Source organism: Streptomyces sp. NPDC039430 (assembly GCF_055639435.1).
Map to the genome: position 1 here is coordinate 309,816 of NZ_JBVKAK010000006.1, position 57,671 is coordinate 367,486.

At 71.5% G+C, this 57,671-nt stretch carries 42 protein-coding genes and 2 tRNA genes (2 of these 44 cut by a window edge); 30 read left to right on the plus strand and 14 right to left on the minus strand.

The features are described from left to right. From ACZ7LS_RS17880 to ACZ7LS_RS17895, 4 genes are all read right to left on the minus strand, one after another. A protein-coding gene (locus ACZ7LS_RS17880) for a DUF418 domain-containing protein (protein ID WP_385132760.1) crosses the window boundary here: on the minus strand, positions 1-126 show its 5' end (the start). 1,062 nt of this gene lie to the left of the window's left edge; the window shows 126 of its 1,188 coding nt (coding positions 1-126); its start codon is at positions 124-126; its stop codon lies beyond the left edge, outside the window. 122 nt (positions 127-248) lie between these two features. After that, positions 249-1,178: a TIGR03564 family F420-dependent LLM class oxidoreductase gene (locus tag ACZ7LS_RS17885; protein WP_385132763.1), complete on the minus strand. Its 930-nt coding sequence runs from the start codon at positions 1,176-1,178 to the stop codon at positions 249-251. A 383-nt stretch (positions 1,179-1,561) separates the two neighbouring features. Further along, positions 1,562-2,143, minus strand: coding sequence for a superoxide dismutase family protein (locus tag ACZ7LS_RS17890; protein ID WP_385132766.1), 582 nt, complete (start codon positions 2,141-2,143; stop codon positions 1,562-1,564). A 256-nt stretch (positions 2,144-2,399) separates the two neighbouring features. Next, the gene (locus ACZ7LS_RS17895) at positions 2,400-2,858 is read right to left on the minus strand and encodes a VOC family protein (RefSeq protein WP_385132769.1); all 459 of its coding nucleotides are present in this window, start codon (positions 2,856-2,858) and stop codon (positions 2,400-2,402) included. 626 nt (positions 2,859-3,484) lie between these two features. On the opposite strand from ACZ7LS_RS17895, the gene ACZ7LS_RS17900 reads away from it, so the two are divergent. The 5 genes from ACZ7LS_RS17900 to ACZ7LS_RS17920 all read left to right on the plus strand — a co-directional run bounded on the left by ACZ7LS_RS17900 (position 3,485) and on the right by ACZ7LS_RS17920 (position 22,354). Further along, the gene (locus tag ACZ7LS_RS17900; protein ID WP_385132771.1) at positions 3,485-7,573 is read left to right on the plus strand and encodes a non-ribosomal peptide synthetase; all 4,089 of its coding nucleotides are present in this window, start codon (positions 3,485-3,487) and stop codon (positions 7,571-7,573) included. Further along, complete coding sequence (locus ACZ7LS_RS17905; RefSeq protein ID WP_385132804.1) at positions 7,573-17,451, plus strand: amino acid adenylation domain-containing protein; 9,879 nt, start codon at positions 7,573-7,575, stop codon at positions 17,449-17,451. Before ACZ7LS_RS17900 ends, ACZ7LS_RS17905 begins: the two co-directional genes overlap by 1 nt. 78 nt (positions 17,452-17,529) lie before the next feature. Beyond that, entirely contained in the window at positions 17,530-18,402 is an 873-nt protein-coding gene (locus tag ACZ7LS_RS17910) for a TauD/TfdA dioxygenase family protein (RefSeq protein WP_385132774.1), read from the plus strand. Between the two features lie 168 nt (positions 18,403-18,570). Beyond that, the gene (locus ACZ7LS_RS17915) at positions 18,571-19,917 is read left to right on the plus strand and encodes a geranylgeranyl reductase family protein (protein WP_385132777.1); all 1,347 of its coding nucleotides are present in this window, start codon (positions 18,571-18,573) and stop codon (positions 19,915-19,917) included. A 175-nt stretch (positions 19,918-20,092) separates the two neighbouring features. Beyond that, complete coding sequence (locus ACZ7LS_RS17920; protein ID WP_385132780.1) at positions 20,093-22,354, plus strand: FUSC family protein; 2,262 nt, start codon at positions 20,093-20,095, stop codon at positions 22,352-22,354. A 447-nt stretch (positions 22,355-22,801) separates the two neighbouring features. Here the strand turns inward: ACZ7LS_RS17920 and mptB are convergent, their stop codons facing one another. Then, complete coding sequence (gene mptB, locus ACZ7LS_RS17925; RefSeq protein WP_382515694.1) at positions 22,802-24,364, minus strand: polyprenol phosphomannose-dependent alpha 1,6 mannosyltransferase MptB; 1,563 nt, start codon at positions 24,362-24,364, stop codon at positions 22,802-22,804. A gap of 720 nt (positions 24,365-25,084) precedes the next feature. Between mptB and ACZ7LS_RS17930 the strand changes: the two genes are divergently transcribed. Then, the gene (locus ACZ7LS_RS17930; RefSeq protein ID WP_382515691.1) at positions 25,085-25,882 is read left to right on the plus strand and encodes an AfsR/SARP family transcriptional regulator; all 798 of its coding nucleotides are present in this window, start codon (positions 25,085-25,087) and stop codon (positions 25,880-25,882) included. Here the strand turns inward: ACZ7LS_RS17930 and ACZ7LS_RS17935 are convergent. Beyond that, the gene (locus ACZ7LS_RS17935) at positions 25,866-26,873 is read right to left on the minus strand and encodes a bifunctional lysylphosphatidylglycerol flippase/synthetase MprF (RefSeq protein ID WP_382515688.1); all 1,008 of its coding nucleotides are present in this window, start codon (positions 26,871-26,873) and stop codon (positions 25,866-25,868) included. The genes ACZ7LS_RS17930 and ACZ7LS_RS17935 overlap by 17 nt on opposite strands. Positions 26,874-27,258: 385 nt before the next feature. On the opposite strand from ACZ7LS_RS17935, the gene ACZ7LS_RS17940 reads away from it, so the two are divergent. The 7 genes from ACZ7LS_RS17940 (at position 27,259) to ACZ7LS_RS17970 (ending at position 33,869) form a co-directional block, all read left to right on the plus strand. Then, on the plus strand, positions 27,259-28,767 hold the full coding sequence (locus ACZ7LS_RS17940; RefSeq protein ID WP_382674921.1) for an aldehyde dehydrogenase family protein: 1,509 nt from the start codon (positions 27,259-27,261) through the stop codon (positions 28,765-28,767). A gap of 110 nt (positions 28,768-28,877) precedes the next feature. Continuing rightward, a complete protein-coding gene (locus ACZ7LS_RS17945) occupies positions 28,878-30,017 on the plus strand; it encodes an acyl-CoA dehydrogenase family protein (protein ID WP_385132784.1) in 1,140 nt (379 codons plus the stop codon). Positions 30,018-30,031: 14 nt separating this feature from the next. After that, a complete protein-coding gene (locus ACZ7LS_RS17950) occupies positions 30,032-31,369 on the plus strand; it encodes an aspartate aminotransferase family protein (protein WP_385132787.1) in 1,338 nt (445 codons plus the stop codon). Continuing rightward, the gene (locus tag ACZ7LS_RS17955) at positions 31,362-31,877 is read left to right on the plus strand and encodes a type II toxin-antitoxin system RatA family toxin (protein ID WP_385132790.1); all 516 of its coding nucleotides are present in this window, start codon (positions 31,362-31,364) and stop codon (positions 31,875-31,877) included. The genes ACZ7LS_RS17950 and ACZ7LS_RS17955 overlap by 8 nt, the downstream gene beginning before the upstream one ends. After that, positions 31,877-32,353: a hypothetical protein gene (locus ACZ7LS_RS17960; RefSeq protein WP_382515677.1), complete on the plus strand. Its 477-nt coding sequence runs from the start codon at positions 31,877-31,879 to the stop codon at positions 32,351-32,353. Before ACZ7LS_RS17955 ends, ACZ7LS_RS17960 begins: the two co-directional genes overlap by 1 nt. A gap of 20 nt (positions 32,354-32,373) precedes the next feature. Continuing rightward, on the plus strand, positions 32,374-32,613 hold the full coding sequence (locus ACZ7LS_RS17965) for an acyl carrier protein (protein WP_382515675.1): 240 nt from the start codon (positions 32,374-32,376) through the stop codon (positions 32,611-32,613). Next, entirely contained in the window at positions 32,613-33,869 is a 1,257-nt protein-coding gene (locus ACZ7LS_RS17970) for a beta-ketoacyl-[acyl-carrier-protein] synthase family protein (protein WP_382515673.1), read from the plus strand. Before ACZ7LS_RS17965 ends, ACZ7LS_RS17970 begins: the two co-directional genes overlap by 1 nt. On the opposite strand, the gene ACZ7LS_RS17975 is transcribed toward ACZ7LS_RS17970, so the two are convergent. Next, positions 33,856-34,605 carry a GDSL-type esterase/lipase family protein gene (locus tag ACZ7LS_RS17975; RefSeq protein WP_382515670.1) on the minus strand — a complete coding sequence of 250 codons (750 nt, stop codon included), beginning with the start codon at positions 34,603-34,605 and terminating at the stop codon, positions 33,856-33,858. The genes ACZ7LS_RS17970 and ACZ7LS_RS17975 overlap by 14 nt on opposite strands. Before the next feature lie 178 nt (positions 34,606-34,783). Between ACZ7LS_RS17975 and ACZ7LS_RS17980 the strand changes: the two genes are divergently transcribed. From ACZ7LS_RS17980 to ACZ7LS_RS18015, 8 genes are all read left to right on the plus strand, one after another. Further along, positions 34,784-34,882 (plus strand) — tRNA-OTHER (locus tag ACZ7LS_RS17980). A 211-nt stretch (positions 34,883-35,093) separates the two neighbouring features. Beyond that, a complete protein-coding gene (locus ACZ7LS_RS17985) occupies positions 35,094-35,774 on the plus strand; it encodes a class I SAM-dependent methyltransferase (protein WP_382515668.1) in 681 nt (226 codons plus the stop codon). Between the two features lie 17 nt (positions 35,775-35,791). Next, positions 35,792-37,228, plus strand: a complete 1,437-nt coding sequence (locus ACZ7LS_RS17990; protein WP_382515665.1) for a cytochrome P450 — start codon at positions 35,792-35,794, stop codon at positions 37,226-37,228. Between the two features lie 57 nt (positions 37,229-37,285). After that, the gene (locus ACZ7LS_RS17995) at positions 37,286-38,305 is read left to right on the plus strand and encodes a hypothetical protein (protein ID WP_382515662.1); all 1,020 of its coding nucleotides are present in this window, start codon (positions 37,286-37,288) and stop codon (positions 38,303-38,305) included. After that, positions 38,302-40,671, plus strand: a complete 2,370-nt coding sequence (locus tag ACZ7LS_RS18000; protein WP_385132796.1) for an MMPL family transporter — start codon at positions 38,302-38,304, stop codon at positions 40,669-40,671. Before ACZ7LS_RS17995 ends, ACZ7LS_RS18000 begins: the two co-directional genes overlap by 4 nt. Continuing rightward, the gene (locus ACZ7LS_RS18005) at positions 40,668-41,183 is read left to right on the plus strand and encodes an SRPBCC family protein (protein WP_382515656.1); all 516 of its coding nucleotides are present in this window, start codon (positions 40,668-40,670) and stop codon (positions 41,181-41,183) included. Before ACZ7LS_RS18000 ends, ACZ7LS_RS18005 begins: the two co-directional genes overlap by 4 nt. Positions 41,184-41,307: 124 nt before the next feature. Then, the gene (locus ACZ7LS_RS18010; RefSeq protein WP_382515654.1) at positions 41,308-41,850 is read left to right on the plus strand and encodes a flavin reductase family protein; all 543 of its coding nucleotides are present in this window, start codon (positions 41,308-41,310) and stop codon (positions 41,848-41,850) included. Then, complete coding sequence (locus tag ACZ7LS_RS18015; RefSeq protein WP_382515652.1) at positions 41,847-43,217, plus strand: NAD(P)/FAD-dependent oxidoreductase; 1,371 nt, start codon at positions 41,847-41,849, stop codon at positions 43,215-43,217. The genes ACZ7LS_RS18010 and ACZ7LS_RS18015 overlap by 4 nt, the downstream gene beginning before the upstream one ends. A 26-nt stretch (positions 43,218-43,243) precedes the next feature. Here the strand turns inward: ACZ7LS_RS18015 and ACZ7LS_RS18020 are convergent, their stop codons facing one another. Further along, positions 43,244-44,023, minus strand: a complete 780-nt coding sequence (locus tag ACZ7LS_RS18020; RefSeq protein ID WP_382515651.1) for an AraC family transcriptional regulator — start codon at positions 44,021-44,023, stop codon at positions 43,244-43,246. 56 nt (positions 44,024-44,079) lie between these two features. Between ACZ7LS_RS18020 and ACZ7LS_RS18025 the strand changes: the two genes are divergently transcribed. After that, a complete protein-coding gene (locus ACZ7LS_RS18025) occupies positions 44,080-44,469 on the plus strand; it encodes a hypothetical protein (RefSeq protein ID WP_382515648.1) in 390 nt (129 codons plus the stop codon). A gap of 96 nt (positions 44,470-44,565) precedes the next feature. On the opposite strand, the gene ACZ7LS_RS18030 is transcribed toward ACZ7LS_RS18025, so the two are convergent. The 3 genes from ACZ7LS_RS18030 to ACZ7LS_RS18040 all read right to left on the minus strand — a co-directional run bounded on the left by ACZ7LS_RS18030 (position 44,566) and on the right by ACZ7LS_RS18040 (position 46,695). Continuing rightward, a tRNA-OTHER gene (locus ACZ7LS_RS18030) sits at positions 44,566-44,652 on the minus strand. Between the two features lie 148 nt (positions 44,653-44,800). Then, entirely contained in the window at positions 44,801-45,997 is a 1,197-nt protein-coding gene (locus ACZ7LS_RS18035) for a GDSL-type esterase/lipase family protein (RefSeq protein WP_382515645.1), read from the minus strand. 128 nt (positions 45,998-46,125) lie between these two features. Next, positions 46,126-46,695, minus strand: coding sequence for a TetR/AcrR family transcriptional regulator (locus tag ACZ7LS_RS18040; protein ID WP_385137444.1), 570 nt, complete (start codon positions 46,693-46,695; stop codon positions 46,126-46,128). Between the two features lie 243 nt (positions 46,696-46,938). On the opposite strand from ACZ7LS_RS18040, the gene ACZ7LS_RS18045 reads away from it, so the two are divergent. From ACZ7LS_RS18045 to ACZ7LS_RS18080, 8 genes are all read left to right on the plus strand, one after another. Then, positions 46,939-47,712 carry a helix-turn-helix domain-containing protein gene (locus tag ACZ7LS_RS18045; protein ID WP_385137442.1) on the plus strand — a complete coding sequence of 258 codons (774 nt, stop codon included), beginning with the start codon at positions 46,939-46,941 and terminating at the stop codon, positions 47,710-47,712. Positions 47,713-47,964: 252 nt separating this feature from the next. Continuing rightward, positions 47,965-48,996, plus strand: coding sequence for an iron-siderophore ABC transporter substrate-binding protein (locus ACZ7LS_RS18050; protein ID WP_382968946.1), 1,032 nt, complete (start codon positions 47,965-47,967; stop codon positions 48,994-48,996). Continuing rightward, complete coding sequence (locus tag ACZ7LS_RS18055; protein WP_385341591.1) at positions 48,993-50,036, plus strand: FecCD family ABC transporter permease; 1,044 nt, start codon at positions 48,993-48,995, stop codon at positions 50,034-50,036. Before ACZ7LS_RS18050 ends, ACZ7LS_RS18055 begins: the two co-directional genes overlap by 4 nt. Beyond that, complete coding sequence (locus ACZ7LS_RS18060) at positions 50,033-51,085, plus strand: FecCD family ABC transporter permease (protein WP_385135510.1); 1,053 nt, start codon at positions 50,033-50,035, stop codon at positions 51,083-51,085. The genes ACZ7LS_RS18055 and ACZ7LS_RS18060 overlap by 4 nt, the downstream gene beginning before the upstream one ends. Continuing rightward, on the plus strand, positions 51,082-51,948 hold the full coding sequence (locus ACZ7LS_RS18065) for an ABC transporter ATP-binding protein (protein WP_385135507.1): 867 nt from the start codon (positions 51,082-51,084) through the stop codon (positions 51,946-51,948). Before ACZ7LS_RS18060 ends, ACZ7LS_RS18065 begins: the two co-directional genes overlap by 4 nt. A gap of 221 nt (positions 51,949-52,169) precedes the next feature. Further along, on the plus strand, positions 52,170-53,129 hold the full coding sequence (locus ACZ7LS_RS18070; protein WP_382515626.1) for a 5-dehydro-4-deoxyglucarate dehydratase: 960 nt from the start codon (positions 52,170-52,172) through the stop codon (positions 53,127-53,129). A gap of 140 nt (positions 53,130-53,269) precedes the next feature. Next, a complete protein-coding gene (locus ACZ7LS_RS18075; protein WP_382515623.1) occupies positions 53,270-54,607 on the plus strand; it encodes a gluconate:H+ symporter in 1,338 nt (445 codons plus the stop codon). A gap of 136 nt (positions 54,608-54,743) precedes the next feature. Next, positions 54,744-56,072 carry an enolase C-terminal domain-like protein gene (locus tag ACZ7LS_RS18080; RefSeq protein ID WP_385135504.1) on the plus strand — a complete coding sequence of 443 codons (1,329 nt, stop codon included), beginning with the start codon at positions 54,744-54,746 and terminating at the stop codon, positions 56,070-56,072. Between the two features lie 53 nt (positions 56,073-56,125). Here the strand turns inward: ACZ7LS_RS18080 and ACZ7LS_RS18085 are convergent, their stop codons facing one another. The 3 genes in view from ACZ7LS_RS18085 to ACZ7LS_RS18095 are tightly spaced (each overlapping or abutting the next) and all read right to left on the minus strand, a layout consistent with a single transcriptional unit that may run on beyond the window. Continuing rightward, positions 56,126-56,890, minus strand: a complete 765-nt coding sequence (locus ACZ7LS_RS18085; RefSeq protein WP_385135501.1) for a glycosyltransferase family 2 protein — start codon at positions 56,888-56,890, stop codon at positions 56,126-56,128. After that, complete coding sequence (locus ACZ7LS_RS18090) at positions 56,887-57,504, minus strand: class I SAM-dependent DNA methyltransferase (RefSeq protein ID WP_382515615.1); 618 nt, start codon at positions 57,502-57,504, stop codon at positions 56,887-56,889. Before ACZ7LS_RS18090 ends, ACZ7LS_RS18085 begins: the two co-directional genes overlap by 4 nt. Further along, a protein-coding gene (locus ACZ7LS_RS18095; RefSeq protein ID WP_382876632.1) for a PIG-L deacetylase family protein crosses the window boundary here: on the minus strand, positions 57,501-57,671 show its end. It continues 594 nt past the right edge of the window; only the last 171 of its 765 coding nucleotides appear in the window; the start codon falls outside the window, past its right edge; it ends in the stop codon at positions 57,501-57,503. The genes ACZ7LS_RS18090 and ACZ7LS_RS18095 overlap by 4 nt, the downstream gene beginning before the upstream one ends.

The following is a 57,671-nucleotide window of genomic DNA, read 5'->3' on the forward strand; positions in this document are numbered from 1 at the left end:
GCTCGTGAAGATCCAGACGTTGGTCATCAACGTGCCGAGGATCGCGACCCCTCGCAGCACATCGAGCAGCGGGAGACGGGCAGGCCGGCCGGGCGTCGTGGCCGAAGAGGTCAGGGTCTCGGTCATGGGTTCATCGTCTCGGCGCGTCCGGCCGGTCACGTCATGACCGCAGACGAACAGCCGCTACATCGAAAGATGTACGGGGCCCGCGCGCGGTGCCGTCGTCCGTCGCGCGGGCCGGTATCCGCCTACGGCCTGCCCGCCAGGTCCGCCAGAAGGGCCCAGGTGCGGCGTCGGCCGGCCTCCCCGGCGATGTCCGTCCCCGCGAACACCACCTCCGTCGCACCCGCGTCCCGGTAGCGCCGTACCTCGGCGGCGACCGTCGCCTCGTCGCCGATCACGGCCACATCGGCGGCCCGTTTGCCGCCGGAGAGCTCGATGACCCGCGCGTAGGACGGGATCTGCTCGTAGAAGGCGAGCTGTTCCGTGGCCTTCGCGCGTACGGCGTCGATGTCGTCGGTGACCACGCCGTACACGAAGGCCACGATCCGGGGAGCGGGCCGGCCGGCGGCCTCCGCGGCCGCGGTGACGGCCGGGACGATGTGCTCGGCCAGGGCGCGGGGTCCCGCGAGATAGGGCAGGATCCCGTCCGCCAGCTCACCGCTGACACGCAGCGCCTGCGGCCCCATCGCGGCCACGAGCAGGGGCACACCGGCCTCTGCGCCCGGCACTCCCGCGGGCAACGGCGTGTTCGCGGTGAGCAGTTCGCCGCGGAAGTCGGCGGTGCCGGTCTCGGTCAACTGCCGCAGGGCGGTGAGGAATTCACGCAGCAGCGCGACAGGCCGCTCGAACGGGATGCCGAAAGCCCCCTCGGCCACGAGTTTGCTGCCGAGCGCCAGTCCGAGGTGGTAGCGGCCGTGCGTGGCCGCCTGCGCGGTCAGGGCCTGGCCGGCGACGATCAGTGGATGGCGTCCGTAGACGGGGATCGCGGACGTGCCCACCTGCAGCCCGGGGACTTCACGCCCGACGATCGCCGCGAGCTGAGGCGAATCGGCGCCCAGGGTCTGGCCGAACCACGCGGACCGCAGCCCCGCCGCGGCTGCCTCCTGAGCCAGCCGCACGGTGGCGTCGATCTGATTGTCGGGACCGGTCGCGTTGAGTGCTACTCCCACAGTCATGTCACTGCGAACCAGAGGCGATCCACACCCATTCCGGTCGGCGCGTGACGGTTTCTTTTCAGCTGTGTGAACGCGACCACGGGGCCCTCCCTCCTGCCAGGGATCTTCACCGCGGCCAGGGGTCCTCACGCCGGGGTGGGTCGTCCTCATCCCTCCCCGTCACGATCCCTCGCCGTCAAGCCGGCCGACGACGGCCACGAAGCGCGAGAAACGCGCTGGTGACCGCCCTGGACCGGCACTGACTTCAGCATTCCGCGAGGCTGTCGGGACAACCGGCACGTCACAGGCCAGACGTCGCATGTCACACGCCATACGCCATACGCCGCACGCCGCACGCCACGCGCCATCCTGCCCGCCCATGACGTGCCGCTCGCGCCTACGCCTCACACAAACGGCACGGTGAGGCAGGCGAGGCGGGCCCCCGCCGTCCCCGCCTCGCCGGGGTCCGTCATGGTCCCGTGGTCGTGGATCACCACGGAACGCGCCTCGCCCCGCCGGAAGCGCCAGTCGTGCGCGGACTCGGCGACGCCCCGCCCTCGGGCGTCGCTGATGAAGTCCAGCCAGATCTCATTGGCCGCGTTCGCGTAGGCGGGGTCGGTGGACGGCTGGTGCGGATCCTTGACGTGCTGGTAGTGCGGCCCCGCGTCCTCGGGGACGCGGCCGCAGGGCTTGGTGTGCACATGCGCCCCGTACACACGGTTCGGGAGCAGGCCGGACACGGCGAGTTCGATCCCGGTGCCCCTGGCACCGGCGCGCTCGACCACGGTGATGTGCGCGCCCACGGGCACCCTCGTCACGTCATACGTCACCGCGTCCGGCGGAAGGTACGGGGACGGCGGCAGGAATCGGCCCTCCGCCCGCACCCCGGGCGAGCCGTCCCGCGCCGATGCCACCGTGAGCGGCGTCGCGAGCAGCGCGATGACAGCGAGAACGGCTGAAGCCGAAGCCTTGGAACGGAACTTCACGAGCGGCCTCCTTCGACGGGTCTGATCGCCATGTCAACGGAGAAGGGCGGGCCGAGGATGTGCGGGAACCCGAACGGGTTGCGACCGACCGCCGACTGACGCGGTGCGCCACACGCGCGGTCCCGCATCGCCGCCCACACCGTCGCCGCCCACCACCATCGCCCCCCCACCACCATCGCCCGCCAACGCCGACCCGGCGGCGGGGACACCCGCTGATCGGCGGCGTGACCGCTCAGCGGCCGTCGGGCGTGACCGCTCAGCCGCCGTCGGCGGGCGTGGGATCGGCGAAGACGCCGTGCAGCATGCCGGTCGCCTGCCCCACCTCCACCAGATAGCCGTCGGGGTCACGCAGATAGCACCGGAGCTCGGCCTTGCGGTCGAGCGGTTCGGTCAGGAAGTGCGCGCCCTTGGCGGTGGCCCGCGCATAGAACGCGGCCAGGTCGGCCACCCGTACATTGAGGAACGACGACACGGGGTCGCCGGGCTCGGGCGCGGTGAGGACGACCTCGGGCTTGTCCGGGGTCGGCCCGCCACCGGGGTTCATGATGATCCAGCCGTTGGCGATCTTCACGATGCACGGATTCTCCGCGAGGACCACCTCGCCGCCGAGGATGTCCGCGTAGAAGCGGCCGGAGACATGGACGTCTCGCACGGTCAGGAAGTGCGTCAGCACCAGCCCCTGCGCGGGGGCCGGCAGATCCTCTCGCTTCGCCATCGATGTCGCCCTCTTTGCGTCGGCCCGCGGAGAGTCGGGGCAGTCGTCTCCACCCTGCTGGCACCGGAGTACCCGGGCAACTCGGCGTCCGGACGCCGGGGCGGGTCCGAACCTCCCCGCCGCACGCGTCGTAGGAACCGTCCCCATGGCCGACCCGGGCCGGCCATGGGGCTGAACACCCGTGCCTCAGGCCGCCATTGACATGATCGAGCACTTGTCCAATCATCATCCAGACAGTTACGCCAGTGATGCCAGTGACATGAGCGATGCGAGTGATTGAAGGCACATGCTGATCAAACTGGTGAGCAGCAGGGCGCCGCGGGCGGACGGATGAGGCGCCCCGGTTCCGCGCCCGGTCGGCCGTCTCGTCCCGGTTGATACGCGCGTGATACGCGCGGGTTGATACATACGGACGCACAAGTTGGCATGCACAGGTCGACATGCCGCGTCGATACGTACGGAGAGCGATCGCCCGCGCTCGTCCGCCACCTCCCCGGGCGATGACGCCCCACCGCGACCCGAGCCCCCTCGCGATGACTCGCCACCCGCGATGACTCACCACCGCGACGGCGCCCCGCCACGATCCCACCTCCGCAATGAGCCTCCCCTACGGGAAAGGGCCGGTCTTGTCGGCGATACGTACCTCCCCCACCACGGCCACGACCACCACCGCGACCCGGCAGCGCGCGGTACCGGCACGGAGCGCCGACGCCGGTACGCCGCACCCGGAGAGCGGGGCGCCTCCGGCGAAGGGGACGTCTCCGGAGAAGGGGACGTCTCCGGCCCTGTCGCCGGCGCAGGAGCGGTTGTGGGCGCTCGCGCAGCTGGACGGCGCGAACGCGGCGTACAACGAGCCGGTGGCCTTCGACCTGCGGGGTCCGCTGGACCGCGCCGTGCTGGTCCGCGCGCTGGACGCGCTGGTCGCCCGGCACGAGGCGCTGCGTACCCGCTTCGTCGCCGTGGCGGGCGAGGCGTACCAGCGGATCGATCCGCCGGACACCGGCTTCACGCTCGTGGTGGAGGATCTGACCGGACAGCCGGACGCCGACGCGCGGCTCGCCGCCCGGCAACTCGACGAATGCACGGCTCCGTTCGATCTGAGCCGGGGTCCGCTGGCCCGCGGCCGGCTGCTGGTGCTGGACGCGCACCACCATGTGCTGCTCATCACGGTGCATCACATCGTGTTCGACGGCTGGTCCAGAAACATCATGCTGCGGGAACTGGGCCTGCTCCACTCCGCGTTCCTGCGCGGCGAGGATCCCGCGCTGCCGCCGCTGATCTGGCAGTACTCCGACTATGCCGAACAGCAGCGGCAGTGGCTGGCCGGCGACGAGCCCGCCGCGCTGAGCGCCTACTGGGCGGCGACCCTGGCCGACGCCCCGCCCCTGCTCGCACTGCCCACCGACCGTCCGCGCCCCGCCGAGCGGGACCACCGCGGCGGCCGGGTGCGGATCTCGCTCGACGAAGATCTCACCTCGGCTCTCAAGGCCCTCGCCCAGCGGCACGGCACCACGCTGTACTCGACCCTGCTGACCGGCTGGTCCGTACTGCTGGCACGTCTGACCGGGCAGTCCGACATCGTTGTCGGCGCCCCCACGGCGAACCGCAGACGCGGGGATGTCGCCGGGCTGATGGGCTTCTTCGTCAACACCCTCGCGCTACGGGTCGATCTGTCGGGATCTCCGACGGGGACCGACATGCTGGCGCGGGTGCACGGCACCCTCCGGGGCGCCCTTGACCATGCCGACCTGCCCTTCGAGCGTGTGGTGGAACTCGTCAATCCGCCGCGCAGCGCCGCCCATACGCCGCTGTTCCAGACCATGTTCGCCTGGGTTCCCTCGCTGAGGGGCCTGCTCGACCTGGCGGACGTCGAGGCCGAGCCGCTCGGCATCCCGTACGCGCCGGCCAAGTTCGATCTGGTGCTCGCGCTGGCGGAGGAGGACGGCCGGGTCGTCGGCGAGCTGGACTACGCCAGCGCCCTGTTCGACCACGAGACGGTCGAGCGGTACGCGCGCTATCTGCGGCGGGTGCTGGCGTGGCTGGCCGAGGAGGCCGGCCGGGAGGTCGCCGACGCCGCCCTCATGGACGCGCGGGAGTGCCGTGAGCTGCTGGCGGACTGGAGCACCGCCGAGGAGACCGGGACACCCCAGGCCCCGTGGCCCGGCGGTCTGATCGAACGCTTCGGGACCCAGGCGCGCACCCGCCCCACCGGGGCCGCCCTCGTCCACGCGGGCGAACGGCTCGACTACGCCACGCTGGAGCGGCGCGTCAACCGGCTGGCCCACGCCCTGATCAGCCGGGGCGCGGGGCCGGGCCGGGTGGTGGGCCTGCACGCGGGGCGGTCGACGGAGCTGGTGGTGGGTGTCCTCGGCATCCTCACGGCGGGCGCCGCCTATCTGCCGCTCGATCCGGGCCAGCCCGCCGAGCGGCTCGCCGCCATGGCCGAGGACGCCGCGCCCCTGCTCGTACTGAGCGACCTCCCCGACACCCCCCGCGCGGACTGGCTCTCCCTGACCGCCGTCGAGGCCGAGGGACGGCGCGACGACGCCCCCGGGACCGTGGTCCGCCCCTCGGATCCCGCGTATGTCATCTACACCTCCGGCTCCACCGGCCGCCCCAAGGGTGTGGTGGTGACGCACGCCTCCGTCACCAATCTGTTCGACCAGTGGCTGGCCCGGTTCGGGGACGCGCCGGGCGAGGCCGCGTCGGCCTGGTCGAGCATCGGCTTCGACGCGTCGGTCCACGAGCTCCTCCTGCCGCTCACCACCGGCGGCGTCCTGCGTCTGGTCCCTGACGAGCTGCGCGGCGACCCGGAGGCGCTGATGGGCTGGATGCGTGAGCACCGGGTCGTGACCGCGTTCCTGCCGCCGTCCTACGTCAAGTGGATCGACGAGGCGCCCGAGGCACGGCTGAGGGGACTGGCGCTGCGTCAGCTGCTGACCGGGGTGGAGTCCCTTCCCGAGAGGGCGCTGTACCGCATGCGGCAGGTGCTGCCCGGCCTGCGGATCTGCTACGGGTACGGGCCGACCGAGGCCACGCTCTACAGCACCGCGTACACGGATCCGCGTCCGCTGGACCGGCCCTGCCCGATCGGCAGGCCGCTCCCCCGCACCCGTCTCTATCTGCTGGACGAGCGGCTGAGGCCGGTGCCGCCCGGGGTGGCGGGCGAGGTCTGCCTCGCCGGCGCGAGCCTGGCCGACGGCTATGCGCGCCGTCCGGACCTGACGGCCGAACGGTTCGTCGCCGACCCCTTCGTGCCCGGGGAACGCATGTACCGCACCGGCGATCTGGCCCGCTGGCTGCCGGACGGCAACGCCATGTACGTGGGCCGCCTCGACGACCAGATCAAGCTGCGGGGCTTCCGTATCGAGCCGGGCGAGGTGGAGGCGGCGCTGCTGGAGCTGCCCGGGGTGCGGGAGGCGGCCGTACTCGCCGACCGTGACGCTCCCGGCGGGCCGCGTCTGGTGGCGGGCGTCGGCCGGGGTGAGGCGGCGGCCCGGCCCCCGTACGGGTGGCGCGCGGCGCTCTCCGAGCGGCTGCCGGACTACATGATCCCGTCGGTCTTCGTCGAACTCCCGCGGCTGCCGCTGAACCGGAGCGGCAAACTGGACCGTACGGCGCTGCTGGAGAGTTCCCGGTCCGCGCTGCCCGCGCAGGTCAACACGGCCGCGCCGCGCGACCACGTCGAGCTGGCGCTCCATCGGATCTGGACGCGGCTGCTGCTCCATCCCGCCATCGGTGTCACCGACGACTTCTTCGATCTGGGCGGCACGTCGATCTCCGCCATCAAGGTGGCCCACGCCGTCCAGGAGGAGTTCGGCGAGCCCGTGCCGATCCGCGACATCATGCTGCACCCGACCATCGAGGCGCTGGCCGCGCGGCTGCGGAAGGGGGCGGCACCGGGGCGGCCGGGCGACAACCTGATCGAGTTCCGCGCGGGCGACGGGGAGCGGCGGGTGGTGTGTGTCCATCCGGCGGGCGGCACCGCCTTCTGCTATCTGCCGCTGGCCGCCGCGCTGCCCGGGGCGGTCGGCGTGCAGGGCATCCAGTCCCCCGGCCTCAACGCCGGTGAGATACCGCTGCCCACCGTCGAGGCCATGGCGGAGGAGTATCTGAAGCTGGTCGACCTACGGCCCGGCGAGTCGCTGGTCCTGTGCGGACTCTCCTACGGCGGGCTGATCGCCCATGAGATGGGACGACGGCTGGCGTCGGCCGGACACACCCGGCTGAGCGTGGTCCTGCTCGACACGCACGGCACGGAGGACGCGGCGGAACGCGCGGCGATCGAGCCGGTGGACGCGTCCGAGTTCCGGGAGAAACTGGTCAGGTTCAACGGGATGTACCCGGGTATCGAGGACGACCAGATCGACCGGTACTTCCGGATCTACAACCACAATCGCTTGACCGCCCGCGACTACCTGACACCGGCGTCGGCGGCCCGGCTGGTACTCGTACAGGCCACCGCGGACGGCGAGGACGGGGCGGAGGTGCGCGCGTTCTGGCAACGGCGGGCCGACGGGGGCCTGTTGGCGGAGCCCGTGGAGTGCGGTCACTGGGACATGCTGGAGAGCGACGAGCTGCCGCGGGTGGCCGAGCTGATCGAGGCCGAGCTGGCCCGGATGTCCGCCGTACCCACCGCACCCGCCGCCCCGCCGGGCGATGGACACGCCCAGGTGGAGCGGCAGGCCGGTCCGTCCTTCGGGCTGGAGGCATGATGCGAGCCAGAACGGACCTCTCCGGAACAGACTTCTCCGGAAGAGACTTCTCCGGAACGGATACCTCCGGAACCGGTTTTCCCGCCTCACCGGGCGCCGGTGGTGTGGCGCGGGGGGTGTACGAGCAGGCTCAGCGCACCCCGGGGGCTGTCGCGCTGGTTGACGGCGACCGGCGGCTCGACTACACCGAACTCGACGCCACCGGCGCGGCGGTGACCGGGGCGCTGCGCCGCGCCGGTGTCCGTCCCGGGCAGGCGGTGGCCGTCGCACTGCCGCGCTCCTGGCAGCTGGTCTGCGCCATGCTCGGCATCCTGCGGCTCGGCGCCCGGGTCGTACCGCTCGACGCGCAGAGCCCGCCGGAGCGCCGCCGCCATATCCTGACGGACTCGGCCAGTGTGGCGGTGATCCACGAAGGGACGGCCGCCCCGGACGCCCTGCCGGACTCCGTACAGGCGCTGCCGGTGGCCGGACTCCTCGCGGCGGGCCACCGCGAACGGGCCGACCCGGAGCCGCCGTTCACCGGCGCGCCGGTGTCCTTCGTCTTCTACACCTCGGGAACGACGGGCCGTCCCAAGGGAGTCGAGGTACGGGACGCCGGCGTCCTGCGCCTCGCCCGGCCCGGATATATCCGGCAGGCGGAGGGCGCGCGCTTCGCCTGTCTGTCCAATCCGGCGTTCGACGCGCTGAGTTTCGAGGTGTGGGTGCCGCTGCTGACCGGCGGCTGCTGCGTGATCCTCGGCGACGCGGCCGTTCAGACGCCGCACGAACTGGCGGCGGCGCTGCTGCGTGAACGTATCGACACGGCGTTCGTGACGACGGCGCTGTTCAACGCGGTGGTCGACTCCGTGCCCGACTGTTTCGCCGGGGCCGGGCAGGTCCTGGTGGGCGGCGAGCAGCTCAACGCCCGTCTGCTGCGCCGCTGGTACCGCCACAACGCGGCGAGCGCCACCCAGCTCTACAACGTCTACGGGCCGACGGAGTCGGCCACGTTCGCGCTGTGCCACCCCGTCCCGCGCGACTTCGACGGGGACCGGGTGCCGATCGGGCGGGCGCTGCCGGGGACGGACGTACTGCTGGTGGTCCCCGGCACCACGCGTCCGGCCGCGCCCGGTGAGACGGCCGAACTCCTGCTGGCCGGCGAGGGGCTCGCGGCCGGTTACCGCAACCTGCCCGAGGAGACGGCGCGCCGCTTCGTCCCGCTCGCCCGGCACGGCGACGGCCGCACCGCGCTCCACTACCGCACCGGCGACCTCGTACGCGCCGACGCGGACGGCCTTGTGGAGTATCTCGGCCGCGCCGACCGTCAGGTGAAGGTCCGCGGCTTCCGTATCGAACCCGGCGAGCTGGAACGGCGGATCGTCGCGCACCCCGCCGTGCGCCAGGCGTACGTCTGCACCCGCCGCGACGGAGAGGACGGGCCCAACGAACTGCTGGCCTATGTGGTGCTGGGCGAGAAGTCGTCCGAGGAGTCGGAGGAGTCGTCAGACGGGCTGTCCTTCGAGGAGTTCGACCGGCATCTCGCGGCCGGGCTGCCGACGTATATGCGCCCGCACCATATTTATGTCGTCGCCGCGCTCCCCCGTAACGCCAACGGCAAGGTCGACCAGGCCGCGTTGGAGCGCGCCGGCCATCGCCCCTGGCGGCGTCCGCACGGCGAGCAACCTGCCGCAACGGCCTGGCAGCGCGAGGTGCTGGGCGTGGCCGCCGAGATCCTGAGAGTGCCGGAACCTCGCCTCGACGACCGCTGGATCGCCGTCGGCGGCGACTCGCTCAAGGCCCTGCGGCTGCGCTTCGAGGTACGGCGCCGCTGGGGCTGCGAGCTGTCCCAGGCGGCCGTCGTCGACGGGAACCTCGCCGGGATCGCGGAGGCGATCGACCGGGCCAGGAACGCGGGCGACGCGCCCTACCCGGTACCGGCCGCTCCCACGGGAGCGCGTTCGGCTCCGGCCACCAGCGAACAGCAGCGCCTGTGGCTGCTGCACCAGCGGACGCCGGGATCCCGGGCCTACCACGTGGGTCAGGCCTTCCGGCTGGAGGGGGCGGTCGACGCGGTCGCGCTGCGGCGGTCGCTGCGGAGACTGGTGGAGCGTCACCCCGCGTTGCGCACGGCCTTCGAGGCGACGCCCGAGGGACTGCGCCAGGTCGTGGGCGACCCGTACGACCCGTGGGTCGACCCCGCTGACCTGTCGTGGTCCGAACCCGATCCGGAAGCGCTCCGTGAGGGAGGGACGGACGGGACGGACGAGACGAGCGAGACGGACGGGACGGACAGGGCGGGCGAGACGGACGGCGAGGACATGGGCGGGCGGGCCTTCGCCGACCGGCTCTTCGGCCGCCCCTTCGATCTGGCCGAACCCCGGATGCTGCGCGCGAGTTGGCTGCCCCGGGAGGATGGCGGCCTGCTGTTGCTGCACCTGCACCACATCGCGGTCGACGGCTGGTCGCTCAATGTGCTGCTGGCGGATCTGTCGGCGGGGTACGCCGATGCTCTCCAGGGCGAAGAGGCACCGGCCGCGGTGGACCCCGTACCCTCCTCCGGCTCCGGGGCGCCCACCCCGCTCGACTATGCCGTCTGGCAGGCGGAGTGGTTCTCCAGCACCGCCTACCTGGCCCAGCGGGCAGAACTGCGTGCCCACTACGCCGGGCTGGACGAGACGAGTGAGCCGGTCGATCCGGGTGAGCCGGTCGATCCGGGTGAGCCGGTCGATCCGGGTGAGTCGGTCGATCCCGACAGGACGAGCCGAACCGGCGAGCCCCGGACACAGGCCAACTCCCGGCGGTCCTCGCGCGCGCGGCTGCTGCACACCTCGCTCGACGCCGTACGCCGCGCCTCCGTGGACCGGCTCTGTGGCGAACTGGGCCTGACACGCTTCCAGTTGCTGCTCGGAGTCTTCGCGTCGAGCCTGTACGGGGTGACCGGCAGCACCCGTCCGCGCGTCGCCGGTCCCGTGGCCAACCGGCCCGTGCGGGAGTTCGAGGCCAGTGTCGGCATGTTCGCCAACACCGTCCTGCTGCCACTGACCGTCGCGCCGCGCGAGGATCTGCGGGGCCAGCTGCGGCGCCTGGGTACCGCCGCCCGGGAGGTGCTCGACCGGCAGGACGTGGCACTGGCCGACGTACTGGCCGATCGTGAGACGGGCGCCGGTGGGGCGCCGCCCTTCGACTTCCTCTTCGTCCTGGAGAACACCGACTTCGGCGCGCTGGCGCTGCCGGACTGCTCCTCCCGGCCCCTGTGGTGGGCACCGGCCGAGGCCAAGTGCCCCATGACGCTCTCCGTCGTCGAGCACGGGGACGGGCTCGACTGCCTGTGGGAGTACGCCGACGACCTCTTCGAGGCCGCCGAAGTGGCGGCGATGGCCGCCCTGTTCGGGCGCGCACTGGATCTGCTCGCCGACGGGGCGACCACGGCCCCGGCCGAGCTGGCGGCTCCGTACCGCCGCGCGCTGCCCGAGCCCGGCCGCGCCGAGCCGGTGCCCCTGATCTGTGCGACGGTGGCGGAGGGGTTCGCGCGGCAGGTCGCGCGTACGCCCGGCGCACCGGCCCTGATGAACGGCGACGGCGCCGTCAGCTACGCCACACTCGATGCCTACGCGGCCGCGCTCGCCGCCGAGCTGCGGGCGGGCCATCCGCTGCCGGAGGAGGGTGAACGGCCGTGCCACGTCGCGCTGTTCCTCGAACCCTCGGTCGAGCATGTGGTGGCGCTTCTGGCGCTGGCCCGGCTCAACCTGACCATCGTGCCGCTCGACCCGTCCTATCCGCCCGCGTTGCTGCGGCGGATCCTGGAGCAGGTGGAGCCGCTCTGCGTGCTGCTCCCGCCCGGCGGTGACGCGGCGTTCGACGCCGTCGATCCGGGCGGCACCGTACGGCACCCGGTCACCCTGTCGACCGCAGGCGGGCCGGCCGAACCAGCGTCCTGGCCCTCGCACGACGGTGTCCGTCCGCTCTACACACTGTTCACCTCGGGCTCCACGGGCACCCCGAAGGGCGTGCGGGTACCGGACCGGACGCTGAGCAACCTGTTGCAGTGGCAAGCGGAGTCGGGCGGTCTCGCGGCGCCCGCCGCCACCCAGCAGTTCTCCATGCTCTCCTTCGACGTGTCCTTCCAGGAGATCTTCGGCACGCTGTGGACCGGGGGGTGTCTGCATCTGGTGCGGCCCGGCTGGCGGCAGGACGCCCCCGCCCTCCTCGATCAGCTGGAATCGGCCGGTGTGGAGCGTGTCTTCATGCCCTACGTGGCCCTTCAGCTCCTCGCCGAGCACGCCGTACACCTGGGCCGGTATCCGTCGCGGCTGCGGGAGGTGGTGACGGCGGGCGAGCAGTTGGTGTGCACCGACGCGATCCGCCGCTGGTTCGCGGGCATGCCGGGCGCGCGGCTGTTCAACCACTACGGCCCGACCGAGACGCATGTGGTGAGCGCCCTCTGTCTCGACGGCGACCCGGCGCGCTGGCCGGACCGCCCGGCCATCGGCCGGCCGGTGGCGGGCGCGGTGCTGCGGGTGGTGGACGAGGCGGGCGAGCCCGCGCCGCCGGGCCGCACCGGTGACCTGCTCATCGGCGGAACAATGGCGGCCCGCTGCTATCTGGGCGACACGGAGCTCAACGAGGCGCGGTTCGTGGAGTTGCCCGGCCTCGGCCTCTTCTACCGCAGCGGTGACCGGGCGAGCTTCGACCGGGCGGGCCTGCTGCACTACCGGGGCCGGGACGACGATCAGATCAAGCTGAGCGGCCACCGGCTGGAGCTGGGAGAGGTAGAGGCGGCGCTGCTGCGGCACCCGGAGATCGTGCAGGCCGTGGTGGTACGTGACGGCGACGAGCTGGTCGCCTGCGTCCAGCGCCGCGACCGTACACCGGGCCTGAGGGCGGGCCGGGACGCGGGCGGGCAACCGGTCCGGGAAGTAGTCCGGGAGGCGGGCCGGGAAGCGGTCCGGGAGGCGGGCCGGGCACCGGTCCGGGAAGCGGTCCAGGCACCGGGCAGGACACAGGGACGGGCACCGGATCCGGCACCGGGTCACGCACTCACCGCCCGGACTCTCGCGGCCCATCTGGCTCCGCTTCTGCCGCCCCATGTACGGATCAGCCGCTTCCGGCTGCTGGGCGCTCTGCCACGTACCCCCAGCGGCAAGCTGGACCGGGGCGGCGTCCTGCGCGCTCCGGGCGAGGAGCTGAGCCGCGGTCCCGGGACGGCGGCCGTCCCCGCGGACGTTCCGGCGGGCCCGCTCTCACCGCGAGAGGCCCGGCTCGCCGAGGCGTTCGAGGCGGTGACCGGCTCGGCCATCGGCCCCGACCAGACCTTCTTCGACGCCGGAGCGTCGAGCCTGGGACTGATGCGCTTCCATTTGCGCTGCACCACTGAACTGGGGCTTCGCTTCACCGTCGCCGACCTGTTCGAACATGTCACGCTCCGCGCGCTGGCGCGCTACCTGGACGGACGGGCGTCCGAGGCGGAGCGGGATCCGAGCCGCACCGCCCTGGCCGCCACCGCGGCCGCCACCACCACCGCCATCGCGGCCGCCCCTGAGGCCGCCGTCGCGGCCGGTGAACCGATCGCCGTCATCGGCATGGCGGTACGGCTGCCCGGCGCGCCGGACCTGTCCGCCTTCTGGGAGATGGTGAAGGCGGGCGGCAGCGGTATCGAGCACTTCGACGCACCCGACGGCATCGTCGGGGCGCGCAGCCAGATGGACGGTCTGCTGGCCTTCGACCCGGATCACTTCGGCATCAGCCGGCAGGAGGCCAGGCTGATGGACCCGCAACAGCGCCATCTGCTGATGAGCTGTGCCGACGCACTGGCGCACGCCGGAATCGCCGACCCCTCCGCCCGGCGCGTCGGGCTGATCGCCGGTGCCGGTGAGAACACCTACTTCCAGGCCATGCTGCGCGAGGCCGACCCCGGGCAGCTGCCCGACGGCTTCCAGCTGGCCCTGCACCACGAGAAGGACTTCCTCGCGACGAAGGCCGCCTACCACCTGGGCCTGACGGGACCCGCCTTCACCGCCCAGGCGGCGTGCGCCAGTTCGCTGGTCGCCGTCCATCTCGCCGCCGGGCTGCTGCGCCAGGGCGACGCCGATGTGATGCTGGCCGGCGGGGTACTGGTCGACACGACGCTGACCGACGGGTACCGCTACCGGCCGCAGCACATTTTCTCCGTGGACGGACACTGCCGGGCCTTCAGCGACGACGCGAGCGGCACGATCGGCGCCAGCGGTGTCGGTGTGGTGGTGCTCAAGCCTCTGGGGCCGGCCAGGCGCGACGGGGACACCGTGTACTCGGTCATCACCGGCTCGGCCCTCAACAACGACGGCTCCGACAAGCTGAGTTACAGCGCGCCCTCACTCTCCGGCCAGCGCGAGGTGATCCGCGCCGCCCTGCGCCGCGCCGGCCGGAGCGGGGCCGACCTGGGCTACGTCGAGGCGCATGGCACCGGCACCCGGCTGGGCGACCCGGTCGAGGTCGGCGCTCTGCGGCAGGCGTTCGACCTGGCGGAATCCGGTCGCTGCGCCCTGGCCTCGGTCAAGAGCCAGATAGGTCATCCGGGCGCCGCGGCGGGCGTGGTCGGGCTGGTGCGTGCCACCCTCGCCGTGCATCACGGCCTCATCCCGCCGCACGCCGATTTCCACGCCCTCAGTCCGCAGATCGGTGCCGATCCGACGCCGTTCTACATCCCGACCGAGGCGCTGCCGTGGCCCGCCGGGCGGGACCGGGTGGCGGCGGTCAGCAGCTTCGGCATCGGCGGCACCAACGCCCATGTGCTCCTCGAAGCGGACGAGCGGGGCGACGCGCTCGCGCCGGAGGCGACGAAACCGTGCCTGGTGCTGTCGAGCAGCAGCGAGGCCGGTCTGCGCGCGGACGCCGCCCGTATCGCCGACTATCTGACGGCCCGTCCCGAGGCGTACGGGACGGTACTGCGCCATGTGCAGGCGGGCCGGCCGGCACGTCGGCTGCGGATCGCGGCGGTCTGCCCGGACGCGTCGGCCGCGGTGGAGTGGCTTCGTACCACGGTCTCGGCCCCGGGCCCGGTCGCCGTCGGCGTCGCCGAGGAGGAACCGGGCGGGGAATCCGTGGCGGCGACGGGCCGGTCGGCGGAGGAACTGGCCGACGCCTGGCGGGCCGGCCGGCGGATCGACTGGCCGGCCGGTCCCGCGCAGGCGCCATGGGACTTCCCGCCGCCCGCGTTCGACCTGGCGGAGTACGACTTCGCGCGCACCGCGCGGCCGGCGAGCCCGGTCGGTACGGCGGGCGGCGCGGGACCGTCACGACTGCCCGAGGCCGACTGGCTGCACCAGCCCCACTGGGTACGGCTGCGCAGGGCAGCCGCCGGGACCGCGTCGCGTACCTCCCGTCTGCTGGTGGTGCTGACGGACCGTCCGGCACCGCCCGAAGCGGTTCGCGCCTTCGAGGCGGTCTACGCGCGAGTGGTACGGGTCAGCGCTGCCGTCGCCTTCGCCCGGCGGACCCGGGATGTCTTCGAGGTCGACCCGTCCGACCACATGTCGCTGCGCCGGTTGCTCGACGCGCTGGCGGAGGCGGGCCGGGACGGCATCGACTGGCTGCACGCGCTGCCGCTGGCCGTCGAGGGCCCGGTCGGTTCCGGCACGCTGGCGCGCGCCCACCGGGCCTGTCTCGACACGCCGGCCGCGCTGGTACGGGCGGTGGCCGCCGCGCCCGGGTCACCGGAGGTACGGCCCTGGTGGCTGTCGTACCGCGCGAGACCGGTCGACGGCTCCGTACCGCGCCCGGAACTGAACCTGCTGGCCGGCGCCGTCGAGGTGGCACCGCAGGAGGGACTGGTCGACGGCCACTGGCTGGATCTCCCCAGCGCGGACCTGGCCGCCTGGGCCCCACGACTGGCCGCGTTGCTGGCCGAGACGGACGCCGGGACCGCTTCCGGCGCCGGGCTGCCGCGGCAGCTCGCACTGCGCCAGGGCTTCTGGTGGGAGCAGATCACTCTTCCCGTGTCCCCGGCCGGAATCGCCCCCGCGCCACTGTCCGCGGAGGGGACCGATACCACCGAGCCGACCGAGCCGAGCGTCCATCTGATTCTGGGCGGCACGGGCGGCATCGGCACCGCCATCGCCGCCTGGCTCCTCGAACGGACCGAGGGCCGGCTCCTGCTGCTGGCCAGAACGGACCGGCTCCCGGCGGAGCTGGCGCCCTGGTCCGACCGGATCGAGCTGATCGAGGCGGACCTCGCCGCGTCGGCACCCTCGGCACCTTCGGCACCTTCGGCACTTGAGGAGATCCTGTCGCGGATCGGCCGACGGACAGCGCGCCTCGACAGCGTGGTCCACGCGGCCGGCGTGGCGGCCGGCGGACTGCTCGTACGGCGAGACGCCACGGCGATGCGGCAGGCGACGGCGGCCAAAACACAAGGAGCGCTGCTCACGGAGCGGTTGATCGAGCGGTACCTGCCGGAGGTCGCGGTCTACTGTTCGTCGATGTCGGCGCTGCTCGGCGGCGTCGGCCAGTTCGACTACGCCGCTGCCAACGCGCTCCTCGACGGCTTCGCCCATCACCGGTCGGGCGACGCCGAGACCACCGCGCGGATCAGCGTCAACTGGGATGTGTGGCGCGAGACCGGGATGGCGCTGCGGGCGCCCCAGTCCGACGCCCGCCACCAGGCGCATCTGTCGGTCGGCCTGACCGTGGACGAGGGAAAGCGGCTGTTCGCGCGAGCCATCGGACTGCGACTGCCGCAGCTCCTCGTCTCCACGACCCAGCTGGACGAATCCCGCGTGTTCTACGCCGCGTCAGCGACCTCGGCGTCATCCACGGCTGCCGCGTCATCCCCGGCCGAACCCGTTCCGGCGGCTGTCGCGGATTCCGAGAGCGGCGAGGGCGGGACCACGGACACGGCGGTCGGTCTCCTCACCGAGCGGTTGTCCGAGTGGATGGGCGTCGACCAGCTCGATCCGGACGTACCGCTCTACGACCTGGGCGCGGATTCGCTGACGATGCTGGATCTGATCAGCGAGGTCAAACGGCACTTCGGGGTCGAACTCGAACTGTCGTGGCTCAGCCACCGGGTCTCGCTCAACGAGATCCTGACGCGACTCGCGCGGGCGACTCCCGAGGAGACCACGGCCGGAGCCGCCGACGAGGACGTGGCGCTGGAGGTCTGGCAGGAGGGCACGGGACGCGAGGTGCTCTGTCTGGTGCACCCCGTCGGCGGGGACGTCCAGGCGTACCGGTCGCTGGTGTCCGCCCTCGACCCACGGCTGACCGTCTGCCTCATCGCCGACCCCGCGCTGCGGCGGCCCGTACTGTCGGACCGGACCCTCGCGGAACGGGCCCGGTGGTACCGCGCCGCGCTGCTCGCCCGCTTCCCCGAGCCGGTGTGGCGCCTGCGGCTGGCCGGGTGGTCCTTCGGTGCGTGGGTGGCCGCGGAGATGGCCGCGGAGGCGGAGGCGGCCGGCCATCCCGTGGAGACGCTGCATCTGCTCGACCCGCCGCCGCCAGGTGCCGGAACGCTGTTCCAGGAGTACGACGAGACACAGCTCGAAGCGGTGTTCGCGGCCGAACTCGGGCACAGCGGGGACGAGTCGGACGCGTCGGCCGGTGAACACGCGCGGGCCTACGCGGAGCGGCTCGCCCACTGCTGCCGGGCCAATCTGCGCAGCATGGCCGGCCACCGGGTGCGACGGCTCGCCGTCACTCCCAGTCGGCTGTGGCTGGCCGCGCGGCCGGTGGCGGGCATGCCGTCGCTCGGCTCTCCGGAGGAACAGCGGGCGCTGTGGCGGCCGTACCTCCCGGAACCCACCGGCTGGCACCGGCTCGACACCACGCACTACGGCATCGTCCGGCCGCCGTATGTGGAGGCGGTGGCCAAGGCGATCAACACGGACGCGTATGACGCGCCCCAGGGACCGTCTTCGGCATAGCGCCGCGATCCCGCCGACGCCGGCCGTCGGGATCACCGGCCCGCTCGCCCCGTTTTTCCCACCCCACAGGAGGAAGTTGTGGAGCAGTACGAACTGGACGCCCTGGAACGCGTCACCTCACGGCCCCCGAGGGAGTACCGGACCATCGAGGTCGACTCCCTCACACCCGTCATCGGCGCCGAGGTCTCGGGCGTCGATCTCTCCCGGGAGCTGTCGGAGGAGCAACTGGGCGAGGTCAGGACCGCGTTCCTCGACCACCATGTCCTGGTCTTCCGCGACCAGTTCCTCACGCAGGAGGACCACAAGCGCTTCGCGGGCCACTTCGGCGAGCTCCGCCCGGTGAACCCGCCGCCGGAGGACGGCGATCCCTGCATCCTGGAGATCAGCACCAACGCCGAGGCGTCGAACGTGGCGGGCAACGGCTGGCACGCGGACGGCACCGCCGACGCGGAACCGTCGCTGGGCTCGATGCTCTACCTCACGCGCGTACCGGAGACGGGCAGCGGAGGCGACACGCTGTTCGCCAATATGCACCTGGCCTACGAGATGCTGTCGCCTGCCATGCGCCGGCTCCTGGACGGCATGACCGCCATCCACGACGGTCTGATCGCCTTCCAGGGCCACACCCCGCCGCCAGGGTATGTGATCCCCAAGAGCGAACACCCGCTGGTGGTGCGTCACCCCGAGACCGACCGGCCGGTCCTTTACGTCAACAGGGCCTACACCGGGCGGATACCGCAGCTGTCGTCCGAAGAGAGCCGGGCCGTGCTCGGCATGCTGTTCGACGTGGTGCCGAACCGGCCGCTGCTGAGCTGTCGCGTCCGGTGGAGCCCCAACACGCTGGTGTTCTGGGACAACCGCTGCGTGCAGCACCACGCGACGTACGACTACTACCCGTTCACGCGTTACGGCCAGCGGGTCGCCATCAACGGCGGTCCGCTCAAGGGTTAGTCCGCGGCCGTGTCCGGCGGACCCTCGCGGACGAGCGAGGATCCGCCGGACAGTCTGAGGGCCTGCCCGCCGCGGGGCCAGGTTCCGCATCCGCTCGTCCTGGCCGATGATGACGTACAGGGCTGCCCTCTTCGGTGCGGCACCGGCTGTCCCAGGAAGGGGTTCCGCATGGACGAAGCCGAGGTGATCGTGGTGGGGGCCGGGCCGGCCGGCTCGACCGCCGCCTACCATCTGGCCACGGCGGGCGTCGACGTCCTGCTGTTGGAGAAGACCCGCTTTCCCCGGGAAAAGGTGTGCGGCGACGGCCTGACGCCACGGGCGGTGCGGCAACTCATCCGGATGGGCGTCGACATCAAGGCTCCGGGCTGGACGCGGTCACGCGGGATGCGCTGGGTGGCCGGAGAGCACCGGGTCCATATCGACTGGCCGGCCCTGGGGGGCTACCCGGACTTCGGGCTCTCGCGCAGCCGGCACGATTTCGACGACATCCTGGCCCGGCGCGCGGTCGCCGCCGGAGCGCGGCTGCGCGAGGGCGTGAAGGTGACGGGTCCGCTGACCGATCGCGCCGGGCGTGTCATCGGTGTGACCGCAGCGGCCGGAACGACGGCGGCGGGAACGGCGGCCGGGGCGGCGGCGCGTGAGGCAGGAGCGGCGGCTGAGGCAGGAGCGGCGGCCGGGGCCGGAAAGCCCGCGGTCTACCGCGCGCCGATCGTCATCGCCGCCGACGGCGCCTCCGCACGCCTCGCCCTCGCCCTGGGTCTGCGACGGGACCCGGACAGGCAGATCGCGACAGCCGCCCGCCGTTACTACCGCAGCCCGGAGCGCTCCCAGGACGAGTACCTGGAGCTGTGGGCGGATCTGCGCTACGCGGGAACCGATCGCTATCTGCCCGGATACGGCTGGATCTTCCCGATGGGCGACGGCCGGGTCAATGTCGGTCTCGGGGCGCTGCCGCACCGCCGGTACGGAAACGCGGATCTGCGGGCGGCACTGGACCACTGGCTCGCCCGTACCCCGCACGCGTGGGGGCTGCGTGACGAGAACGCCGAAGGCCCGGTCAGGAGCGCGGCCCTGCCTCTGGGCCTCAACCGCCATCCGCTGTATACGCGCGGCCTCCTGCTGGTCGGTGACTCGGGGGGCATGATCAGCCCGTGGAACGGCGAGGGCATCGCCCAGGCCATGGAGGCGGGCGAGGTCGCGGCGGAACGGGCGGCGCTCGCCCTGGCCCTCCCGGCGGGGCCGGGGCGCGAGCGGGTGCTGCGCGACTATCCCGTGGAGATGAACCGCCGCTGGGGGCGCTACTACCGTCTCGGCAACGCCGCCGCCGATGTCGTCTTCAGCCGGTCGGGCTTCCAACCGGTTCTCAACCGCTATGTCATGGGCTCGCCGTTTCTCCTCAAGGCCCTGGCCCGGCTGCTCTCCAACCTCACCGACACGCCCTCCCGGGACATGACCGACCATCTGCTCAACACCGTCGTCCGTCTGGTCCCGGCACCGCCTGTACGCCGCCGCTGAGGACATGGCCGTCCATGACACCGGAGTGACGGGTTCCGGCCGACCGCGTCCGGCGCTACCGCCCATGCCATGCTGAAGTGCGGACAGCGGTACGGACAACAGTGCGAACGGCCGCGCGCACGGCGGCGAAGGCGACCCCGCGGAAGACTGCGGGAGGACAGGAGAGTCCGGCAGCGTGAGAGCAGGGACACGACAGGCCGGCACCGGCGCCTGGGATCGCTTCGCGGCATCGGACCCGGGGCTGCTGCGGCTGATGGCGGGGCTGCGGACGGTCGCGGCGATCGCGCTCACCCTCCTCGTCCTCGCCCTGCTCGGCACCGGCGTCACGTACCTGGTCGCGGGCGCCATGACGGCGATGGTCTCCACCTTCGCGATCAAGGAGCGGCAGGTACGCGACCAGGCGATCACGCTCGCGCTCGGCCTGCCGGTCGCCCTCGCCGCGATCTCCCTGGGAGCGCTGCTGAGCACCCGGATCATCGCGGGTGACGTGCTCTTCATCGCCCTGATCTTCGCCGCCGTCTACAGCCGCAGATTCGGCGAACGCGGAACCACGCTGGGCCTGATCGGCTTCCAGGTCTACTTCGTCGCGCTCTTCGTGGGAGCCCGCCCCGCCGGTCTGCCCGTACTGTGGGCGACCCTTGCCATCGGCTTCGCGTGCAGCGCGATCGTACGGTTCGCCGTCGTGCCGGAAACGCCCCAGCGCGAACTGCTGCGGCTCCGCGATGCCTTCCGGGCGCGGCTCGCCCAGGTCGTGACCAGTCAGATCGAGCTGCTGGACGCCGCCCCCGAGCACGTGGACAAGGTCCTCGACGATCTGCGGCGGCGCACCGCGCGGCTGCACGAGGCGGCTCTGATGATCCAGAGCCGGCTGGAGGAGGGCACGCGCGACGCGGCCACGGCGGCGCTGCTGCAACGCCGGATCGCGGACGCCGAGATCGCCACGGAGCGGCTGGGCGTACTGCTGCTGAACGCCCGCAGCGCCGAGCGCGCGGACACCCTGACGCTTCATCTGCCGAACGCGCCCGCGCCGGCGACGGGAAACCTGGTGACGGCCGCCGACGGTGATGTGATCGGGACGCTGCGCCGGGACCTGAACGCACTGCACCTGCTGATGGCCCGCGCGGGTACCGACGACCGGGGTACGGCGTTGGCGCACGTACGCAACAGGCTGCTCGGCTACCGCGACGAGGAACGGCTGCCACGCGCCTCGGACGCCGTCCAGGACGTCTTCCGCGGCATCGGCGAGGTCGCGCGCGCCGTCCTGGGGCTGCGCCTCGCGCTGGACGGGCCGCAGGACGAGTCCAGCGACTCACCGGCGACGACGCGGTCGCGTGAGGAGTTCGACGCCGAGGATGTCTCGCTCGCCGGTGCCGAGGAGGCCGACGAGGAGGACCGCACCGGCCTCCGGCGCCCCACCACCCGGGCGGCGTTCCAGGTGTCGGTGGGGTCGGTGCTGGCCATCATCGGCGGTGAGTTCCTCTCCACGCAGCGCTGGTACTGGGCGGTGCTGACCTGCTGGGTGGTCTTCCTCAACACCGCGTCGACGGGCGAGATCCTGGTCAAGGGCTACCGCAGGGTGCTCGGTACGGTCCTCGGGGTGGTCGCCGGTGTCGTGCTGGCGGGGCTGGTCGGCCACCACACCTGGCTCGCGTTCACGCTGGTCCTGGTCTTCATCTTCGCCATGTTCTTCACGGCGCCGCTGTCGTACGCGCTCATGTCCTTCTTCGTCACGGCGATGCTGGGACTGCTCTACACGCTGCTGAACAAGTACAGCTTCGACGTGCTGGTCCTGCGCATCGAGGAGACGGCGCTCGGCGCGGTCTGCGGAATCATCGCTGCCGTGCTGGTGCTGCCGGTGCACACCGACCGCCGTACCGACGAACTGCTGGGCACGGTCCTGGACCGGCTCGGCGATGTGGTGTCGGCGGCGGTGGAGCAGCTCAGCGGCGGCCCCGCGTCCGATCTGCTCGGCAAGGCACGGGATCTGGACACGGCGCTGGACGAACTGCGTGATTCCACCGCGCCGTTGACGCATCCGATCTCCCCGCTGCGGGTCCGGCGCAGGACCGTGCGCTATCTGGTGGCGCTGCTGGAGACCTGCGCGTATCACGCCCGTTCCCTGGCGGCGACGGCGGAGTTGGTACCGCAGAGCAGGACGGTCACACCCGACCCGCGCCTGGGGCGGGCGGGGCGGCGTATCGGGCACAACATCGAGGTGATCGCCGCGCGGGTCAAGGACGAGAGAACCGAGGGCGAGGTCGAGTCCGGCGCGAGTATCGCCTCCATGCTCAGGACCGACGCCCCGGGCGCGCCGCGCTCGGACACGGTGACCGCCCGCGTGCTGCGCCATCTGCAACGCCTCGACGAAGGCGTGGCGGGTCTCGCGCGCCCCCTCGGCGTACCGGTCGCCGACCGCGCGGAGCGCAGGGCGGCTTGAGCCCGGTGCCCCTCCCGGCACGGTTCGCCCCGTCGCGGCACGCCCTGGAACGGGGGCTCGGTGAAGAGTTCGCGCAGCCGGCGGGCGCTCTCGGCATCACGCGCGGCGCCCGAGCCGGTCCCGGTGTCGTCGCCGTCGCCGTACGCACCGGGGAAGACCCGGCCCCAGGAGCCGGCACGCCCGATCGCGCTGAGCCGCCACGTCAGGCTCACGGCGCGCCGCAGGTCCCCGGTCGTACGCCGTGCCGCGCGGCCCGTGAGCGGCGAGCCGACGCTCGGCCCACCCGAGGGCGGCCTCCCGCCATCCCTCCCGTTCCCAGGGCGTCACTCCTCGTACCGCCCGCGGTCCATACTCTCCGGACTCTCCGACGCGTCACCTCGCATCGCGCCATCCCCTCACCGCGCCCGCCGGGTCTCCATCCGGTTTCGTCTCGCTCCGGAGTCTCGGCTATGTACGGTGTGCGGCGACGGCGAGCCCGTCAACCGGCGCCTGGACCGGGTCCGGTGTCGTCCGTTCACGGCGGACGAGGAGCGTGCCGATCACGCAGGCGACGCCGACCAGGACGAAGCCGTACCACGGGGTGGCCCCGGAGGGATGGGTCTCGTAGACGAGCGCCGCCGACAGCACGGTCAGCACCGTGCCGGTACGGCCGTACGGCCTGGTGGCGGCGATCACCGTCATTCCCCAGAGCAGGTACCACGGCTGCACCATCGGCGAGAGGGCGACCAGGGCGAGGAGAGCCAGCCCCAGGGCATGGACCGGATCCAGCGGACGCGCACGTTCCGAGGCAGAGCCGGTGTCCGCACCAGAGCCGGTGTCCGAGGTACAGCCGGCGTCCGAAGCGGGGCCGGTGTCCGGGGCGCGAGTCGCGTCCTGGCGGGCACGCAGCGTCCGCCACGCCAGGCACGCGATCAGTACGAGCGCCGCCCCCAGCCCCAGGTTCTGGACGGCGGCCTTGACCGGGCCGGGGTCGGTCCCGATCAGCAGGTGCAGCAGTTCACCGAGGCCGAGACCGATGTCACTGGTGACCGAGAGCGCGGTGTGTATGGTGCCCGCGACGCTCTGGGTCCTGAGCCAGCCGAAGCCGGTGCCGCCGAGCAGCGTCGCCGCGACGGCGACCGCCACCGCGGCCAGACCGGGCGCCACCCCCTTCGCCACCCGCCGTACGAGCGGTCCGGTCGCCGCCGTACCCACGTACACGCCGATGAACAGCAGCGCCATCGCCGCAGGGGACTTGACCATCATGGCGAGCCCGACGAGCGCGCCCCCCACGATCCACCTGCCGCGCAGGGCGAACACCACGCCCGCCAGCATGAGACCGATCATCAGCCCGTCGTTGTGCATGCCGCCGATCACATGCGTGAGCAGCAGCGGATTGAGCGCCCCGAGCCACAGCGCGCCGCTCTCGCTCGTGCCGCGCTCCCGCGCGAGCCGCCGCAGGGCCCACACGATCAGCAGCAGCGCGCCCACGGCGATGAGGCGCATCCCCAGCACGGCGGGGACGATCGTGCCGCCCGTAACCCAGGTCACGCAGCGCGCGAGGATCAGGAAGAACGGACCGTACGGCGCGGGGGCGTCGGTCCAGTTCCCTCCGACACTCGCGGCGGCGTCGCCGCCGAGCCCGGCGGGGTCGAGGACGGACGGGCCCGCGCTGTAGACGTCGTGTCCTTCGAGGACCATCGCGCCCTGGGCGATGTAGCTGTACACATCGGCGCTGTAGAGCGGCGGCGTCAGCGCGAGCGGGGTCGCCCACCAGGCGAGGGTGATGAGCGTGTCGCGCGTGGCGGCCCCGGTCCTGCCGTACCGCCACCAGGCGACGACGAGCAGGGTCAGCCCGGCGTAGGCCAGGACGGCGCCCGCCACGGTCACCGCGGACCCGGACCCGTGGGGCACCCAGATCCCCCATGGTTCACGGTCCGGCAGCGTACCGGCGACCCAGCCGCCCGCGGCGGCCGCCAGGGAACCGGCCGCGCCCAGCCGGCGGTATCCACCGGCGCTCAATGCCCACATGACCGGCCAACCTATCGAACGACCGCACGGGCCGTGTCGGCGAGACCGTCCGCGGCCGGCTGCGCCGGTACGGGCCGGGGCACGGGAGAGGACGGCCGCCCGCAGATACGCGTACGGGGCACCCTGGCCCGCCGCCGGTACGAGACGGGCCTCGTGACACCGTCGTCCTGAGCCGGCGCCTGGAAGCGCCCGCCCGAGCCCGACGGGACGGGCGGCGACAGGCGGGAAACGGGCAGGGCGGCGGCCCCCGTTCGGGGGTGGGCACCGACCGGAAACTGACGGCCCCTGGATGCCACCTCACTCGGCACGTGTATGGCAAAGAACCGAACAAATTCAGATCAACGAACACCGCCCGTTTCAGCGGCTCCGGGCCGCCTCCGCGGGAAGCACGGCGAGGCAAGGACCTGTTCGGAGCTGGGGCACTCAAGCGGAACTTCGGATTCGGTCGGCGGCGGCGCCCGGCGGCCTCTTCGGCGTTTTCTCCTCGCCCCAGGAGAAGCTTCCGAACGATGTGGCGTGCGCCCACCTCTCGTTGGCGTGATATCCGGCATGGAACGTCGAGATCGAGCCAAATTTCATGGCCGACACATCCTACCTGTCGTGCCGCGCCCTCTTACCTACGAGTAGGACGTCACTATCGACAGGTACGCAGGGTTGGCCCCGGGGGAGGCGTTCCATGCGCCTGATCCCCGGTCGCATCAGAAAGGCAATGGGCACCAATTGCAGATCAATCTTCTGGGACCGATGGAAGTAATGGATGACGGGGTTCAGGTCCGGATACCGGGAGAGAAATTACGCTCGATCCTCGCGGCACTTTCGTTATCGGCGGGGCGCTCCGTTTCACGAAGTGAGCTCATCGACGAACTATGGGGCGAGGAGCCGCCGAACAGCGCCGAGAACTCATTGCACGGTCATATCGCCCGGCTGCGCCGGGTGCTGGTCGCGCACGGCGGGAAGGCGGCTCTGCGCAATGTCATCCGGACGTCACCGACCGGATACGTCCTGGAACTGACCGAGGAGGACGTCGACGCTTCCCGGCTTCTGCACCTGGTGGCCCGCGCCGAAGCGGCGAGCGCGCACCACCCCAGAGGCGCCGTTGATCTGCTGACCGAGGCGGTATCACTGTGGCGGGGCCCGGCGCTGATCGACGCGGGGCACGGAATGATCTGTCAGGTCGCCTACACCCAGCTGGAAGAGATCAGAGTGGGAGCCTACGAGAGGCTTTTCGATATCCGGCTCCGGCTCGACCACCCCCGGGCCGTCATCCCCGGCCTGGAGCAACTGCACGCCAGGTACCCGCTGCACGAGCGGTTCTGCGAACAGCTCATCACCGCCCTCTACCTGTCCGGACGGCAGGCCGACGCGCTCAACACCTACCACCGCACCCGCGAGTACCTGTCGCAGCATCTGGGCCTTCAGCCCGGACACGGACTGAGAGACAGGTTCCAGGACATCCTCCGGCAATCCCCCCATCTCTCCATATCCGGGGCCGGGGAAGAGGTCATACGGACTTCGTGACCCGGAGGATCTGCCAGATGGCACCCAGCCTCGCGCGCCCGTGGAAGGCCAGATACTCCGGAAGTACCAGCTGAGGGCCCCACTTCTCCTTGTAGGCGAGCTGGCTGGCCGCGGGATAGACCTTGTCGCCGTGGTCGGCCAGCAGCCGCATGATCTTCCGGGTGGCCGCGCTGGCCTCGGGCGGATCGTGCTCGGCCGATAGTCCGGTGAACGGGGTGAAGCCGAAGTGCAGCCACTCCGCCCCTTCCTGGCGGAACATCTCCAGCGCGGTGAGATTGATCGCCTCCATCACCCCGGGAGGCGCGTCAGGGAGCCGGCGGCTCAGGTCGTGGAGCCACCCGGGACGTGAGCCGTACGCGGGTGAGTACGAGATATACGCGATGGGCACTCCGTCGAGGCGGCCGAGCATCAGCCGGCGCGCGTGCTGTACGGGCCCGCCCAGCTCGCCGACCAGGAACTCGATCTCCTTGACATGACGGCCCTTGCTCCGCAGCCACGCGCCGTCGATGCCGGCTATGTCCGCCGCGCACTCCTCGTGGGAGACCTCCGTCACCTCCAGGCCGCTGCGCCGGGCCCGCGAGATCTTGTTGCGGAGTTTCATGAAGCGCGTTCCGCGCAGGGCGAAGTCGGGCAGGTGCACCGAGTACGACGAGCCGACCTGATTGACCGTGAAACCGCATCGGACGTACAGCTCCACGTCCGAGGTGAGGACCTGTACGGCGACGACCTTCCGGCGCCGCCGGCGCGCGTGCGCGAGGAAGGCCCGCAGCAGCGTCTCGCGCTGTTCCGGCGCGGCGTGGACGCCGCCGAACTGGATCAGATACGAGCCCGCCTCGCGATAGGCGACCACCCCGTCCGCCGCCGGATCGGTGAAGTACGCGTTACCGGAGTTGAGCGCGAGGAAGGCGCTGGGATTGTCGCCGTCCTTACGAAGCTTTTCCAGCACTCCCAGTACTTCTTCGTCGGATACCTCTCCGCTGCGCGTCGTCATCTCACTCCCGTTGCCTGAGGCGTCGAGTTACCGGGCGGGTGCCCGGGGACATGCTCCTCAGAGCCTCTTCCATTTCCCTGAAACGGCCGTCTCAGCGCCGTCTCAGCGCCGTCTCCGAGGATTTTCAGGTGGCCATGTGAAAGTCATAGCCACCACTTGGAACTGCGAACATTCCCGTCTGCCGATGGGAAATGGAGAGCGGAGGGGCTGCGTGAGCAGCGATATCGCGACGCCTTCGGCGTCAGGAAAAGAAGATTCCGGAGCGCCTCGTCAGGAAGTCCCCACCTACCTTTCCCTCATCGACGGAAAGGCCGTTCCGAGCGGGACCTGGGTGTACGTGGTCGACTCGGACGCCCTGCTCGACGATGCCTTTTCCACGCTCACCATGAAGCGGAAGCTGGAGAGCGGGCGCATTCCCGCCGAGAACCTGCCGGCCACCATTGTCGGCCGGGTGGCGCGGGCGGACCGTCAGACCACGGATCTGGCGATCGAGGCGGCGGCCGCGGCCGCCGCGCCCTGGGCGGCGTTCCCCCCGGAAACCCGGATCGAGCAGTTCGGCACCCTGCTCTACCGCAGGCTCGCCGAGCAGGCCGAACGGATCACCGAGGTGCTCGTCCAGGAGGGGCACCCGCTGGCACTGGCCCGCTGGCAGGTGTCCGGCGCGCTGGAGGTGTTCGGGCCCGAGTCACTGGGCTTCTACCGCAGCCAGATGCTCCAGGAGTACCGGCACGGCGAGCGGGAGATCTCGGTACGCCGCCGCCCCGACGGTGTGGTCTGCCTCAATCCCCCGCAGAACGCGCCACTCTCCAGCGCGCTGCTCGGTGTGACGGCGATCATGGCCGGCAACTCCCTGGTCGTACGGGCGCCGCGGAGCGCTCCGCTGGGCGTCATGTACGTACTGCAGGAGGTGGTGGCGCCGGTACTGGCGGAGCTGGGCGCTCCGTCCGGCACCCTCGGTGTGGTGTGCGGCGACCCGGCTCCGATGCTGGACGCCTGGCTGGAGAGCCCGCTCGTCGACGACATCATGTACTTCGGCAGCAGCGAGAACGGGATGCGCTTCCAGGAGCGCTGCATCGCGGCGGGCAAGAAGCCGATTCTCGAACTGGCCGGCAACGACGTGGTGCTGGTGTGGAAGGACGCCGACCTGGACCTGGCGGCCGAGGCCATCACGGAGAGCTTCTACGGGTCCGGCCAGTTGTGCATGATCCCCAACCAGGTGGTCGTCCACCCGGACGTCAGCGACGAACTCGTCGCCCTGCTGGCCGGGAAGGCGGCGCGGATCAGGCCCGGCCGGTCGTCGGAGGAGGGCGTGCTGCTCACTCCGGTGCTGCGCAACGAGAAGTTCTTCTCGTGTCTGCGTGACGCCCTCGACCGGGGCGCGGAGCTGGTGTGCGGCGGGCACGCGATCCAGGAGGACGGAACCCGTGACACGGCCGGGATCTTCCTTGAGCCCACGGTGGTGCGGATACACGGACTTGAGGAGGCCCGGGAGGTCCAGGCGGTCCGCGAGGAGACGTTCTTCCCGCTGCTGCCGGTGATCGTGGCCGAACCCGCCCCCGACGAGGTCCTGCTGGAGCGGTTCATCGACTTCGTCAACAGCAACGCCTACGGGCTGCGGAACTCGGCGTGGGCACGGGACCCCGGGGTGGTCGACCGGATCGTGACCCGGATCACCCAGGGCGGGCTGCTCAAGGTGAACGACTCCCACATCGGGTTCCTGCCCTATCTGCCGACCCACGGCGGGACCGGGCTCACCGGGGGCGTGTTCGGCGAGGCCAACTACCCCATCCTGCGCACCTCTCACATCCAGGGCGTGAGCGTCGCCGCCGGCGCGCGTCCCTCCGAGGCGGTGTTCGGCGCCTGGAAGGCCCTCCAGGCCGCCGCCGGCCGCTGACCGCACCGCGCACCGGGCCCGTACGGCCCGTACGGGACCCGTCGCACACCCCGCGGCCCAGAGGCCATCACGACAGAACGACGACGGAACGACAGAACAGAGGGGGATCCATGCGCTCGTTGGAAGCCGCACGCGAGACGTGCGAATCATTCCTGCCCGGCCTGCTCGATCTGCTCTCCGGCACCCCGCTGGAAGAGCTGGAAGCACCGAAGAACCCCGCCCTCGACCACTTCCGCGCGGCCGGCGGCCCCGGTCTGGTGATCCCGAAGACCTATGGCGGGGCGGGAGCCGATCCGCTCCAGGCCCTCGCCGTGGTACGGGCCCTGGCCTCGCGGGCACCGTCCCTGGCGATCGCCACCACGATGCACCACTTCTCGGTGGCGACCCTGTTCACGCTGGCCGGGTCCATCCAGAGCAGCGGTATGGAGTGGGCGCTGCTCGAAGGGATCGCGGAGCAGCGGCTGCTGGTCGCCTCGGGCTTCGCGGAAGGCCGGCCGGGGCGGGGCATCCTCTCGCCGATGATGTCGGCGTCGAAGGCGGACGGCGGCTTCGTGATCAACGGCTCCAAGAAGCCGTGCAGTCTGTCGCACTCGATGGACCTGCTCACCGCCAGCGTGGCGCTGCCGACCGACAGCGGTGAGCCGAGGATGGCGGTGCTGCTGATCCCCCGGGAGACCGAGGGGGTCAGTGTCCATCCGTTCTGGGGAAGCAGGACCCTCGCGGGCGCGGAGAGCGACGAGGTGCGGCTCACGGACGTCTTCGTCGACGAGCAGCTGCTGATGCGCACCGAGCCGGAGGGCGACGCCGGGAATCTGGACGATCTCCAGACCGTCGGCCTGATCTGGTTCGAACTGCTCATCTCCGCCTGCTATCTCGGCATCGTCAGCGGGCTGGTCGAGCGGGTCGTCGACGGCGGCCGGGGCAGCGACTCCGACCGCGCCCGGGTGGTCACCCGGCTGGAGACGGCCGCCCTGCTGCTGGAGGGCACCGCCCGGATGATCAGGGACGGCGAGACCGGCAACGCGGCGCTGGCCCGGACGCTCGTCGCCCGGTACGCCGCCCAGGACGCGCTGGGCGACGCGCTGAACCAGGCCGTCGAACTGCTCGGCGGCACGGCCTTCATGTCCTCTTCCGACGTGGCCTACCTGGCCGGCGCCGCACACGGTCTGTCGTTCCACCCGCCGTCGCGGTCCAGCTTCACGGGTCCGTACCTCGACCACGTCGCGGGCCACCCCCTGCGCCTGACCTGAAGAGAGGGAGATCCATGCCATCGACGACACCGACATCCGTTCTTCCGCCGGCCGCGCCCCCGGCCGTCCCCGCCGCCGCGCCCGCCCTCGGGCGTGAGGAGCTGGGCAGGCTGTACCGGGCCCGTCTCAGCAAGGGCCGGGCGACCCTCGGCGAGCTGTTCGGCGGGCACATCGAGGTGGCCTCGGAAGGTGCCTGGGTCACCACCTCGACGGGCGAACGCTTCCTGAACTGCGGCGGATACGGCGTCTTCCTGATGGGCGCCCGGCATCCCACCGTCATCCGGCAGGTCGCCGAGCAGCTGGCCACCCACCCCGTCGCCACCCGCCTCTTCCTCGAACCGCAGGTCGCCCTGGCCGCCGACGCCCTGGTGTCGGTGGCACCGCGAGGACTGGAGCGGGTGCACTTCGCGGGCTCGGGGGCGGAGGCGGCCGAGACGGCCATCAAGCTGGCCCGCACCCGTGGCCACCACCGGCTGATCGCCATGGAGAACGGCTATCACGGCAAGACCATGGGCGCGCTCAGCCTGACCGGCAAGAGTGTGTTCCAGGACCCGTTCCGGCCGCTGCTGCCCCAGACCGGCCATGTGCCGTACGGTGACGCCGCCGCCCTCGAAGCACAGCTGGCCGCGACCCCCGGCGAGGCGTGTGTGTTCGTCGAGCCGGTGCAGGGCGAGGCAGGAGTGGTGATCCCGCCCGCGGGCTATCTGCGCGCGGTGCGGGAACTGTGCGACCGGTACGGGGCCTTCCTCGTCCTGGACGAGATCCAGACCGGTCTGGGCCGGCTCGGTTCCTGGTGGGGCGCCGACCGGGAGGACATCAGCCCCGATGTGCTGCTCGTCGGCAAGGGGCTCAGCGGCGGCGTCGTTCCGGTGTCGGCCGTGGTCGCCACCCGGGAGGCGTTCAGGGCCTTCGACCGGGACCCGTATCTGCACACGTCCACGTTCTCCGGGGCACCGCTGGCGATGGCCGCCGTACGCGGGGCGCTCACGGCGATGCACGAGGACGACCTCGTGACCCGCTCCCGCGAGCTGGGCGCCGAGATCCTCCCGGAGCTGGACCGTATCGTCCGGTCGCACTACGGCGACGCCGTGCGGGAGGTACGGGGCCAAGGGCTGCTGCTGGGAATCGAGTTCGCCCAGCCGGGGCCGGCGGGCGATCTGCTGATCGAGCTGATCATGAACGGCGTCATCGCCAACCACTCCCTCAACTCCCATCTCGTCCTGCGCTTCACCCCGCCGGCCGTTCTGACCAGAAGCGACCTGGACTACTTCTACGAGGCGGTCGACCGCGCGTGCCGCGCGCAGGGCGCCCGGTACGCACCCACAGCAGAAGGTGACAAAATCCATGCGTAGCGTGCAAGTGAAGGTCCGCGTTCACGACGTCGACGCGGCAGTGGCGTTCGATCGCGTCAGCGCGTTCGGCCGGTACTCCGAGTTCACCGAGGTCATCCGCTCGGTGACGTCCCGTCGGGAATCCGGCACGCAGGAGGTCAGCGACTGGGAGGTCTACTTCCGCAACGGCATCCTGTGCTGGACCGAGACCGACCGGTTCGACCGGGACGCCCTGACCATCACCTTCGAGCAGACCGACGGCGACTTCGCCGAGTTCGCCGGTGTCTGGCGGCTCGTCGCGGACGGCGGGGACTGCGTGGTCGACTTCAGCGCCGAGTTCGACTTCGGTATCCCCAGCCTCGCGGGCATCCTCGACCCGGTCGCCGAACGGGTCTTCAAGGAGACCATCGCCCGGGTCGTCATCAGCCTCTTCGAGGGCAACGCCTCGGTGGTCGGCGACGAGGCGGTCGCCCGCGCCGTCGCCGAGTTGACGGCCGCGCCCGTCACCGCCGCCTCGGGATCGCGCTGATGGACGGCAAGAACCTCTTCGAGACGCGTACCACCTACCGGCTGATCCGGCTGGAGTACGGGCTCGGTCTGGTGATCGCCGCGGCCTTTTTCCTCACCCATCTCGACGAGGTCAGATGGCTCCCCGCGATCGGGCTGTTCGTCTATATCGACCTCATCGGATACATCCCCGGGGCGATCGCCTACCACCGCAGCGCGACCAAGCGGATACACCGGGCCTACTACGTGCTCTACAACGTCATGCACAGCCTGGTCACCCAGACCCTCGTGGTGCTCGCGTGGATCTGGCTGTGGGGCCCCGAGTGGGCGCTGCTGGTCATCCCCATCCATCTGTTCGGCGACCGCGCGCTGTTCGGCAACTTCCTCAAGCCCTTCGCGCTGGAGTTCGAGCCGGTGGCCCACCCCGCCTACGCCCGCTTCACCGACCAGTTCGACGCCGCTCCGGCACCCGCCGCCGGCACACCCACGAACGTCTAGGCTCCGGAAGGAAACCCCTCATGGACGACGTCTACCAGCAGCTGCTGGAACTGCTCACCAGCACCTTCGGCCTGGACGCCGAGAGCATCGAACCGACCAGCACGCTCAGCGCCCTCGAACTCGACTCCCTCGCCCTCGTGGAGCTCTCCGTCGCCGCCCAGGAGGAGTTCGGCGTACCTCTTGAGGACAGTGACCTGGGTCCCGAGTCGACCGTCGGGCGGGCCGCCGAGCTCATCTCCGGCAAGCTGGCCACCGTCTGATGGCCCGCCCACCGACGACCGCCCCGGCACAGGCCCCGTTCGACGCGGCGATCACCGGAGTCGGCATGGTCACGGCCGCCGGGACCGGGGTCGAGCGGAGCTGGGAGCGGATCCGTGCCGGGGCGGGTACGGCGGCCACCGACGTACCGGCGCTCGCCGGCATACCCGCCGACTTCGCGTGCGCCGTCACCGATTTCGACCCCGGCGGGCTCATCGAACGCAAGCAGCTGTGGCGGCTGGACCGCAGCAGCCAGCTCGCGCTGGTGGCCGCCCATGAGGCGGTCACCGACTCCGGCCTCGACCGGGACTCCTGGGACGCCACCAGGGTCGGTGTCGTACTCGGCAACGGCATCGGCGGCGCCACCACCTGGGAGAAACAGCACAAGGTGCTGCTGGAACGCGGAGCCCGCAAGGTCTCCCCACTGCTCATCCCCATGCTGTCGCCCAACATGTGCGCCGGATACGTGTCCATGATGTTCGGCGCCAGGGGACCCAGTCTGGTGACGGCTACGGCCTGCGCCTCGGGGACCACGGCGGTGGGCACGGCCCGCGAACTGCTGCGCAGCGGAGCCTGCGACGTGGTGATCACCGGCGGCACCGAAGCGCCTCTGGTCCCCTCGCTCATCACGGGCTTCGGCCAGATGCGGGCCCTGGCCGACCGCCGCGACGATCTGTCCGCCACCTCCCGTCCCTTCGACGCCGACCGGGACGGCTTCGTGCCGGCCGAGGGCGCGGCCGTACTCGTCCTGGAACGCGCCGAGGACGCGCGGGCACGCGGAGCCACGGTGCGGGCCATGGTCAGCGGGTACGGCGCCTCCGCCGACGCGTTCCACGCGACCGCCCCCGATCCGGACGGCCGGGGCGCCGAGCTCGCCGTGCGCGCCGCGCTGCGCGACGCGGGGGTCGGTCCGGACGAGGTGGACCATGTCAACGCGCACGGCACGGCGACGCTGCTCAACGACGCCACCGAGGCCCGCATGATCCGCCGGGTGCTCGGGGAGCGGCCCGCCGTCACCTCCGTCAAAGGTGTGGTGGGCCACTCCCTGGCCGCGGCCGGGGCCATCGAGGCGGTGGTGACGGCGCTGACCCTCCAGGAGGGTCACATCCCGCCGACCGCCAATCTGGAGAGCCTGGATCCGGAACTGGAACTGGACATGGTGTTCAAGGCCGGGCGCGATCTGCGCGCCGAGGTGGCCGTCAGCAACTCCTTCGGATTCGGCGGTCAGAATGCCGTACTGCTGTTCACCAGGGCCTGACCTGGCCGTGGTCGGCCCCGGCCGTGGGCACGGCGGCGGCCGTCCTGCCGCCGAGGGCCCGCACCACGGAGGCGGCCGCGACCGCGTGGCCGAGGCTGTTCGGCCGCGCCCGGTCGCGGCTCCACACGGCCGCCACCTCGGTGTCGGAGTAGTGGGACGCGAGATCGATGTAGAGCGTGCCGTGGCGCAGGGCGACGGCCCTGGCCTGTTCGGAGACCCGTTTCTGCTGTTCGGCCACCTGTTCCCGGCGGCCGGCCGGCAGTCCGGGCCAGCCCGCCAGCTGGTAGGAGCCGAGCAGCGCGACGTCGTACCCGGCGTCACGCAGCGGCGCGACGATCCGTACCAGCTCCGCCGTCAGCCCGTACATGTCGGGCGCCTCGTCCGGTGTGTACGCGGTGCCGCAGCAGACCAGCGCGAGGTCTCCCCGGAAGGCGAGGGCGGCCGGGAGCTGCCCGGAGCGCACCTGTGCGGCGCGCAGCTGCCGCCTTCCGAGGAGGTTGAGGTACGCGAAGCCCTCGGCGGCGTCGCCCAGGGCGGCCGCGACCCTGTCGTACCAAGGTCGCGGCCCGTATCCGTCGACCTGTTCCGCGGCCCGCTCGATCGCTGTGTCGCCCAGCACCACCAGGCGGCGCCATGGGGCGCCGGCGAGGAGTCGTGCGGCCTCGCCGGGCCGCAGGCAGCGTGGGTCGGTGCCCTCCCGGACGTGGGATTTTCGCTGTCCGGTCGTGTCGTTCATGGTGTTTCCCTCCCGTTGAACCCTTCCTTGCTGCCCGCTTCGATTCCGGTCCACTCCACCGATTTGCCCCTGTCCGCGACGGGGCGGGCGGTCTCAGGAAGATCTCAGCGTGATCTCAGGAAGCTGCGGCAGCATCGGTGGCGCGGCGGGAGCAGCGGCCGGTCCGCCCCCGCGGCTGGGAGAGGTACCCGAAGTGGTCCAACGGGGTTCCGGGGCAACCCGGATCGGGTCGCCGTACAGGCTCAGGCCCGCGCAGGTTCGAATCCTGCCCTCTCCGCCGACCCTCCGATGCCGTGCCGCGGCGCCGTTCCCGTGGGTGAGGGAACCGCGCCCAGGGCCGTCAGGCAGACGGGACACCAGCGCGCCGCTCCCCGGGCGCGCTGTGGCCCGCATACCCGTTCCCGGAAGTCGCCGGGTCCGCCCTCCGGGGCCGGCGTCCCCTTCCGTGGCACCACCCGAGACGTTGCGAACCGTGAAGGGAAGTCCGGATGATCGACAAACTGCTGAAGAGGCCGCTGGAGTTGGTGGAGGACAACTTCCGGCAGCCGAACGGGCGCGCCGGACGGCTGATCGGCCATGTGATGGCGAAGCAGCACCGTACGCTCACCGCGTGGGCGATCGAGCACATGGAAGTACGCCGTTCCCAGCGCGTCCTGGACATCGGCTGCGGCGGCGGAATGGCCGTCAAGCTCCTGTCGGAGCAGGCGACTCAGGGGTTCGTCGCGGGCGTGGACTACTCCGCGGAGATGGTCCGTCAGTCCGTACGGCGCAATGTCGACGGCGTCGCCGCGGGCCGGGTGGAGTTCAAACGGGGCGACGCCGGCGCACTGCCGTACGACGACGCGTCCTTCGACCAGGTCAGCGCCATCGAGACGTTCTACTTCTGGCCCGACCCGATGGGCGGGCTCAGCGAGGCGTACCGGGTGCTCAAGCCCGGCGGCCAGGTGGCGATCACCCTGGAGATGAGCCGGGAGGCCGCCGAGAAGCCCACGGCGAAACAGCGTCTGCTCGGGCGGCGGTTCACCGAGCGGTCGGAGCGCGAGGGTCTGCGGATCCTCTCGGGGGCCGATCTGGTGGAGATGCTGGGCAAGGCCGGTTTCCGGGACGCCCGGTTCGTCGCGGAGCCGCTCCGCTCGTTCGGCTGGGTCTGCGCCCTGGCCCGGAAGTGAAGGGGAGTGACTCTCGTATGACGGCAACACACGGCACCGCCGCCGCTCCGTCCCCGTCGTGGGCGACGCCCCCCTCCGCGCCCGAGGCGCGTGGGCTGCCCGTGCTGGGCAGCGTCCTGGACTTCCGCAAGGACATCCTGGACGCCATGCACCAGGGCTGGCGCGACCACGGTGATCTGGTCCGTTACCGGCTCGGTCCCGTCGTCGTGCACGGCGTGTCCAGCCCCGAGCTGGCCGGTGAGGTGCTCACCGACAGCGCGACCTACGGCAAGCTCGGCCCGGACAACCCGCTCCGGCTGATCCTCGGTGAGGGCCTGCTCACCAGCGACGATCACGAGAGCTGGATGCGCAACAGGCGCATGATGCAGCCGATTTACACCAAGCAGGCGATCGCCCGCATGTTTGAGTCGATGTCCGAGTCGACCGCGAACCAGGTCACCCACATGGCCGCCACGTACCGGAGCGGCGATGTGGTCGACGTGCACGAGGAGATGATGCGGGTCACGCTCGACATCGTCAGCCGGTGCATGTTCAGCACCGATGTCGAGCAGACCAGGGACGGCATCAGTCCGGAAGCCGTCGATGTCGCCATCAACTACGCCTTCGACCGCCTCCAGAACCCCTTCAGCCCGCCGACCCAGTGGCCCACACCGCGCAACCGCCGCTTCCAGGAGGTGATGAGGGGCATCGACGAGATGACGTACGGGATCATCGCGGAGCGCCGCAAGGCGGCGGCCGACGGTGTCCCGCGCGGTGAGGGACCGCCCGATCTGCTCGACATGATGCTGGACGTACGGGACGCCGACACCGGCGAGGGCATGAGCGACCGCGAGGTCCGCGACGAGGTCATCACCACCTTCGGCGCCGGGCACGAGACCACCGCGATCACCCTCACCTGGGCCTTCTATCTGCTCTCCGGGAACCGCCGGGCACTGCGCCGGGTGCAGGACGAGGTGGACGAGGTCCTCGGCGACCGTATGCCGGCCATGGACGACCTGGCGGCCATGCCGTACGCGCTCCAGGTCTTCGAGGAGGCGCTGCGGCTGTACCCGTCCGCGCCGATCGTCCCCAGACTGGTGCTCAAGGACACCGTGCTGGGGGGCCACACCGTGCCGGCCGGCTCACGGCTGCTGGTGAATCTCTACAACATCCACCGCCATGAGCGGCACTGGACCGATCCGGAGCGCTTCGACCCGGACCGCTTCTCCCCCGAGGGCAGGAAGGGGCGCCACCGCTTCGCGCACATGCCCTTCGGAGCCGGTCCGCATCTCTGCATAGGCAAGCACTTCGCGCTGATGGAGGCACATCTGCTGCTCGCCGCCCTGGTACGGCGGTACGAGTTCCGGCACGTGCCCTCGCACCGGGTCGTCAACCAGGCGTCGATCACCCTGCGACCGCGCTACGGAATGTCCATGACCGCGCACGCGCGCACGGGAGCGCCCGGCGCTCCATGAGCAGAGCACCGCACAGTACAGCAGCCAGTACCGGTATCGGATGGGAAGACGGACCCGATGAACTTGGACCCCAGCACAGCGGACGCGGAGCGCCTGAACTGGACGCAGTACCGTCCGGGTCAGGAAGCCGGCCATTACGAGAGCTTCTACCAGCGGGGCAACCACCCGACCGAGCCACGGGCCTTCTGGATCCGGTACACGATCTTCAGTCCCGCCGGCATGCCCCAGGCCGCCATCGGTGAACTGTGGGCCATCTACTTCGACGGGACGACCGGCCGTCATGTGGTGGCCAAGGAGGAGTACCCGATCTCCGACTGCCACTTCAGCCCCGACTCGTTCAGCGCCCGGGTGAACGACCGGGTCCTGGAGACGGGCGCGCTGAAGGGCGAGGCGGCCGGTACCAACGGTCACATCGGCTGGGACCTGACGTACGAGGGCGCGGAACCCCCGCTGCTCCTGCTGCCGCCGGGCATGTACACCGCGGGTTTCCCCAAGGCCAAGAGCCTGGTCGGGGTCCCCCTGGCGACGTACAGCGGCAAGCTGACGGTCGACGGCGAGACGATCGACGTCGACGGCTGGACGGGCAGCCAGAACCACAACTGGGGCAGCCGGCACACCGATCACTACGCCTTCGGTCAGGTGGCCGGGTTCGACGACCACCCGGACAGCTTCCTGGAGATCGTCACCGGCCGTACGAAGCTGGTGGGCCCGGTCAGGACACCGAAGATCACTTTCCTGGTGCTGCGCCACGAGGAGCGTGAGTACTCCCTGTCCGCGCCCCGCCAGGCGCTCAAGGCCAAGGCCGACTTCGGCTATTTCTACTGGGACTTCACCAGCTCCGACGAGACCGTCGCCATCCGGGGCCGCTTCACCGCCGCGCCCGAGGACTTCGTCGGGCTCAATTACTACAACCCGCCCGGTGGTATCAAGCACTGCCTGAACACCAAGATCGGCCGGTGTGAGCTGGAGATGGTCAACAAGGCGACCGGCAAGCGCCAGCGTCTCACCACGGGCAATCGCGCGCTGATGGAGATCCTGACCGACGACCGCGAACACGGAATCGCGATCCGCGCATGAGGGACCGCCGCGCCCCGTCCCGGCTGCCGACGCGTCTGTCCCGGCTGACCAGCCGTCGGCGACGGCCGCTCGCCGTCCTGTGGCTGCTGCTGCTCGTGGTGGCCGGCTGGCAGGCGGCCCCGCTGCCGGGACTGCTCAGTGGCGGTGGGTGGTACGTGCCGGGTTCCGGCTCCGCCGTCGCCGCCGAGCGGCTCACCGACGGGTTCGACGGGCGCGGCGCCACCTCCCTCACCCTCGTGATCGAGGACACCCGGTACCGGGCCGGCGATCCCGCCTTCGAGGCGCGGGTGCGGGGCGCCGCCGAGGCCGTGCTCGGGGACGACACCCTGAGGGCCTCGGGCGACTACGGATACACCACGCTCACCGGTGACCGGGCGCGCGCCGCCTTCCTCGGCGACGACGACCGTACCGCGCTGGTCCGCGTCGGCTCCGAGCTGGACGACGGAACCGCGCGCCGTCTGCTGCCCGGCATCCAGGACAGGCTGAGCCGGCAGTACGAGCCACAGGGCCTGCGGGTGTCGCTGGTGAGCCAGGCCGCTCTGTGGGGCGAGGTGAACCATCTCAGCGAACGCGGGCTGATCCTCGCGGAGTTGGTCACCCTGCCGCTGATCCTCCTCGTCCTGCTGCTGCTCTTCCGCAGCGTGGCGGCCGCCCTCGCCGCGCTGCTGGTCGGTGTCTCCTCGGTCGTCTTCGCTCTCGCGGTCCTCGCGCTCGTCGCCCGGCATACCGAGCTGTCGGTGTTCGTGCAGAACGCCGCCACGATGCTGGGGCTCGGCGTGGGCGTGGACTATTCGCTCTTCATGATCATGCGGTTCAAGAGTGAACTGCCGGCCGGGGGCGGCCCGCTGTCCCGGGAGGACCGCGAGCGCGCGCTCGCGCGCACGCTGCGTACCTCCGGCGAGACCGTCGTGGCGTCCGGCATCACCATCGTGGCCGCCATGTCCACCCTGTTCCTGGTGGATCTGAGCGTCATCCAGTCGATGGCTCTCGGCGTCGTGGTCGTGGTCGCCTTCTCCGTACTGACCAGTGTGCTGCTGCTGCCCGTGCTGCTGCATCTGCTGGGGTCCAGGATCGAGTGGGGCAGGATCGGCCGCCGCCCGGCGAACACGGCCCGGTCCGGCGGCGGTTGGGTGGGCGTGACCCACGCCGTCATGCGCCGCCCCGTGCTGTACCTGGTGGTCGGTGTCGCGGCGCTGAGCGCGCTCGCCCTGCCCGCCCTGCGTCTGGACACCTTCACCCCGGACGCCCGGGTGGTGCCCGCGGACGCGGCCGTACGCCAGGGGTACGACACGGCGCGGGACGAGTTCGGGGTGGGCGGCGCCGCGCCGGTCCAGGTGGTCGTCGAGTCGCGCGTACCTCTCCAGGAACGCTCCGGGGCGGATGTGGCGAAGCTGCTGCGGTTCCACGACACTGTCGCCGGACTGCCGGGGGTGGTACGGACCGACTCGGCGTTCGGCACGCTCCGCCGGGCCGGCCAGGACCGGCCGTTCGCCGTCCTCGCCGCGCTCGACCGGCTACCCTCCGACGCCCGTGGCACGGTCGGGCACTTCGTGTCAGGAGACGGCAGGACCACGGTCATCGAGGTGGTGGGCGACGACACCGCCTCCTCCGGCTCGGTGCGGGACCTGCTCACGTCCGTACGCGCCGAGGCCGCCGGATTCACGGCCGGCGGCGGAGGCTGGAGCGTCGACGTCGGCGGGGAGACGGCCGAGGGCGTCGACGCGAACAAGGTGATCGAGGACCGGCTGGTGCCGGTCATCGCGACCATGCTCGCCGTCATCTATCTGCTGCTGCTCCTCACCTTCCGCTCGTTGTTCCTGCCGCTCAAGGCCATCGCGATGAACCTGCTCTCGGTGGGTGCCACGTACGGGGTGCTGGTGCTGGTCTTCCAGGACGGTCTGGGCGCCGGGCTGTTCGGCTTCGACGTGGACGGCCATCTCACCAACTTCGTTCCCGTGCTGCTGGTCACCCTGCTGTTCAGCCTCAGCACGGACTACGAGGTCTTCCTCCTCAGCCGGGTCCGCGAGGACCACCTCGCCACCGGGGACGACATCGGAAGCGTGGCGCGGGGTATGTCCGCCACGATGCCGCTGATCTCCGGCGCGGCCGTCCTCATGGTCGCGGTCTTCGCGGCCTTCGCGTTCACTGGCATCCTGCCCATGCAGCAACTGGGCCTCGGCATGGCTCTGGCCATCGCGCTCGACGCGACGGTCATCCGGCTCCTGATCGTCCCGGCGTCCATGCGTCTGATGAGCCGCTGGAACTGGTGGCTGCCGGGCCGCAAGCCCGCGCCGGGGCCCCCGCACGTGCCCGAACCCGCACCGGCCACGGAGAGGGCCGGCATGGAGAGGACGACCCACAAGTGACCGACCAGACAGCCGCGCTCCCGCCGGAAGCCGACTCCCCCTCACGGATATCCGAGAGCATCGTCATCCGGGTGCCGCCGGAGACCGCCTACGCGGCGGTCAGCGATGTGGCGAGGATGGGCGAGTGGAGCCCGGAGTGCCGCGGCGCGTGGATCATCGGACGCGGCGGCCCGGCCAGGGCGGGCATGCGGTTCATCGGGCGCAACCGCGCCCGATGGCTGCCGTGGCCCACCCTGTGCAAGGTGGTCGAGGCGGATCCCGGCCGCGCCTTCGCCTTCCATGTGAGCTTCCTCGGTATCGCGGTGGCGGGCTGGACATACCGCTTCACACCGCTGCCCGAGGGATGCGAGGTGCGGGAGGAGTGGCGGGACCGGCGCTCCGGCCCGTTCGGCATGGCGCTCACCGCCGTCACGCCGCTGGTGACCGGCGTCGTACGCCGCAGGGCCCGCAACCGGGACACCATGCGCACCACCCTCGTGGCGCTGCGGGACACGCTGGAGTCCGGCCGCTAGAGACCCTCTTCGAAGCAGCGCCGTCCGCCCGTGAGACACGGTCCGCGGGCCCTGGGCCCCGCCATGCCGTCATGCCCCCGGGTCGCCGGATCAGAACACAAGAAACCGGACAGGAAGGAGCCCCATGATGCAGCCCGTCATAGCCGGTGCGCGTACCGGCGGCCCGGAAGCGGATCAGACGTCCGTTCCCCGCGCCCAACTCTGCCTGGACTTCTACGCCGGCCTCGCCTCCGGCGTCGCCGTGGTCACGGCGCACTCGGACGACGGGCCGGTGGGGACGACCGTCTCGACCGTCACCTCGCTCTCGGCCGACCCGCCGCTGCTGCTCGTCTGCCTCTCCCACACCTCGCGTACGCTCGCGGCCATCACTCCGGGTTCCGCCTTCGCGGTGCACCTGCTGCACGAGGAACAGAGCGGCCGGGCACGGCTGTTCGCCACCGCCACCCCCGCCGAGCGTTTCGCCGCCGAGTCGTACGAGGAGGTACTCGGCGCACCGGTGCTCGCGGACACCTTCGCCTGGTCGGTCTGCCGGACCGAGGAGGTACGCGCGTACGGCGACCACTGCCTCGTCGTCGGGCGGGTGGCCGCCCTGCACACGGCGGGCGGGCGGCCCCTGATCTGGCACGACCGCGGCTTCCGCGCCCTGGCGGAAGGGGGGAAGCGGTGACGGCCCCGGTACGGGAGGAGCCCTGCTGGGCACCCGACGCCTCCCCCGAAGACCGCCCGCACCGGGCCACCACCGGCGCCTCCTCCGGGCGGGTGACCGGCGGGCTCACCGCCGATGTCGCCGTGGTGGGAGCCGGACTGGCCGGTCTGTCCACCGCCTACCACCTGATCGAACGCGATCCCTCCCTGGATGTCGTCGTCGTGGACGCCCGTCATCCGGCGGCCGGCGCGAGCGGCCGGGGCACCGGCCTCCTGGGGCCCCGGGTCGGTCCGTCCATCGACCGGGCCGCCCGCCGCTACGGCCCCTCCATGGCGCGGGACATGTATCTGGCCTCCGTCACCGCGGTGGAGCGCGTGGTCGCGCTGACGGAGGAGCTGGGCGCGCCGTGCGGGCTGCGCGGGGGCGGGCAGATCGTGGCGACCCGTACCGCCTCCGGCCTGGCGTCCCTCGCCCGGCAGGCGCGGACGTATCAGGCGCTCGGCCTGGATGTCCCCGTGCTGTCGGCCGCCGATATCCGCGAGCGCCTCGATGTCCCGTATCACGCGGGCCTGTTCCACCGCTCCGCCGGCACTCTCGACCCCGCCGCGCTGAGCGGTGCGCTGGCGGCGGCCTGTGCCGCGAAGGGCGTACGTTTCCACGACGACAGCCCGCTGCGCGGCTTGCGCCCCGGTGATGGCGGCACGCCCACCGAACTGCTCTTCCCCAGCGGTACGCTGCGGGCCCGCAAGGCCGTCCTGGCCGTCAACGCGGCGGCCGGGCCGCTCGGGCTGCCCGTCGGCACCGTCCTGCCCCTTCAGGTGCACGCCGTCGCCACCGCTCCGCTCGGCCCCGAGGCCCGCGCGGCGCTGGGGGGCGGTACCGGAACGGCCCTCGTCGACAGCATGTCCCTGGCGCCGTACTTCCGGCTCACCCACGACGGCCGGCTGGTGGTGGGCGGCGGCAGGGCCGTCCATCTGCCGGGGCTGCCCGCCGGCCGGGCCGCCGCGCTGCGCACCGCCACCTGGACCTGGCTGGAGGAGCGGCTGCGGCGGCTGCACCCCGCTCTCGCCGAGGTGCCGGTCACCCATCGCTGGTCGGGACAGATAGGCATGACCACCGATGACCTGCCCGTGGTCGGCCGGGTCGGCGGCCACCCGGACGTCTGGTACATCGGCGGCTGCTGCGGCCATGGCCTGGCCATGTCGGTGGCGCATGGATCGCATGTCGCGGAGTCCCTCGTCGAAGACCCCTCGGCGACCCGCGGGCCCGGTGGTTATCCGTGGCACCGCGACCGGGCCCCACGGGTCCCGCTCACCGCGCGCCCGGCGAGGGGACTTCTGCGGGCCTACCTGAACAGCATGGACCGGGAAGCCCGCCGCACACCATGAGACCGGTATTCGTCGGCAGGTCCCGTCTATCCGGCGGCTTTGATCGTCAGTCGCGAGGAGAACAGACTGCTGGGCCGCAGGCCGAACATCGCGTGGAAGGCGCTGCTGAAGTGGGACGGGCTGGCGAAGCCCGCCTCGACGGCCGCGGTGCTGAGATCGGGCCAGGTCTCCAGCAGGGTCGCCACCCTCAGCATGCGCGTCCACATCCGGTAGCGGCGGAACGTCGTGCCCGTCTCGGCCCGGAACAGCCGCAGGAAGGCGGAGACGGACAGCCCGGCCTCCGCCGCCAGTTCCGCTGCCGGGAGCCGCTGCCCGGACCGCTCGGAGAGCCGGCGGGTCGCCTGCTGTACGCGCGGGTCCCGGCGGCCCGAGAGGCCGTCGGGCCCGGCGAGATCCAGCCACTGCCGTACGGTCGGCAGCGGCGCGTCCTGCTCCAACAGCGCTGCCAGGGAGGCCAGTTCGCGTTCGCGCCGGTGGTCGCCCGCCAGTTCCGCGCTCCCGCTCATCAGCCGGCGGCACGCCCGCTCCCGCGCGGACGCCGGGTCCAGGTAGCAGAAGGCCATCCGGCCCCCGTCGGCCACGACGCGGTGCCGCACTCGCGCCGCCACCAGCGCCGTGCGGGCGACATGGGCCCTGCCGTGTTCCAGCCGGACCGTGAACGCGCCGTCGACGCCCACCGCCAGACAGCTCACCGCCCCGGAGTGGACGTCCAGTTCGAGGGACGGTCCGACATACAGCGCGTGCCCCGGCCACAACCACAACGCGGCCTGGTCACGGCACGTTTCTGAAAGCAGCGCTGGTCGCATGCGGGCATGCTAACCAACACCCCGATCATCCCTTTCTCCTGTTGAACGGATTACCTATGTGGACCGACCGACTCACCTCCGCGCTGTTCGTCGTCGTGGGTGCGGTGAACCTCCTGCCCGGAGTCGTCGCACTGGCCCCCGCCCGGATCACCACGGCCTACGGGGTGTCGATCGACGGTCCCCACTCCGCTGATCTGACGGTGCTTCTGCGGCACCGCGCGGTGTTACTGGGACTCGTCGGAATCGCCCTGCTGTGCGCGGCGTTCATCCCGTCGCTGCGGGTGCCCGCCCTCGTCGGCGGCGGGATCAGCATGGGTACGTTCCTGCTGTTCGCCTACTCCACCCCGGGGCTCAACGACGCGACGATGCGTGTGGCGCGGATCGATATCGCGGCGATCGCGCTGCTGGCGGTGGCGGCCGTGCTGGTCTGGCGCAAGAACGCCTGAACGGCGGGGAGGCGAGGTGCGCGTCCGCACCTCGCCTCCCCGGCGTCCACGGCCCGGCCGCCGCCCGGATCGGGCGGTGGCCGGGCCACCGGTGTGCGGAGAGGGCAGGATTCGAACCTGCGAGGGCTTGCACCCGGTCCAGGTTTCCCCGGAACCCCGTTGGGCCGCTTCGGGTACCTCTCCCCACCTCGGGACGGGGTCTCCCCCGTTCCCTTCGGTGCTCATGATTCTGCTGGACCCGCCTGAGATTTCGCTGACACCCTCCTGAGATGCCTCACGCATCCCGGCCGTGCGCGCCGTTGTCGTGATGGCCTCGCACACGGACCGGGTGTCAGGCGCTGCGGTCCGCGAAGGGCCCGTCGGGCGCGAAGGCCAGTCCGGCGAAGCGCTCACCGATGCGGAGGTGGGTCGCGGCGTCCGGGTGGAGCGCGTCGGGCAGCGGCAACTCGGCGGCGTCGGCCTCGCCGTACAGCTCACGGCCGTCCAGGTACCGCAGGTGCGGGTCCTCGGCCGCCCGCTGCTCCACGATGCGGGCCAGTTCGTCCCGGATGACATGGAGCGTCAGCTTTCCCGCGGCCCGTTCCCCGGGGTCACCCGTGGCCCGGAACCGGAGCTTCCCCTCGCTGACGTCGCTGAAGTCCGGCGCGCTGGGGCCCGGGGTGTCCTCGTGGATGGGGCACAGGATGGACGAGACGACCAGCAGCGGCGTGGTGGGGTGGCCTTCGCGGATGGTGTCGAGGAAGCCGTGGACGGCGGGGGTGAAGGCGCGCAGGCGCATCAGGTCGGCGTTGACGAGGTTGATGCCGATCTTGACGCTGATGAAGTCGGCGGGGGTGTCGCGCAGGGCGCGGGCGGTGAACGGGTCCAGCAGGGCGCTGCCGCCCAGACCCAGATTGATCAGCTCCACGCCGCCGAGGGAGGCGGCCAGCGCCGGCCAGGTGGTGGTGGGGCTCGCGGCGTCCGAGCCGTGGCTGATCGAACTGCCGTGGTGCAGCCAAACCTTGCGGCCCCGGTCCGGTGCGGGCTCGACGGGAGCGTCGGTGCGCAGGGCGGCGAGTTCGGTGGTCTCGTTGTGCGGCAACCAGATCTCGATGTCCTTGACGCCGTCGGGCAGGCCGGCGAAGCGGAGGGTGCCGACGGGGCCCGGCCGGTGCTCGGCGGTCCCCGTGGTCATGTCGATGGTCAGGGTGCTGCCGCCGGTCACACTGGCCCGGCCGGCCAGGCGGCCGTCGACGAGCAGGTCGTACACACCGTCGGGACGGGGCGGGGCACCCACGTAGACCCGCTTGGTGGGCAGCACGTCCAGTTCTATGACGGTGGCCCCGGTGCGGAAGGCCAGCCGGACGCCGGAGGGCTGGGACTCGGCCATGGCGAGCTGCCCGTCGGAGAACTGGGCGCGGGCCCGTGCGGGCAGCCGGTGCGGCAGGACGCCGTGTGCGGTGTGTTCGAGGTCGAGCGCGCCGCGCAGGATGTCCGTGGTGATGGGTGTGGTGACAGGTGTGGTGATCCAGTGGTGCGTGGTGTTCATTTCTCCGCCTGTTGATCGATGTGCCTGAGATATCCGAGATGCCCGAGTCGGGGACGACCGAGGAGTCCGGTCGTGCCCAGGCGCCAGGGCGGTGCGGCGGCGGCCGGTGGACGCCGTGATGGCCGGGTTCAGGGCGCGGGCCAGTTCCGCAGCAGGGCGTCGAGCGCGTCCAGCGCCCGCGACCAGGACTCCTCCGAGTCGGGGGCGCTGTGGCTGAAGCCGCCGGCCGTCTCCAGGCTGACGTAGCCGTGGAAGACGCTGCCCAGCAGCCGGACCGCGTGGGTCTGGTCCGGCTCCGTCAGGTCGTAGCCGCGCAGGATCGCCCGCGTCATCTGCGCGTGCCTGCCGCCGGCGCTGGCGGCCGCCGTTTCCGGGTCCAGCCTGAGCCGCGTCGCCGCGTAGCGGCCGGGATGCTCCCGGGCGTAGTCGCGGTAGGCGTTCGCGAAGGCCACCAGGGCGTCCTTGCCGGCCCGCCCCGCCAGGGCCGCGGCGACCCGGTCGGCGAGTTCCGCCAGGGCCAGCAGAGCGATCCGGGTCTTGAGGTCCTGGGAGTTCTTCAGATGCGAGTACAGGCTCGCGTCCTTGACACCGAACCGCCGGGCGAGCGCCGAGACGGTCACCTTGTCGAAGCCGACCTGGTCGGCCAGTTCCGCGCCCGCCTGCGTCAGTCGTTCCGCGGTCAGTCCAGCTCTTGCCATGACCATCCTTCCGTCAGCCTGAGTCGATTATGCGTCTACCTAATCATCCTAGGCAAATTCCGTTACGACCTAAGTGGCCACCGCCCGAGCGGTCGCCGCCGCAAGCGGCCAAGCCGGAGCGGCCACTGGCGGAGCGGCCGGTCCCGCGCACGGCCGTGAGCCGTCCGGACATACGGCCGTTTAGGGTGTGGGAATGCGATCCGACTCCCGCGCCGCGTGTTCTTGTGCGGGCGGGGTGCGCGCATGACCAGGGTGACCAGGTCGCTGCCGGTCCTCGCGCCGGGCCCGACGGAGGCGCCCTTCGTCATCAAGGGCTACGACGAGGTCGTCGAGCACGACACCGTCTGGGACGAACACTCCCACCCCTTCCACGAGTTGCTCTGGAACGAGCGTGGCGCGTCCACGGCCGTGGTCGGTGCGCGGGTCTGGACGATCACCCCCGCGTGGGGACTGTGGATGCCCGCGGGCACACTGCACTCCGGCTCCGCGGTCGCCGGGACCTGGTTCCGTGCGAGCTTCTTCGGCTTCCCCACCACCTCCTCGATCTCCGGCACGCCCGTGGCCGTCGAGATCACGCCCCTCCTGCGGCTGCTGCTGGAACGGCTCGGCGACCCCGGGCTCCCCGGCCACTCGCGGGCGGCCACCGAGGCGCTGGTGCTCGATGTGCTGGCGCCGTCGCCGCGTGAGCTGCTCGTGCGCATGCCCACGTCCGCCCTGCTGCGCCCGATCGCCGAGGTGGTGCGCGAGGATCCGGGCGATCCGCGGACGCTCGCGGACTGGGCGTCCGCGCTCGGCGTGAGCCCCCGTACGGTCACCCGGGCGTTCAACGCCGAGACGGGCACGAGCTTCGCGCGCTGGGTGGCGGCGGTTCGCGCACAGCGCGCGGTCGCCCTGCTCGGCCAGGGCTGGGACGTCGAGGCTGTCGCGGAACACGTCGGCTACCGGTCGGCGAGCGCGTTCGGCGCGGCCTTCCGGCGCACGACGGGGCTCACCCCGGGCACGTTCCGGGCGCGCTGAGAGTCCGGCGCCCAGGTTCTCCGCCCCCTGGGACGCCCGGCTCCCGGGGTGTCCCGCGCCACTCGGTGTCCTGATCGCTACATCAGATGTCTCAAACGGTCGATTGCGACGCCGGGCGACCTCTTCTAGAGTCACCAAGGCAAGGCTTACCTAACTGACTTGCGCGTACGGTGCACCACTCCACGACGGCATCCCGGGCCCCAGACGTGTGAGGACCGGCGCCACTGGTATCTGGAAGTGGAGTAAGAATCGATGCGTTCCCCTCGCCTTCGCCTGCTCACCCTGGCGGCCGCCCTGCTGGGCCTCGCCGCCTGCGGTGGTCCGTCCGCCGACGAGGACGGGGCCGGCGAGAGCCGTTCCGGCGCGTTCCCCATGACGGTCGAGCACGCCCTCGGGAAGACGACCATCCCGTCCAAGCCGAAGCGCGTCGCCACGGTGAACTGGGCCAACCACGAAGTGCCGCTGGCCCTCGGTGTCGTACCCGTCGGCATGGCGGCGGCGAACTTCGGCGATGACGACGGCGACGGGGTCCTGCCCTGGGTCGAGGAGCGGCTCGACGAACTCAAGGCCGATACACCGGTGTTGTTCGACGAGACCGACGGCATCGACTTCGAGGCCGTGGCCGACACGAAGCCTGACGTGATCCTGGCCGCGTACTCGGGCCTGACCAAGCAGGACTTCGAGACACTGAGCGACATCGCCCCCGTGGTGGCGTATCCGGACGCCGCGTGGGCCACACCGTGGCGCGAGATCATCCGGACGAACAGCAAGGCGATCGGGCTCGCCGACGAGGGCGAGAAACTGATCACCGGCCTTGAGGACGACATCGAGAAGACCGTCGCGAAGTACCCCCAGCTGAAGGGGAAGTCGGCGATGTTCATGACGCACGTCGACCCCGGCGACGTCAGTGAGGTCGGCTTCTACACGGCACACGACACACGGACGCTGTTCTTCGAGGACCTCGGGCTGAAGATCCCGGGCAGCATCGCGAAGGCTTCCGAGGGCACGGACAAGTTCGCCCTGACGCAGAGCGCCGAGCAGATCGACGTCTTCGACGATGTCGACATCATCACCGGCTACGGCGATGAGAAGGGCGATCTGATCAAGACGCTCAAGAAGGACCCCCTGCTCTCGAAGATCCCCGCCGTCGAGCGCGACTCGACCTACCTCCTGCCCGGGAGCACCCCCTTGGGGACCGCGGCGAACCCGACGCCTCTGTCGATCTCGTGGGTGCTGGACGACTACGTCGCGGCGCTCGCCGAGGCCGCGGACAAGGTCAAGTGACGGCGTCCGGCACCCGACACGCGCCGGACGCCGCCGTGGTGCGGCGTCCGGCGCGCGTCCGGACGCTGTGGTTCCTGGTCGCGGTTCTGGCGCTGGCCGCGATCATGGTGGCCTCCGTCGCCCTCGGCTCACGCGATATCGCCTGGTCCGACGTCTGGGCGGCGTTCGGCGGCGCGGACGAGTCCCTGGAACAGGCGGCGGCCACGAAGCGGATACCCCGTACGGTGCTCGCGGCCGTGATCGGCGCGGCGCTCGGCCTGGCGGGCGGCGTCATGCAGGGCGTGACCCGCAACCCGCTGGCCGACCCGGGCATCCTGGGGGTCAACATGGGCGCCTCGCTCGCCGTCGTCACGGCGGTCGCGTTCTTCGGGCTCACCTCACCGACCGGCTACGTCTGGGTCGCGATGGGAGGTGCCGCGGTCTCCGCCGTATTCGTGTACACGGTCGGGACGATCGGTCGGGGAGGTGCCACGCCCCTGAAACTGGCGCTCGCCGGCGCCGCCACTTCGGCCGCGTTCGCCTCGCTCGTCAGCGCCGTCGTGCTGCCCCGCAACGACATCGCCGGAAGCTTCCGGCTCTGGCAGACCGGCGGCGTCGGCGGGGCGTCCTTCGACCGGATCGGGCACGTACTGCCCTTCCTCGTCGTGGGTTTCACCATCTGCCTGCTGTCGGCGCGCGCGCTGAACTCGCTCGCACTGGGCGACGAACTCGCGGCGGGACTCGGTGAACGCGTCGCCGTGGCACGGGCGGTGGCCGCGCTCGGCGCCGTCGTGCTGTGCGGCGCGGCCACCGCGGTGGCCGGGCCGATCGGATTCGTCGGTCTCGTCGTTCCGCACGCCTGCCGTCTGCTGGTCGGCGTGGACCACCGCTGGCTGCTGCCGTACTCGGTGCTGCTGGGCGCGGCGCTGCTGACGGCCGCCGATGTGGCCGGACGGATCGTGGCGCGCCCCGCGGAGATCGACGTGGGCATCGTGACGGCGCTGATCGGCGCCCCGTTCTTCATCTACATCGTCCGCCGACAGAAGGTGCGTGCCCTGTGAGCGCCCGTGTCCTCACCGGGCCGCCGGCCCGCGACGCCGTGGCCCGCGGCCGGATCCGCCGGGTGTCCAGGCGACGCCGCGTCGTCCTGGTGCTGGCCGTCCTCGTCCTCGCCGCGTTCGCCCTGACCCTGATGGCCGGGCGGACGTTCTACCCGCCGGGCGAGGTGGTCCGGGTGATCCTCGGCGAGCAGGTGCCAGGGGCGTCCTTCACGGTTGGCCGGCTGCGGCTGCCGCGCGCGGTCCTCGCCGTGGCCGCGGGGTTCGGCTTCGGCCTGGCCGGTGTCACCTTCCAGACGATGCTCCGCAACCCGCTCGCCAGCCCGGACATCATCGGGATCAGCTCCGGCGCGAGCGCCGCGGCGGCCATCGCGATCGTGACGCTGTCCCTCGGCGAGACGCAGGTGTCGGTCCTCGCGATCGCCGCCGCTCTCGCCGTGGCGATGCTGGTGTACACGCTGGCGTTCAGGGACGGCGTGGTCGGCACCCGGCTCATCCTGATCGGTATCGGGATCTCCGCGATACTCGACAGCGTCATCTCCTACGTGCTGTCCCAGGCCGCCGAGTGGGACCTCCAGGAGGCGACGCGCTGGCTGACCGGCAGCCTGAACGGCACGACCTGGGACCAGGCCCTCCCCACCGTGGCGGCCCTGGCCGTGCTCACTCCCGTACTGCTGTCACGGTCGCGCGACCTCTCCGCGATGCAGCTCGGCGACGACACCGCCTCCGCTCTCGGAGTGCGCGTCGAACGCACCCGTATCACGGTGATCATCGCCGCCGTCGGGCTGATCGCCTTCGCCACGGCGGCGGCCGGACCCATCGCGTTCGTCGCGTTCCTCTCGGGCCCCATCGCGGCCAGGATCGCCGGTCCGGGCACGTCCCTGCTGATACCCGCCGGACTCGTCGGCTCCCTGCTCGTACTGGTCGCCGACTTCACCGGCCAGTTCGCCTTCGGCGCCCGCTATCCGGTCGGCGTCGTCACCGGCGTTCTCGGCGCGCCGTACCTCGTCCATCTGATCATCCGCACCAACCGGGCCGGAGGCTCGCTGTGACCAGGACCCACTCGCTGTCGGCCGAGCGCCTCACCCTCGGCTACGGCGACCGCACCGTCATCGAGTCCCTCGATCTTGTCGTCCCGCCCGGCAGGATCACGGCGATCGTCGGAGCGAACGCGTGCGGAAAGTCGACGCTGCTGCGTTCCATGTCGCGGCTGCTCGCGCCCCGCGAGGGCCGGGTCGTACTGGACGGCAAAGAGGTGCACCGGCTGCCCGCGAAGGAACTGGCGCGCACGCTGGGGCTGCTGCCGCAGTCCCCGGTCGCCCCCGAGGGCATCACCGTCGCGGACCTCGTCGGCCGCGGGCGCCACCCGCACCAGGGGATGTTCTCCCGCTGGAACGAGAAGGACGACGAGGCCGTGGCGGCGGCGCTGGAAGCGACAGCCACGACGCCACTCGCCGGCCGTTCCGTGGACGAGCTGTCCGGAGGCCAGCGCCAGCGCGTGTGGATCGCCATGGCGCTCGCCCAGCAGACCGATCTGCTGCTGCTCGACGAGCCGACCACCTTCCTCGACGCGAGCCACCAGATCGAGGTCCTCGACCTGCTGACCGACCTGAACCACAGGCGCGGCACCACCATCGTGATGGTCCTGCACGACCTCAACCTCGCCGCCCGCTACGCGGACCATCTCATCGCCCTCGCGGCGGGCCGGCTCCACGCGGCGGGCACCCCGGCCGAGGTGCTGACGGAGGAGAACGTCCGCGTCGCGTTCGGCCTCGACAGCCGCGTCGTCGAGGACCCCGTCTCGGGCAGTCCGCTGATGCTTCCGATCGGCCGGCACCATGTCAGGCCCGCGCCGCACACCCCCACACGACGGCCGGGGCCCACGACGACAGGGGGTCGCAGTTCACGTTCATGAACCGCGCCCGCTCGGCAGCACCTCGGCGCCGACGGAGCCAGGACAAGACCGGGCCCTCTCGCCCACGCGCGGCGAGAGCGCGCACCTTGACGACGCGGAAGTCTGCGCGACCACACCACGCCGCCACATCCGTGTCGTCCACACCCATTGACCTGGACCAGTTCACGACCTTAACCTCTGTTCCCATACATAGACATCATCTGCATACAGGGACGGGCTTCATGACACGGTTCAGCGCGGAGGCCGAAGGCGTCACCCAGCGGCTGCGTGACGGCATGGCGCGTGGGGTGCTGGCCTTCCCCCTCACGAGTTTCCGCGAGGACGGCGGCCTCGATCCGGAGTCGTACCGGGCGTACCTGACCGCCCAGTTGGCCACGGCGCCCGGCGCGGTGTTCCCCGCCTGCGGTACCGGGGAGTTCGGCGCGCTGGACGAGGACGAGTACCGCGCGGTCGTCACGGCCACGGTGGAGGTGGCCGACGGCCGGCTACCGGTCGTCGCGGGCATCGGCTACGGCTGGGCGCAGGCGCTGCGCTTCGCCCGCATCGCGGAAGAGGCGGGCGCGGACGCCGCGTTGGTGCTGCCCCACTATCTGGTCGAGGCCCCGCAGGACGGTCTGGTGGAGCAGCTGCGCCGGATCGCCGCCGGTACCCGGCTGCCGCTGATCGCGTACCAGCGCGGCCAAGTGGCCTTCACCGCCGACAGTCTGCGGCGGATCGCGGAGATCCCCACCGTCGTCGGGCTCAAGGACGGGCACAGCGACCTCGACCGGCTCCAGCGCCTCACCCTCGCGGCACCCGACGGCTTTCTCTTCTTCAACGGCGCCGCCACCGCCGAGATCCAGGCCCGCGCCTATGGCACGGTGGGCGTTCCCGCGTACTCCTCGGCCGTCCACGCCTTCGCCCCCGAGATCGCGAACGCCTTCTTCACCGCTCTGCGAGCCGGGGACGCGGCGAGTGTCGACAAGCTCCTGCGGGACTTCTACGTACCGCTGGTCGAGCTGCGCGACAAGGTGCCCGGCTATGCCGTCTCGTTGGTCAAGGCCGCCGCCCGGCTGCGCGGTCTCCCGGTCGGTCCGGTACGCGCCCCGCTCACCGACCCCGGTCCTGACGATCTCGCCCGGCTGACGAGGGTGCTGGACGACGGCCTGAATCTGGTGGGGGCCGTACGACGACCGGGCTGACGAGCCCGAGCCCGCGCACGCCCACCGGGCACACCCACCGGGCACGCCCACCACGCACGCCCACCGAGCTGCCCGGCGGCCCCGCGGAGCCTCCGGCCGCCTGATCCACAGTTCGGCCCACAGTTCAAAGGGGAACTGACATGCCTCTGCTCGTAGTCGGGATCAGCGTTCTGATTCTGCTCTTCCTCATGACCAAGCTGAGACTGAACGGCTTCGCCGCGCTCCTGCTCGTCGCTGTCGGGGTCGGGCTGGTCCAGGGGATTCCGGTGGCGAAGATCCCGGATGTCCTCTCGGACGGCATCGGGGGCCAGATCGGTGACACGATGCTCACCATCGGGCTCGGTGCCATGGTCGGCCGCGTCATGGGGGATTCCGGCGCGGCGCAGCGCATAGCCGGCAGGCTTCTCGACGCCTTCGGCCCGCGGTGGGTCCAGGTGGCCATGGTGGTGACGGCGATGCTCATCGGCGTCACCATGTTCTACGAGGTCGCCTTCGTCATCATCGTGCCCGTCGCGTTCACCATCGTCCGCGTCACCGGGGCGAACCTGCTGTGGGTCGGGCTGCCGATGTCGATCGCCCTGTCCACCATGCACAGCTTCCTCCCGCCCCACCCCGGCCCCACCGCCGTGGCCGCGACCTTCCACGCCTCCGTCGGCCTCACGCTGTTCTACGGCCTGTTCATCGCCATCCCCATCGGCGCGCTGATCGCCCTGGTGTGGCCGCGCCTTCCCTTCGTCAGGGCGATGAACCCCTCCATACCCAAGGGCCTGGTCAGTGAACGCGTGTTCACCGACGAGGAGATGCCGGGCATGGCCTGGTCGCTGTCCGTGGCCCTCTTCCCCGTGGTGCTGATCGCGGGCGCGGCGGTGACCGACATGGCCGTATCCGGTTCGAACCCGTTCCTGCACTTCGTCGCCTTCATCGGATCGGCGCCGATCGCGCTCCTGCTGACCCTGCTCCTGGCGATCTGGGCGTTCGGGCCGCGGATCGGCCGCGGCCTGGCGGACGTCAGCGCGTCCTGTACGTCGGCGGCCCAGGCGATGGCGATGATCCTTCTGGTGATCGGAGCCGGCGGCGCCTTCAAGGAGGTCCTCGTCGAGGGCGGCATCTCCGACTACATCAAGGACCTCACGCACGGCTGGTCCATCTCGCCGATCATCCTCGCGTGGCTCATCGCGGTCATCCTCCGGGTGGCTCTCGGATCGGCGACGGTCGCCGTCGTCACGGCCTCCGGCGTGGTGCTGCCGCTCCTGGCGGGCAGTGGGGTCCACCCCGAGCTCATGGTCCTCGCCGTCTCCTGCGGGTCGATCGCGCTCTCCCACGTCAACGACCCCGGATTCTGGATGTTCAAGGAGTACTTCAACCTCTCGGTCATCGACGCGATCAAGACCCGCACCACCTACACGACGGTGCTCGCGGTCCTCGGGCTGGGCGGCGTGCTGGCGGTCGAGTGGGCCCTCGACGTCCTCGGCCTCTGAACCACCGCACCTTCCGCAAGCCGCGAAGCCTCGCCTCGCGACAGCACGCATCCTGATGAGCATCGGACTCGCCGTCCCCCACGCACCTGACAGCCACCCCGGCGCACAGCCGCCGCACCCCCGGAGGTACCCGGTCATGAGCCAGCCGACCGTCACCGCACTCTCCGTCTACCCGGTCGCCGGCCGGGACAGTATGGAACTCAACCTCTCCGGCGCGCACGGCCCCTACTTCACCCGCAACGTGGTGGTCCTCAAGGACTCCGAGGGACGTACGGGGCTGGGGGAGGTACCGGGCGGAGAGAAGATCACCCGGACGCTGCGCGATGCCGGGCCCCTCGTCGTCGGCGCGAAGGTCGGCGACTACAAGCGCGTCCTGCGCGAGATCGGGGACCGGTTCGCCGGCCGCGACTCCGGCGGCCGGGGCGACCAGACCTTCGACCTGCGCACCACCGTCCACGCCGTCACCGCCGTCGAGTCGGCGCTGCTCGACCTCCTGGGGCAGCATCTCGACGTGCCCGTTGCCGCGCTCCTGGGTGACGGGCAGCAGCGCGACTCCGTCCGCGTCCTCGGCTACCTGTTCTACGTCGGTGACGCCGACCGCACCGACCTGGAGTACGTCCGCGACCCCGGCTCCGCCGTGGACTGGTACCGGATCCGGCACGAGGAGGCCCTGACGCCCGAGGCGATCGTCCGTCAGGCCGAGGCCACCTACGACCTGTACGGCTTCCGCGACTTCAAACTCAAGGGCGGTGTCCTGGCGGGCGCCGAGGAGGTCAAGGCCGTACGCGCGCTCAAGGACCGCTTCCCACAGGCCCGGATCACGCTCGACCCCAACGGCGCGTGGTCGCTGCGCGAGGCGGTCGAGCTGTGCCGGCCCCTGGTCGGTACGCTCGCGTACGCCGAGGACCCGTGCGGCGCCGAAGGCGGCTACTCCGGACGCGAGATCCTGGCCGAGTTCCGCCGCGCCACCGGCCTTCCCACGGCGACGAATATGATCGCCACCGACTGGCGTCAGATGACCCACGCCCTCGCCCTCCAGTCGGTGTCCATCCCGCTGGCCGACCCGCACTTCTGGACCATGCAGGGCTCGGTTCGAGTGGCTCAACTGTGCGATGCGATGGGCCTGACCTGGGGATGCCACTCGAACAACCACTTCGACATCTCCCTGGCCATGGTGACCCACTGCGGAGCCGCGGCCCCGGGCGAGTACAACGCCCTGGACACCCACTGGATCTGGCAGGAAGGACGGGAGCGCCTCACGACCGCCCCGCCGCGCATCGTCGGCGGCGAGATCGCCGTGCCCGACGCCCCGGGCCTGGGAGTCCGGATCGACATGGACCGCCTCCTCGCGGCCCACGACCTGTACCAGGAGAAGGCACTGGGGGCGCGTGACGATGCCGTCGGGATGCGCTACCTCGTCCCCGACTGGAAGTTCGACAGCAAACGCCCCTGCCTTGTGCGCTGAGGCGCCGCGGTCACGGGTGACCGCGGACGATGTCGAGGCCGATCGCCGCTCGGCTATGACGGGGCTACGGCCGGGCCCCTACGGCCGTGCCCGGAACCCGGCAGGTCCTGTGCCGTCGAAGCGAGGAGGGCCCCCAGGCCGTAAGGGGCCCTGGGGGTGGTCCGGCCGGAGGTGAGGACAGGGCACTGGTCGGTGCGTACGATCCGGCGGCCGGCCCGTTCCAGGGCGGCGACCAGTGCGCGGTCCTCACTGTGTCTCAGCTCGGGAAAGCCGCCCACCCGGTGGTAGGAGACGGCGGCCACGCCCAGGTTGGCGCCGTGCACATGCGGATGCGACCAGCCGCCGGCCGCGCTCGGGCGGCCGGCGAAGTAGCCGGCGTCGTGCCGGGCGGCCACCGCGGCGGCGAGTGAAGGGTGCGGCGCGAGGCGCACCGTACCGACGACACAGTCCCAGCCGCCGCGCGCGTGGTGCAGCTGGTGGGCGAGCCAGTGTGCGGGCACGACCGTGTCCGCGTCCGTGGAGGCGATCCAGACACCGTCGCGGTGGTGGCGCAGGATGTCCAGGGCTCGCGCGACCCCGGCGGCGCGGGCGGCGCCCACATTCCGGCGGAGGATCCCGACGACATGTGCGCCGAGTGCCCGCGCGACGGCGGCGGTGTCGTCACCGCAGTCGTCGGCCGTGACCACGGTCAGTACCCTGATGCCGGTCAGCGCCGGGTGGCGGGCGGCCGTGCGCACGCTCCGTAGTGCCGCCGGGAGAGTGGCGGCCTCGTTGTGTGCGGGGATGACGACCACGCACACGGTCGGCGCGGTGTTCACACCAACCCCTCGTCGGCGGCCGGCGACGGCGCGGCGCTCCCGTCGGGGCGGCGACGGGTGAGGACACTCAGGGTGAAGTCGGGATCGCGGTAGTCCGCGAACAGGCTCAGGCCGGGAAGCGACGCCAGCAGCGGGGCCAGTTCCGAACCGACGCGCCGGTGTTCGGGGACCGGATGCTCCCAGTGCGCGCTGAGGAGCGTCCCGCCGGGTTCGAGGCTGTCCATCACACGTGTGAACAGCCGGTCCAGTGCGTGATCGTCGAAGTAGTAGAGGACTTCGGAGAGGACGACGAGGTCGAAGGTGCCCGGCGGCCACTCGTCGGGGACGGTCAGCCGGCGCACTTCGACGTGCGGCAGACCGCGTACGCGCCCGGAGGCCGTCCTGACCGCCGAGGGGACACGGTCGGCGGACAGCAGCCGGTCGCAGCGGGCGGCCAGCAGCGCCGTCAACACCCCTACGGAACAGCCGGGTTCGAAAGCGCGGCGGTAGCGGCGGCGTGGCAGGGACGCGAGTGTCAGCGCGTACTTGCGCTGCTCGTACCAGCGGTCCGCCAGACCCCAGGGGTCGGGCGACGCGTCGTACATCGCCTCGAAGTAGGCGGCGGGCGTGCTCACCGGAAGACCACCTCGTAGGGCCTGTTGTGGTGTGCCCGCTCCTCCGCCGGCAGGATCGCCGCGTTCTCCGGGCCGTCCGCCAGCGGTGCGATCTGGCTGACGAACCGTTCGACGGCACGTCCCTTGCGCTCCAGTGCCCCGCTCGTCAGCGGGATACGTACGGCGCT

Coding starts and splice junctions, on each gene's coding strand:
- ACZ7LS_RS17960 (WP_382515677.1), top strand. CDS start 31,877: ATGGACGGCAAGAACCTCTTCGAGACGCGTACCACCTACCGGCTGATC.
- ACZ7LS_RS17995 (WP_382515662.1), top strand. CDS start 37,286: ATGAACTTGGACCCCAGCACAGCGGACGCGGAGCGCCTGAACTGGACG.
- ACZ7LS_RS17940 (WP_382674921.1), top strand. CDS start 27,259: ATGAAGCGGAAGCTGGAGAGCGGGCGCATTCCCGCCGAGAACCTGCCG.
- ACZ7LS_RS18080 (WP_385135504.1), top strand. CDS start 54,744: ATGAGCCAGCCGACCGTCACCGCACTCTCCGTCTACCCGGTCGCCGGC.
- ACZ7LS_RS17945 (WP_385132784.1), top strand. CDS start 28,878: ATGCGCTCGTTGGAAGCCGCACGCGAGACGTGCGAATCATTCCTGCCC.
- ACZ7LS_RS17970 (WP_382515673.1), top strand. CDS start 32,613: ATGGCCCGCCCACCGACGACCGCCCCGGCACAGGCCCCGTTCGACGCG.
- ACZ7LS_RS18045 (WP_385137442.1), top strand. CDS start 46,939: ATGACCAGGGTGACCAGGTCGCTGCCGGTCCTCGCGCCGGGCCCGACG.
- ACZ7LS_RS18050 (WP_382968946.1), top strand. CDS start 47,965: ATGCGTTCCCCTCGCCTTCGCCTGCTCACCCTGGCGGCCGCCCTGCTG.
- ACZ7LS_RS18000 (WP_385132796.1), top strand. CDS start 38,302: ATGAGGGACCGCCGCGCCCCGTCCCGGCTGCCGACGCGTCTGTCCCGG.
- ACZ7LS_RS17965 (WP_382515675.1), top strand. CDS start 32,374: ATGGACGACGTCTACCAGCAGCTGCTGGAACTGCTCACCAGCACCTTC.
- ACZ7LS_RS17985 (WP_382515668.1), top strand. CDS start 35,094: ATGATCGACAAACTGCTGAAGAGGCCGCTGGAGTTGGTGGAGGACAAC.
- ACZ7LS_RS18020 (WP_382515651.1), bottom strand. CDS start 44,023: ATGCGACCAGCGCTGCTTTCAGAAACGTGCCGTGACCAGGCCGCGTTG.
- mptB (WP_382515694.1), bottom strand. CDS start 24,364: ATGTGGGCATTGAGCGCCGGTGGATACCGCCGGCTGGGCGCGGCCGGT.
- ACZ7LS_RS18025 (WP_382515648.1), top strand. CDS start 44,080: ATGTGGACCGACCGACTCACCTCCGCGCTGTTCGTCGTCGTGGGTGCG.
- ACZ7LS_RS18070 (WP_382515626.1), top strand. CDS start 52,170: ATGACACGGTTCAGCGCGGAGGCCGAAGGCGTCACCCAGCGGCTGCGT.
- ACZ7LS_RS18040 (WP_385137444.1), bottom strand. CDS start 46,695: ATGGCAAGAGCTGGACTGACCGCGGAACGACTGACGCAGGCGGGCGCG.
- ACZ7LS_RS17955 (WP_385132790.1), top strand. CDS start 31,362: ATGCGTAGCGTGCAAGTGAAGGTCCGCGTTCACGACGTCGACGCGGCA.
- ACZ7LS_RS18075 (WP_382515623.1), top strand. CDS start 53,270: ATGCCTCTGCTCGTAGTCGGGATCAGCGTTCTGATTCTGCTCTTCCTC.
- ACZ7LS_RS18035 (WP_382515645.1), bottom strand. CDS start 45,997: ATGAACACCACGCACCACTGGATCACCACACCTGTCACCACACCCATC.
- ACZ7LS_RS17885 (WP_385132763.1), bottom strand. CDS start 1,178: ATGACTGTGGGAGTAGCACTCAACGCGACCGGTCCCGACAATCAGATC.
- ACZ7LS_RS17935 (WP_382515688.1), bottom strand. CDS start 26,873: ATGACGACGCGCAGCGGAGAGGTATCCGACGAAGAAGTACTGGGAGTG.
- ACZ7LS_RS17905 (WP_385132804.1), top strand. CDS start 7,573: ATGCGAGCCAGAACGGACCTCTCCGGAACAGACTTCTCCGGAAGAGAC.
- ACZ7LS_RS17975 (WP_382515670.1), bottom strand. CDS start 34,605: ATGAACGACACGACCGGACAGCGAAAATCCCACGTCCGGGAGGGCACC.
- ACZ7LS_RS17950 (WP_385132787.1), top strand. CDS start 30,032: ATGCCATCGACGACACCGACATCCGTTCTTCCGCCGGCCGCGCCCCCG.
- ACZ7LS_RS18010 (WP_382515654.1), top strand. CDS start 41,308: ATGATGCAGCCCGTCATAGCCGGTGCGCGTACCGGCGGCCCGGAAGCG.
- ACZ7LS_RS17990 (WP_382515665.1), top strand. CDS start 35,792: ATGACGGCAACACACGGCACCGCCGCCGCTCCGTCCCCGTCGTGGGCG.
- ACZ7LS_RS17895 (WP_385132769.1), bottom strand. CDS start 2,858: ATGGCGAAGCGAGAGGATCTGCCGGCCCCCGCGCAGGGGCTGGTGCTG.
- ACZ7LS_RS17915 (WP_385132777.1), top strand. CDS start 18,571: ATGGACGAAGCCGAGGTGATCGTGGTGGGGGCCGGGCCGGCCGGCTCG.